The following is a 57671-nucleotide window of genomic DNA, read 5'->3' on the forward strand; positions in this document are numbered from 1 at the left end:
GCGCCCGCGTCGGCGGCGGTTCGCCGCTGATCGTCAGCGCTGGCGGCTCGGTCTTCTTCGACAGAGTGGTCGCGGCACTTTCGCCGGTGGTTTTCGGCGACGGCAATGCGACGCTGCTGTTGCGCAGCGGCGCCATCTTCTTCCACGACCACGGCACCTATGACCGCTCGCTCGGGGCGCTCGATGCCCGCAAGGGTTTTGCCATTGGTGGCATCAGCGCCTCAGCGCGGCATTCGTTTCGCCCTGCTTTGCGCCTGTGGACCGAAGTGCTGTCGCGGCCGGAGCCCGGCCTCGTCATCTGCGGCATGGGCATGCGCGACGTGTCGTTCGACCAGGGCTTTCCAACGCTGCTCACCGTCTTTCGTGCCGGCAAGCCGCTGCCGATGCCGGCGGCGCGCGCCGAGGTGGTCAAGCTCAACGACCAGCACGCCTTCCTGTCGATTGCACCGAGCGACGACATCGCCGTCGGCGACGTCGTCGAATTCGGCATCTCGCACCCCTGCACCTGCCTCGATCGCTACCGCGTGATCTTCGGCGTCGATGCCACCGGCCGCGTCCGCCACGCTTTCCCCACCTGGTTCGGCTGACCAGATCTCCAAAAAGAGAACCTCGAAAGGATCCGATATGATCAAGTATTTTCAGTCCGGCTCGCGCATGTCGCAGGCGGTCGTCTATGGCGGCCTCGTCCACATCGCCGGCCAGGTGGCCAATGACCGCAAGGCCGGCATCGAGAGCCAGACCAGCGACGTGCTGGCCAAGGTCGAGGCGCTGCTGGTCGAGGCCGGCAGCAGCAAGTCGAAGCTGGTCGCTGTCAACATCTTCCTGCCGCAGATCGGCGATTTCGAGGCCATGAACAGCATCTACGATGCCTGGGTCGATCCTGCCCGCCTGCCGGCGCGTGCCTGCGTCGAGGCGCGTCTGGCCGATCCCGACCTGCGCATCGAAATCACCGCGGTCGCGGCGGTCTGACCATGCACACCGGCCTCGCCCACACGCTCGACTTCGACCGCGACGGCAAGACGCTTAGCCATCTCAGTATCCCGTTCTCGATCGACCGCTCGCCCTACTTTCAGGTCAAGGTGCCGATCTGCCTAATCGGCAATGGCGATGGCCCGTCGCTGTTTCTAATGGCCGGCAATCACGGCGACGAATATGAGGGCGAGCTGTCTCTGGCCAGACTGGTGCGCCGGCTCGATCCGAAGCGGATCAAGGGCCGCATCACCATCATGCCGATGGCCAACGCACCGGCCGTGATGGCCGCCAAACGCTGTTCGCCGCTTGACGGCGGCAACCTCAACCGCGCCTTTCCCGGCGACCCCTCGGGCACGCCGACAAGCCGTCTGGCCAATTTCCTCGAGAAGGAGCTGTTCCCTCGCCACGACGTCATCTTCGACATCCATTCCGGCGGCACGTCGATGGAGCATCTGCCGACCGCACTGGTCGAACGCAATTCCGATCCCGAGCGCCATCGGCGCGGCGTCGAGCTGATGCGCACGCTCGGCATGCCCTACGGCTTCATAGCCGACAACGGCCAGGCCTCGCCAACCTCGATGGGCGCGGCGCGGCGCGCCGGCGCCATCGGCGTCAGCGGCGAGTTCGGCGGTGGCGGCACCGCAACGGTCGATTCGATGGCGATCACCGCCCGCGCCCTCGACAGTCTGATGGTGGCACTGGGTGTGGTCGACGCACCGGTTCTTGGCGCAGGCGAAAAGCCTGCGGCGCCGACGCGGCTGTTGTCGCTGTCCCGGCACAGCCAGGGCCTCTACGCCACCCGCCGCGGCTGGTTCGAGCCCGCCGTCAGGCTGGGTGACAGCGTGAGCGCAGGACAATTGGCCGGCTGGTATCACGATCTCGAACAGCTCGATGTTGCCGAGCAAGCCCTGCATTTCGCCGAAGGCGGCATCGTACTGTCACGCCGGCTGCACACGATGTGCGCGGCCGGAGACTGCCTGATGCAGGTCGCCGAGCCCGTCGCGGGCTGAAGTCATACCAGGATCAAGACTGAGGATATTCGATGCAGCAACTGTCCATGTGGACCTACCCCTGGGATGTCAGGGATCTCGGCCTGGAGACGGTCGAACGTGATCTCGTCGAGCGCGCCGGGCTCAACATGATCAGCCTGGCGACGTCCTATCATGCCGGGCGCTTCCTGCAGCCGCGCAGCCCGCGCCGCAAGGCCTATTTCCCAGAGGACGGCACCATCTATTTCAAGCCGACCGCGGCGCGCTGGGGGAGCCTCGCCATCCAGCCCAAGGTGGCGGACGTAATCACCGAGGGCGGCGACGTGCTTGGCAACCTTATCCGCCGGCGAGACGCCGGCGGGCTCGGCGTTTCGTGCTGGACAGTCTGCCTGCACAACACCCGCCTCGGCGTGCTGCATCCGCAGGCCGTCACCCACAACGCCTTCGGCGATGCCAACTACTACAATCTCTGCCCGTCGCATCCCGATGCCCGCGCCTATGTCCGCGCGCTGGTCGCCGATATCTCGCATAGTTACAGGCCGGATAGGATCGAACTTGAAAGCCCGTCCTTCATGGGCTTCGCCCACGAGTATCATCACGAGAAGGATGGTGTCGGGCTGACGCCGGAAGACGATTTTCTTTTGTCGCTATGCTTCTGTCCGTCCTGCGTCGCCCGCGCGGCAAAAGCCGGCGTCGATGGCGGGGCGGCGCGCAAGCTCACCAAACAATGGATCGTCGAGACCTGCGAGCGTGCGGTGCCGCAACGACGCTTCCCCGATTTTCCCGCCAGCGGCCTCGACGTCTTTGCGCCGTGGCCGGAGCTCCACGCCTATCTGCTCTGGCGGTTCGAGCCGGTGACCAGCCTGGTCGCCGAATTGCGCGAGGTGGCGGATCCCACGACGCGTGTCGTCATCATCGACCTGAAAGACGGCTGGCTCGGCGGCTGCGATCTCGAAGCGCTCGGCAAGGTCTGCGACGGGGCGATCCTGTGCGCATATGACATGCAGGCCGGCGATGTCGCCAGCCTGATGGCCGCCGGCCGTGCAGCACTCGGCGCGGAAAAATTCCTCGGCACCGGCTACCGGCTCTTCTATCCGGAAATGGTCGGCTCCGAAGGGCTCGCCGCCAAGGTCAAGCCGGCGCTGGCGCCTGGTGTCGACGGCATCAATTTCTACAATTATGGCCTTGTCCCGGCGGCGCGGCTCGATTGGGTGGGTGCCGCGCTTTCTGCCTGAGCAGAAGGCGCGGAACGTCAGTCGTGTTTGGCGAGGAAGCGACCGACGGCGGCGAGGCAGTCGTCCTTTTCCTCGACATGCGGCATGTGGCTGGAATTCGGGAAGACCATGCCTTCGACGTCGGGAATGCGATCGAGAAACGGCTGCACGCAGGCCTCGGTCGCTTCGTCGTAAAATCCACGGAAGGCCAGCGTCGGCGCCTCGATCAATTGCAGGCGCTCGACGATGGTCCAGTTGCGCATGGTGCCGATGACGTGGAATTCGTTGGGTCCGTTCATGGTGTGATAGACCGTCGGATCCGCCTCGATCGCCGCAAATGTCCTGACGACTTCGGGTGGATTGGGAACGACGCGACAGACATGGCGGTCGTAGAAGGCCTTGGTTGCCGCGAGGTAATCCGGATGACCAGTGGTTTCATCTGCCTCGTGCCGGTCGAGCGCGGCCTGCACATCCGCCGGCAATTCGGCGCGCAGCTGCAACGCGCCTTCGATCCAGAGCGGCATGGAGGCCAGCGAATTGGCCAGGATCAACGCCTTCAACCCGTCGGGCCGCCGCACCGCGTGCTCGGCGGCCAGCATGCCGCCCCAGGATTGGCCGAGCAAGGCGTAGCGGCCGGTAATGCCGAGATGGGCGAGCAGTGCGTCGAGTTCACCGAGGAAAAACTCGACGGTCCAGAAGTCACCGCCCTTGTCGGGCAGATGGGTCGATTTGCCGTTGCCGATCTGGTCGTAATGGATGACGGCCCGTCCGGGTCCGGCGAGCTCCTTGAAGGAATCGACATAGTCGTGGGTGCAGCCTGGGCCGCCATGGGCGACGACCAGCGGCAACCTGTCCGAGGCGAGATTCCCGGTCACCCGGTACCAGGTGCGGTAGCCCTTGTAGTCGCTGAATCCTTCGGTGGTCGTAGCTGCCGTCATTGTCCGAACTCCGCATCATGGCGCGGCAGGAACCAAATGACGGAGCCTCCCAAGCCTTGTTTTGCGGCAGACGGTACTCAGTGACCCCGCGCAATTACAGCTAGCACTATTTATAGGTTTGCCCGGTGGCGATCAGTGGCCTTCGCCTCAGTGCTCGGGTTCGAGCAGCCGGTAGTGGGCGGCCAGCGCGATGGCGTGGAAGCGGTTTTTGGCGCCAAGTTTGCGCGTCGCCGCATTGAGGTGCAGCGTTGCGGTCGGCACCGTGCGGCCGATCTCGCGCGCCACCTGCTTTGCCGTCAGTCCGGCCGCGGCGAGGCGCAGGCACTGACGCTCGCGCGCCGTCAAATGGACATACTGGCAGGTGCGGGTGCCCTCGTCGAAACCGGCATAGACGGAATCGTGCAGGAGATGACCGAGATCGCCGATTTCGGCGATGAAGTGTCTGGCCTCGGCCTCGAACCCGGCCTCGGGATCGGCACGGATGGCAGTGAAGGTGGCGAGATCGCCGCCGGCAAGACGAATGGGCACGGTAATGCCGCAGGTCATCCTGGTGTCGAGCAGATAGCTGACCACCGGCGCGTGCCTCGACTGCAACACGCGCTGCATGACGCTGCTCTGGACACCTCTATGCGACCACAGGAATGGCCTCGACACGGCGAGCGCGGCTTCCTGCACCGGGTCAAGCTGATAATACCCCCCCTTGCACCAGAGATCCTGCATGTCGCGCGGCACGTTGCGCAGCGCCATCAGCGAGGGCGTGATCAAATCGCCCTTATGGCTGACAGGCACCGGCGTATAGTCGTAGATGAACGAGGTGAAGCCGATGGACTCCAGCACACCGGTCGCCGCCGCCATGGCTGCGTCGACGCTCATCCCTGTCCGGAACAGGCTCTCTAAATCCCCTGAAAAAACCTGCATCCGGCGAACTTACCAACTGGCCATTGCTTGTCAAATAGCCATGCTGGGTGATTGCCCAACAAATAGGCGTGAATGGCGTCTGCGACCCTATCTATCTTAATAGCTATCCTGTCCGGCTCGGCGGGCCGTAGTCTTCTGCGATTGGGCTAATAGACGGACGCCGTCCGCCAACCCAAAGCCATTTCGTATCCGCCGCGCCGTGGTCGATCGACTACAGTCGGCGTGGCAAAGTCGACACGCTTTCCATGAGGGAACACCAATGCGACCGCACAAGGCACTTGCAGCGTTGATACCAGGCCTGGCCCTGCTCGGCATGACGATCCTGTCGCCGGCGAGCAGCGCCATCGCTGCGGAGGGCAAGCCCGGCGGCACGCTGCGCCTGCTGGCCAATGCCGCGGCCGGCACCGCCGATCCGCATATCAACTACACGCTGCAATATTTCCAGCTCAACTACGTCCTCTACGATGGCCTGGTGACCTACAAGAAGGTCGGTGACAAGACCGGCTTCGAAGTCGTCGCGGACTTGGCTGAAAGCCTGCCGAAGGTTGAAAACGGCGGCAAGACCTATGTCTTCAAGCTGCGCAAGGGTATCAAGTTCGCCGACGGCTCGGATCTCACCAGCAAGGATGTGGTCGCGTCGTTCCAGCGCATCTTCAAGATCAGCGGGCCGACGACCGGCACGCTCTACAACGGCATCGTCGGTGCCGATGCGTGTCTGAAGACACCCGCAACCTGCACCCTTGACGGCGGCCTTTCGGTTGACGACGCGGCCGGCACGATCACCTTCAACCTCACCCAGCCGGATGCCGAATTCCTGCAGAAGATCGCCATTCCGCACGCCTCAATCCTGCCGGCCAGCGCGCCGCTCAAGGATGCCGGCACCGACCCGATCCCGGGCACCGGCCCTTATATGATCGCCAGCTATGATCCCAACAAGCTGATGAAGATCGTGCGCAACCCGCACTTCAAGGAATGGAGCAAGGAGGCGCAGCCGGCCGGCTATCCAGACGAGATCGACTATGAATTCGGCCTCACCGACGAAGCCGCGGTGACGGCGGTCGAGAACGGCCAGGCCGACTGGATGTTCGACCCGCCGCCGGCCGATCGTCTGGCCGAACTCGGCACCAAATACGCCAAGCAGGTCTCGGTGCATCCGCTGACCGCGATGTGGTATGCGCCGATGAACAACAATCTGGCGCCGTTCAACGACATCCGCGTCCGCCAGGCGGTAAACTTCGCCATCGACCGCGCCGCCATCGTCAAGCTGTTTGGCGGCAGCAACCTGGCGCAGCCGGCCTGCCAGATCCTGCCGCCGGACTTCCCGTCCTACTCGCCCTATTGCCCGTTCAGCGCCAACCCCGGCGAAAAGTGGTCGGCGCCGGACATGGCGAAGGCCAAGCAGCTGGTCGCTGAATCGGGAACCGCCGGCCAGGAGGTGACGATCATCACCGAGGACACCACCGTCTCCAAGGCGATCGGCGTCTATCTGCAGGACGTGCTCAACCAGCTCGGCTACAAGACCTCGGTCAAGCCGATCTCGCAGAACATCCAGTTCACCTACATCCAGAACACCAACAACAAGGTGCAGATTTCGATCTCGCAATGGTTCCAGGATTACCCGGCGCCATCCGATTTCCTCGACGTGCTGTTCAGCTGCGCCTCGTTCACGCCGGGCTCGGATGCGTCGGTCAACATTTCGGGCTTCTGCGACAAGGCGATCGACGCATCGATGGCCGAGGCTGAGACGGCGACCATCGCCGACCCGGCCAAGGGCGCCGCACTGTGGACCGCCATCGACAAGGCGGTGACCGACAAGGCGCCGGTCGCCGTGCTGTTCACGCCCAAGCGCGTCGATGTCATTTCGTCCCGGGTGAAGAACTTCACCTTCAGTCCGCAATTCTACTGGATCGTCAGCCAGTCCTGGGTGGAGTGATCTCCGAGATGCAATGCGACGGAGCGCCATCGGCGCTCCGTCGCATTTCCTTTTGCGCCGGTTCGGCGCATCTTTCCGGTCGAGATTTTTCTTAGGCAATCCTGTCCATGGTCAATGTCATAGCGGACCAGCCCGCCATTCCGGTCCGCTGCGCCCCGCAGGGCCCATGGCGCACGGCCTGGCGCAAGCTGAAAGGCGATCGTTCGGCGACAGCCGCCTTCGCCGTTCTCGTCGTCATCGTCATCGCCGCGCTGGCAGCGCCGCTTTATGCGCAATACGTCTCCCACACCGATCCGTTCGTCACCAATCTCAACGGCGAGATCGTCATCGATGGTGTGAGCCAGCCGGTGCTGCAGCCTTCCACCGAAGGCCTCGGCCTTGGCATGACGCCGATGGGCCCGACCTGGCGCATCGGCCCGTATCTGCTCGGTGCCGACAACCAGGGCCGTGATGTCGCGGCGCGGCTGCTTTACGGCGGACGGGATTCGCTGCTGATCTCGGGCGCCGCAGCTGTGCTGTGTCTCGTCCTGGCGACATTTCTCGGCGTCGTTTCCGGCTTCTTCGGCGGCCTTGTCGACATCGGCCTGTCGCGTATTCTCGACGTGCTGTGGGCCTTCCCGATCTTCCTGCTGGCGATTTCGCTGTCGATCGTGCTGATCGCGCAGAGCATCTGGATCGGCCCGTTCGAAATCCGCTCGGGCAGCCTGTGGCTGCCGGTGTTCATCATCGGCATCGTCTATGTGCCCTATGTGGCGCGGCCGATCCGCGGCCATGTGCTGACCTTGATGCATGCCGAATTCGTCACCGCGGCGATCGGGCTTGGCGCCTCGCCGGGGCGCATCCTGTTGCGCGACATCATGCCCAATGTGGTGACGCGCATCATCGTCTTCGTACCGCTGATCCTGGCGCTCAACATGATGACCGAATCCTCGCTGTCGTTCCTGTCGATCGGCGTGCAGCCGCCGGATGCCAGCTGGGGCACGATCATCCAGGATGGCCAGGGCCTGCTCTATTCCAGGCCGATCGTGGCGCTGGCGCCAGGGCTCGCCATCGTCATCACCGTGCTGGCCCTCAACATTCTGGGCGACGGGGTTCGCGACGCGCTCGATCCCAAATCCTCGCCGAGGGGCGTCTGATGCTCGCGGCGCTCAGCTTCCGGCTCGGCCAGATGGTGCTGGTCATGTTCGGCATCAGCATTGTCGCCTTCCTGATCTTCTTTGCCACGCCAGGTGCCGATCCCTCGGCGCGCATTGCCGGCCGCAATGCCTCCCAGGAAACCCTGATCCAGGTCCGCCACGATTTCGGTCTCGACCGGCCGTTGCCGGTGCAATACGGGCTGATGATGAACCGGCTTTTCATCAGCCGCGATCTCACCTCCTTCGTCAATCGCGGCCAGCAGGTGGTCCCCACGGTGATCAGCGCCATTCCCGTCACGCTGTCGCTGGTCGGCGGTGCGGCAGTGCTGTGGGTGCTTGGCGGATTGATCGTCGGCGTGATCGCCGGCGCGACGCGCGGCACCTTCATAGATCGGGCGCTGATGATCCTGAGCCTGGTCGGTGTTTCCATTCCGGTATTCTGGCTGGGTGAGGTCGCCAATCTGCTGACCCAGAGCCGCTGGCATGACACATGGGCCTTCTCCTGGGTTCCGCCGCTCGGCTACATCCCGCTGACCGAGGACCCCTGGGGCTGGTTCAAGGCGCTGGTCATTCCGTGGTTCACGCTGGCGACCCTCTATGTCGGCCTTTACGGCCGGGTGCTGCGGGCAAGCCTGATCGAGATGATGCAGGAGGATTTCATCCGCACCGCCCGCGCCAAGGGCATCGGCGAGCGGCGCGTGCTGCTGCATCATGGCCTCCGCACTTCGCTGGTGGCCTTCGTCACCATGTTCGGCCTCGATTTCGGTGCGCTGGTCGGTGGCGGCGCGCTGCTGACCGAAGTTGTCTTCGGACTGCAGGGCGTCGGCAAACTGACCTATGAGGCGCTGCAGACCCTCGATTTGCCGATGATCCTGGCCACGGTGATCTACGCCGCCTTCTTCGTCGTCATGGCAAACTTCGTCGTCGACATCGTCTTCGTCTTCATCGATCCGAGGGCGCGCGATGCCCGCTGATGCTCCTCTTCTTGTCGTCGAGAACCTCACGGTTTCCTTCCGCAGCGACGAGGGTCTTGTACGCGCGGTGGGCGGCGTCTCGTTCACTGTCGAGCAGCGTGAGATCGTCGGCGTCGTCGGCGAATCCGGCTCCGGCAAAAGCCAGACACTGCTCGCCATCATGGGGCTGATCGATAGCCCCAAGGCGATCGTCTCCGGCTCCATCCGCTTCATGGGACAGGAACTGGTCGGGCTCAACCGGCGCGCGCTCGACGCCATTCGCGGCCGCCAGATCGCCATGATCTTCCAGGACCCGATGTCGGCGCTCACCCCGGTGCATACGATCGGCAACCAGATTGGTGAGCAGGTGCGCGCACATGAAAAAGTGTCGGCGCGAGCGGCGCGGGCGAGGGCGGTGCAATTGCTCGACGCCGTCGGCATAGCCAATCCGGATCGCGTCGTCGACGGCTATCCGCACCAGCTTTCCGGAGGGATGCGCCAGCGTGCGGTGATCGCCATGGCGCTGTCGTGCAATCCCGCGCTGCTCGTCGCCGACGAACCGACCACGGCGCTCGACGTGACCGTTCAGGCACAGATCCTCGAACTGATCGGACGGCTGCGCGACGAGTTCGGCTCGGCGGTGATCCTGGTCACGCACGATCTTGGCGTCGTTGCCGAAGTCGCCGACCGGGTGCTGGTCATGTATGGCGGCCGCTTCGTCGAAGAGGGTGGCAAGAACAGCGTCTTCCGCACGCCGCTGCATCCCTACACATGGGGGCTGTTCGGCTCGATCCCACCGATGGACGGCGCGCGCCCGGCCCGGCTCGCGGCCATTCCGGGCGTTCCGCCGTCGCTCGCCAATCTGCCGCAAGGCTGCGCCTTCGAACCGCGCTGCGGCTTTCGCCACGATGCCTGCCTGGTCCAGCCGCCGCCGATGAGCGGCGCCAGTCATCGTGCCGCTTGCGTCTTGCCGGAAGCGCAGCGCAAAAAATTCAACATCCGCAAGGTTGCGGGCCTGGAGACGCAACCATGAATGCCGTGCCGCGCCCGCTGCTTCGCGCCGGCGACCTGTCGAAGCACTATCATGTCGGCCGCTCGATTTTCCCGGCGCAACGCCGGACGGTGCAGGCGGTCGATCAGATTTCACTCGATATCTGGCCAGGCGAAACGCTTGGCATTGTCGGCGAGTCCGGTTGCGGCAAGTCCACCCTTGGCCGCTGCCTGGTGCGCCTGACCGACATTACCTCGGGCTCGCTGGAATTCGAGGGCCGCGATATTTCCGAGGCGTCGCAGCGGCAGCTGCGGCCGCTGCGGCGGCAGATGCAGATGGTCTTTCAGGATCCCAGCGCCTCGCTCAACCCGCGCCGGCGGGTCGGCGATCTCCTGGCCGATCCGTTCCGCATCCATGAGCGCCTCTCGGCATCGGAAATGGCGGACCGCGTCGCCGAGCTGCTGCGCCGGGTCGATCTGTCGCCCGAGCACGCGTCGCGCTATCCGCACGAATTTTCGGGTGGCCAGCGGCAGCGTATCGGCATTGCCCGCGCGCTGGCGCTCAGGCCACGGCTGATCGTGGCCGACGAGCCGGTCTCGGCGCTCGACGTGTCGATCCAGGCGCAGATCGTCAACCTGCTCGCCGATCTGCGCGAGGAGTTCAACCTGACCTATGTGTTCATCGCCCACGATCTCTCTGTCGTGCGGCAGATCTCGACGCGTGTGGCGGTCATGTATCTGGGATCGATCGTCGAGAGCGGGCCGACCGATCTGGTCTTCGCGGCGCCCGCCCATCACTACACCGCTGCCCTGCGTTCCGCGGTGCCGATCCCGAGCGTCGATCGGGCGCGAGGCGGGCGTATCGTGCTGAAAGGCGATCTGCCGAGCCCGATGAACCCACCATCCGGCTGCCGCTTCCACACCCGTTGCCCGGCCGCGACTTCGGTCTGCCGCAGCGAGCGTCCGCTGCTGCGCAGCATCGGCGACGGGCGACTGGTTGCCTGTCATCACCCGCTGAACGGGTAGGGTGTGGACGAACGCCTGCCCGAACCATCGCTGTCTGGAAAGGGGAGACAAATCAGTTTGGCTTCCCTATCTATGTCGCGGCGCAGCTGGGAGAAGACCTTGCGAAAAATCGGTATCGGCATCATCGGCTGCGGCAACATTTCGGACGCCTATCTGAAGGCATCGCCAAAATTTGCCGTGCTGGACGTCGTCGGCGTCGCCGACATCAACCCGGCGGCTGCCGAAACCAAGGCGCAGGCCTACGGCCTGGCGGCGATGACCGTCGAGGCGCTGCTTGCCGATCCGCGCGTCGAGATCGTGCTCAATTTGACGACACCGCAGCATCACGTACCGGTTGGCCTGCAGGCCGTGGCGCAAGGCAAGCATGTCTATTCGGAAAAGCCGCTGGCAACGACGCTCGCTGACGCGGAGCGGCTGGTCGCGGCCGCGCGCGAAAAGGGCGTGCGCGTCGGCTGTGCCCCCGATACTTTTCTTGGCGGCTCGCACCAGACGGCACGCCGGCTTGTCGACGAAGGGGTCATTGGCACCATCGTCGCCGGCTCGGCCTTCATGCAGGTGCCCGGCCACGAGCTCTGGCATCCGAACCCGGATTTCTACTACCAGCCCGGCGGCGGGCCGATGCTCGACATGGGTCCCTATTACCTGACCTGCCTGGTCAATCTTCTCGGGCCGGTGAAATCGGTGACCGGGCAGGCGAAATCATCCTACGCCACCCGCACCATCGGCTCCGGTCCGCGCGCAGGCCAGACCATCGATGTCGAGGTGCCGACCCACATTTCCGGCCTGCTGGCGTTCGAGAATGGTGCTGCGGTTTCGATCACCACCAGCTTCGACGTCTGGAAGCACGAGCACAATCATATCGAGCTCTACGGCACGTCGGGCTCGATGATCGTCTCCGATCCGAACCAGTTCCAGGGCGACATCAGGACCAGCCTGCGCAAGGGCGACTGGACGCTGGCCGATCAGATCCATGCCTATGGCGACGGCAACTACCGCATCCTCGGCCTTGCCGACATGGCGCAGGCGATCGTGTCCGGCCGGGAACACCGCGCCAGTCTCGAGCTTTCCCTGCATGTCCTGGAGATCATGGAACAGATCATCCGTTCGGCAGAGATCGGGCAGCGTATCGACCTGAAGCATGGCTGCGCGAGGCCGGCGCCGATGCGCGCCGACCTGCCTTTCGGAATTCTGGAATAGGAACGACATCATGGCCAAGACAGCACTGATTTTCTGGGGCGGCTGGGAAGGCCACACCCCGGCCCGCAGCGCCGGCATCGTCAAGGACATCCTGACCGGGCATGGCTTCGATGTACGGATCGAGCAGGGCACCTCGGCACTCGCCGATCCGCAGCTCTCGCAACTCGATCTCATCGTCCCGGTGATCACCATGACGACGATCGAGAAGCCGGAGCTGGAAGGCCTCACCAGCGCGGTCAGGGGCGGAACCGGCCTTGCCGGTTTTCACGGCTCGATGTGCGACAGCTTTCGCAACGAGACGGAATACCAGTTCATGACCGGCGGCCAGTGGGTCGCCCATCCCGGCAACATCATCGACTATCACGTCGACATCGCCAGGCCCAACGATCCGATCGTGCAGGGCATCGGCAATTTCGCCTACCGCTCGGAGCAATATTACATGCATGTCGACCCGACCAACGAGGTGCTGGCGACGACGACCTTTACCGGCGAGCACCTCGACTTCATCGATGGCGTCGTCATGCCCGTCGTCTGGAAGCGGCGCTACGGCAAGGGCCGCGTTTTCTACAGTGCGCTCGGTCACACGGCCGATGAGTTCGACGTGCCTCAGATGCGCACGATCTTCGAGCGCGGCGCGCTTTGGGCCAGCCGGATTGCTGTTTGAATGAAGGATTTCTCCGTGCGATGGCTTGAAATCGCCAGGGAGCAAAGCGCGTCATGATCGTCGACACCCATCTGCACCTGATCGACCTCTCGGCGCTGCGCTATCCCTGGCTCGCCGGCGTGCCAGCGCTCAACCGCGACCACTCCTACGACGAATATGCGATCCAGGCCCGCCGTGCCGGCATCGAGGCTGCCTTGCACATGGAGGTCGATGTCGATCCGGCCGACATCCAGGCTGAAACCAGCCATGTGAAGGCACAGTCACATCAGAAGGGCAGTTTGCTGCGCGGCGCCATTGCCTCGTGCCGACCGGAGGAGCCCGGCTTTGCCGCCTATCTCGAGCGCCAGCGAACCGATTCCTTCGTCAAGGGGTTCCGCCGGGTGCTCCACGTCATGCCGGACGCGCTTTCGCAAGCCGCGCTGTTTCGTGAAAACATCAAGCGGCTTGCCGGCACCGGCCTGACCTTCGACCTCGTCGTTCTGCCGCATCAGATCTCGATCGCAATCGCGCTCGTGGATCTCGCGCCGGATGTGCAGTTCGTGCTCGACCATTGCGGCGTGCCCGACATCAAGGGCGCCAGCGAACATCCTTGGCGCGAGCATATGGCGGAGATTGCGCGGCGCCCCAATGTCATAGGCAAGATTTCCGGTGTGGTTGCCTATGCGGATGGCGGCTCATGGACCGCCGAGACACTGCGTCCCTATGTCGAACACACCATCGGCTGTTTCGGCTGGGACCGTGTCGTCTGGGGCAGCGACTGGCCGGTCTGCACGCTTGGCGGCGGCCTTGCGACCTGGGTGGCGGCGACACATGCGCTGCTTGGCGGAACCAGCGCCGACGAACGGACAAAGCTGCTCTCCGGCAATGCCAAGCGGATGTGGGGATTGTAGGCAGACCGAACCACGGCTCCCATGCCGGCTGGCACGTACCCGATCACAGTGCCGAGGCCGATCACAGCGTGTTGATTACTCTTCACGCCACCAGACCGACGAACGCGTCGGCCACGGGGCACTGGCGCTACTCGTAAAGCAAAACCGAATGTTCTATGCTCGCCAAGGGACACTGCGTTCGACCGCCGTGACCGGAACTGAGGTCTGTTGTCCTAAGGCGGGGGCGTCCATGTTCGAGGTCGTCGGATTTTTTCGGCAGCAAGGGTCGATTTTGAAGGGCCGGCGCATCGTCAGCGCTCTTGCTCTGGTCGCCGCTGTGTTCGGGCTGTTGCTGCTCGCACCGGAAGCGGCGAATGCGAAGCCGAACTGGACGCTTGACCCGGCAAACTCGACCCTCACCTACCAATCGGTGAAGAAGAACACCATTGTCGAGACCAACAAGATCAGGAACCTCTCCGGCACGTTGACAGCGGACGGCGCCGCCAAGGTGACCTTCGATCTCAACTCGGTCGACACCGGCATCGATCTCCGCAATGTCCGCATGCGGTTCCTGTTCTTCGAGACCTTCAAATTCCCGACAGCCGAAGTGACCGCGAAAGTCGATCCTGCCGCCTTCGCCGATCTGGCGACGAAGCGGCGGATGACGGCGCAGATTCCGTTCCGGCTCAGCCTGCATGGCGTCGACAAGGACCTTGTCGCCACTGCCGTCGTCACCATGATCACTGACTCGATGGTGTCGATCGCTTCGGACGCCCCGGTCGCGGTGCATGTCGAGGATTTTGGCCTGCTACCCAACGTCGAAAAGCTGCAGCAGGCCGCCAATGTCAGCAGCATCGTGCCGACCGCTTCGGTGTCCTTCGATTTCGTCTTCACTGCCGACGGCGCAAAACAGGCGCCGCCGCCGGCCGTCGCGGCAGCCGCGGGTGCTGCAACCGAGGTCGGACCGGTCGCTACCGACGCCGCGAAAACGACCTTCAGCGAGGACGAATGCATGAACCGGTTTGCGGTGCTTTCGCGCACCGGAGCCATATATTTCCGCCCGGCAAGCGCGCGGCTCGACGAAAAGAGCCGGCCGTTGCTGGCCGAGGTGGTCGACGTCGTCGGCAAATGCCCGAAATTGAAAGTCGAAGTGTCGGGCCATACCGATTCCGACGGCTCGCCCACGGCAAACAAAACCCTTTCGGAGCGCCGCGCCAAGGCGGTGGCCGACGCGATCATCGCAGCTGGCATTCCGTCGACCCAGATCGCGGCCACCGGCTACGGCGAGGAACGGCCGGTGGCTGCCAACGACACGCCGAAGAACAAGGCGCTGAACCGGCGCATCGAGTTTTCCGCCACGCCGCTCGTCAACTGAACAGGGATTTGTCGTAACGGTGCGTTTCAATCTGATTGCGAATTGCAGCGGCCTCCTGCGTGGCATCGGTCTGGCCGTGCTGCTGCTGGTTTGGGGTTTGAGCGCAGCCAATGCCGAACGCCGCATCGCCCTGGTGCTCGGCAATGCCCACTACCAGAACGCGCCGGCGCTTCCCAATCCGGTGAACGACGCGCAGGCGATGGCCGATCGCCTGAAGACCCTGGACTTCGAAGTCGTCTCCGGCCTCGATCTCACCAAATCGCAGACGCAGGAGAAGATCGCGCAATTTGCAAAGCAGGTGCGCGGCGCCGATATCGCGCTTTTCTTCTATGCCGGCCATGGCTTGCAGGTCGGGGGAAACAACTACCTGCTGCCTGTCGACGCAGCACTGGAGGACGAGACCTCGCTCGACTTCGAAGCCGTGCAGGTGGATTTCATCTTGCGGCAGATGTCGCGTGAATCCGGCATCCGGCTGGTGTTCCTGGATGCGTGCCGTGACAATCCTCTGGCCGACGTGCTGGCCAAGGAGACCGGCAGCGCGGCAAGCAGCGGCCTGGCCGAAATCCCGATCGAAAACGGTGGCGCCGGTACGCTCGTCGCCTTCGCCGCCAGCCCCAACCAGGTAGCCTATGACGGATCGGGCGAACATTCGCCGTTCTCGGCGGCCTTGCTGGCCCATATCGGCGACGCCAACGTCTCGATCACCGAGACGATGAACCGGGTTACATCAGAAGTGTTCAAGGCCACCGCCGGCAAACAGCGGCCATGGATCAACGTCTCGCTGACAACCGAAGTCGTCCTTCACAAGGTCGATCTCAATGCACCGCTGATCGTCGGCGATTCCGACGCCGCGGCGGCCGAGACCGGTTCGCCGGCGCGCAGCAATGGCGCCGGCGCGGCCACGCCGTCTGCCTCCGACGCCAACGCGCAGGCAGCGCTGGAACAGCTGCGCCAGGAAATCCCCAAGCTGGGCTCGGACGCACCGGTCCTTTTCGACGTTCCGGTCAACTTTGGCGACCCGGCGATCGACGGCAAGAGCATCGCCCAGCTGATCCAGGGAAAGCCGCATTTCAGTCCGGTCGAAGGCCTCGAAAAGTCCGTCTGGGACAATCAATGCAGCAACTGCCATCAATGGACCGAGGAGCGGCTGTGCGACCAGGCCAAGACCTACGTCACCAATGACGTCTCGGTGCTGCGGCTGCAGCACCCGCTGGGCACGCGCTTCAAGGTGGCGCTGGGCAGATGGGCGCAAGGTGGCTGCAAGTGATGCTAGGGCTCTGCCTATCGCAGCGCCTCGATCTCAGCCAGTTGGATACCCATCTCGACAAAGGCGGTGAGCACGGACGAACGGTCCGCGATCGCCACCCGCGCCAATCCGGTCAAGATCCCGGCATTGACGGCATGGGCGGCGGAAAGCGGCCGCGGGCTCGACCCATTTGTCCGCTCCACTCCAGAACCATTGAGATGACATTTTACCGCGAGCGCAATCCATACGGCCGGCGTCCTCTGCTGTGCCGCCGCCGCTTCGTCGACTGCCGCGAGGCGGCCTGGATTGTACGGATCGCTGACCCAGTCCTGAACAAGCGCCAACAGCGCGCGGTCCTGCTCTTCGAGCAGTTCGGTCAGGTGGCCCAGGCATTCATGGCCCCACCAGATCGCGGCCCGGTCAGGCAAAAGGTAGGCGCAGAAGGTGATCGCCTCTTCAGGTGTCCGTCCCGCCAGGAGCAGGCGGCAAAATTCGAGCGAAGGCTGGTCGGTGGGAACGGCCGTCATGTCGCGGGCGGCAGCGGCGTTCGCAGCGAAGAGATCGCGCGCGGTTTTGAACTGGAGCCCGTTGGCCATCGCTGTTATTTTTTCCTCACCGAGCACTCAAGCCTCCGGCGAGGCGCGGGTCAAGTCTCTGTCCGTTGCTCTGGGTAGCATCGGCCACTGCGGCATCCATGAGGTTGTTCACAGACAGCAGCTTTGGAATTTGGTATGGTGGAGCACCGGACCATGATCCCAAAAAGTGGAAACCGGTTTTTGGAAAAGATCATGGTCAAACAGAAAAGTTGGAGCCCCATCCCGATCCGATCGGGATGGATCCGGCTCTAACGAAACCGGATGCTCAAAGAGGAGTAACCGTTATGAAGTATGGCAGTTCAGTCTTTGCGTTGGCGGTCGTGCTCTTGTCGAGCCACGCTTCCGCCGATCCGCTTCAGAAATCAGAAGACATCGTGAAGTTTTTTGCCGGTGCGGCCGATCTCGGCAAGGCGCGTGGCATTTGCGTCGGCACCGAAGACGAGTGCAAAAGCAAGACCAAGGCAAAGGAAGGGCCGCCCGAAAAAACCAGCCTCGATATGCTGATCAATTTCGGGCTGGATTCAGCCGAGCTCGATACGACGGCGCGCGCTGAACTCGGCGAGTTCGCCAAGGCCCTGAAGGATAGCCGGCTGAGCAGCCTCGACTTCGTCGTCGAGGGCTACACCGACGCAACCGGCACGGTGCCCTACAATGAGGGCCTGTCACAACGCCGCGCGAAATCGGTGGCAGCCTTCCTGACGGCCAGCGGCGTCGAGGCCGGCCGCATCAACGCGATCGGCCTGGGCGAAAAGAATCCGCGCAGCCCCAACCCCTACGATCCGGCCAACCGCCGGGTGGAAATGCGGATAAAGACGCAATAGTGAATCTGGTCTTCGGAGAGATCGTGCCCAAACAGTGACATAGAGCCCATCTCGAGATCATCGAAATGGGGCTCTATCTCTTTGTCCAAATCGGTTCCGGATCTCGCTGGCCTCGACCTTCAGTTCGAGGCCGCCCTGGGATTTCGGCGGTCAGTTCTTGAGCACGCCGCCCACCGCCACGCCGGTGCCGAAGATCAGCGCCTTGGTCAGGAAATCGTTGTTGTTCTGCGGCGGCTCATCCTCTCGCACCACGGTCTCGCGGTTGCGCTGAACAACCAATTGTTTCTTGCGAGGCTTCTGCGCCACCGGCTTTTGTGTGCGGACCTTCTGCACCACCTGCTTTTTCGGTGCCGCCGCACGGGCCTGATCGGCAGCGTATCTGGCGCGGACCTGATCCATCATCGGATCCGTCTGGATCACCAGGAACGCCAGCTGCTCGCGCGTCAGATAGGTGGTCTGCGGCAGACCGTTCTTCTCTTGCCAGACGCCGATCGCCTGGCGGGTCTGCGGGCCGATGTTTCCGTCGATACGGCCCAGTTCGTTGCCCAAGGCTTCGATGCGCAACTGCAGATCGATGCGGCCCTGGCGATCGAGACCGATCGCAGCTTCCGTCAACTCGGTGCCGGGCGTTTGCTTCACCTCGTCCGAAACACCGACCGAAGTGCGCACGGCAGAGCCGGAACTGGCGTTCGCCTCGTCCGTATCGACTGCCGCGACCTGCCGGTTTTCGGCCTTCGGGTCCTTCAACGCATCGATGTTGAGCCGCGCCACCGTGGCGAAGCGGCCGTTCGGAAACTGGTCGAGATAGGCTTCGTAGAACGGAACGGAATTGCGCTTGGAAGCCTCGTCCCAGAGCCGCTGTTCGACTTCCCAGGACGGAGGATCATTGGTTGCCACGGGCGCAACTGTCGTCGTGGTGTCTTTCGATGCGTCGGCGACAGGCTTTTCGGCAGGCGCCGCTTCCGCGGAGGGTTTTCCAAGGAAGACCTCGCGTCCCAGCGAGGCGTTGTGCCAGGGCCGCTGCCGTCCTTGCGTGGTCTCGGTCACTTCGCCGCGCACCCGCGTCAGCGCGCTCTGGATTTCAACGCCAGGTTCGGTCAGGTGCCTGGCCAGCGCCGTGGAGTAGGGGCTGTCGACGCCGTTGCCGTCGAATGCGATGGCGCCCGGATCCGTTGCATAGGCAATCAGCAGGCCGCCGGTGCCAACCCCGTCGGATTTCGCTTCGACCGGGGCCAGGCCAGCGCCCAGCGAGCGCGACTTCGGCAGCGAGGCGGCCAGCGTCCTGGCCAGCGGATTGTCGCGGCAGGCGTCGAGGATGATGATGCCAACCGCCGGTTCAGGCGGCAACGCCGCCATGAAATCGTCGATCTGAATGGTGCGGGTCTTGAGATAGGCCGGCGATGTCAGTTCGGCGTCGACCGGGATCAGGAAATTCTTGCCGTCGACCTGCATGCCGTGGCCGGCATAAAAAATCACGGCGAGGTCGGCGTCGTAGGATTGCTCGGTAAACTGGCTGATCAGGCTGTGCATGCCAGCATTGTCCTGGTCGACACCCTCGATCACCTGGAAGCCGGCATTGCGCAGCGTCGATGCGATGAGGTGGGCATCGTTGGCGGGATTGGGCAAGGCAACGGCATGGACGTATTTGCTGTTGCCGATGACCAGGGCGACGCGCTTGGCGTCGGGCGTGGCAGCCTGGGCGCCAAGCGCGGCCATGACAAACAGGATGAATCCGCTCAGAAAGACGGCGTACGCTTTCATCGACCAGTCCTCCACCCCATCCGGGGCGCGCTATTGATGTCTGCTCATGCTAAATTTCATCAGCGACACAAGTCGCTTCTGCCAAAATGGCTCTTGGGCGTATGTGATCTCGACCACAGTTTTGGTTCACAAAGGGCTCGAAAAAAGTTTCCTATAAAATGGTCTGCCGGTGAAACGCGAGGGACCGGCTCAAAGCGTATTCTGAATCGAGCCTATGAGAGCCGTCACAGCCTGCTTGTATTTTTCGAACTCCGGCGACGTCTGGCGGATCTCCGTGGTCGTCGTCTGCGGGCTTGCATCGGTGGCCACGCGACTGACCTTTTGCCCCATTTTCCGTTCGGCCCAGTCCACGACATAGCTGGCGGTCTTGCCGGTAAGGAACGGGTTGGCCTGGATGACGGCCGAGCCGAGCACGGCGCTCAATTGCGCCGAACCAGGCGCCGCCAGCACCTGGTGGGCGCCTTCCATGCCGAGGAAATGACAGAGATAGAGCCGGCCAGCCGTGATCTGGTGGCCGCGCGCCCTGAGATAGGCCTCGCCCTCGCGCGCCAGGTTGCGCACCATCTCGCGCGAGATGGTGGCGTCGTAGCGCAGGGCCAAAAGGTCGGCGGTCGACAGCGTGCGTGCCAGTTCAGGACGGTAGGTGTTCATCATCCTGATCCAGGTTTTCGAGATGAACTGGCCGGCGCCGGTTGCCGAAGACAGCGGGTTCTTGGCGCGCGCGCTGCCGCCGCTTTCGACATGGACGATACGGTCGGTCAGCGTTTCGACGGCGACATCGTCGGTCGCGACCGCGGTCACCGTTACCGTGCCCAGCGGATCGATGGCCTGGCCGTTCTGATAGAGTTCGAAATGCAGATGCGGCCCGGTCGAAAGGCCGGTGGTGCCGATATAGCCAATGATGTCGCCGGCCTTCACCTTGGTGCCGACACCGCTCGCGATGGCGAATTTCGACATATGCGCGTAGCGCGTTTCGCGTCCGCCGGCATGCGCGATCTTCACCACATTGCCGTAGCCGCCGCCATCGCCCTGGAAAGTGATTTCGCCATCGAAGGCGGCGGCGATCGGTGTCCCCACCGGTGCTGCCCAATCGACGCCCTTGTGGATGCGAACCACACCGAGGATCGGATGCTTGCGCGGGCCGAAAGTCGAGGTCATGACGCCGTTGACCGGTGTCACCATGCCGTTGGCGACCGTCAGCGAGCGAACCTGGTCGTCGCCGCTGACGCAGGCGAACTGGCCGTCGCTTTGCTGGAAGACGAAACAGTCAAGGCTCTTTTCGCTGCCCTGAACGCCGACATACAACACCCGTCCTGATGTCTCGTCCTTGCCGCGCGGCGTCTGCGAATAAATCAGCACCAGACGCTGGTCCTCGCTGGCGAAGGCATCCAGATCCTCGCCTCTCGACAGATACATGATCGCTTCGCCGATCACGCCGGTCGGAACGTTGTTGCGCGCCGCCGTCGAGTAAATTGCATCGAGCAGGCGGTATTGCCTTTTGTGCGTGCCTTCGGCCTCGGCGCCCGAATAGTTGAACAGATCCTCACGCACCCATGGGTCGACACCGGAGACGAACGCGCCCGCGGCATTGCGCGTCAGCGTGCCGACAAAGACGTTCTTGGCGTAGATAGAAACCTGCATCAGCGACATCGTCGTCGTCTCGCGCGTCGGCCTGAAACCGCGCATGGCGACGACATAGCCCGGTTCCAGGCTGTCCCGATTGAACAGCGCCTTCAGGGCTTCGCCCGCCAGCCTGGCGTCGTCGGCGGAAAAATGCGCGTCCAGCGCGACGCTATCCAGGCTGCGGTCGTTGAGGATCTTCACGAACGTGTCTTCAGTCGCTTCGAAGCGTTGATACTCGTTGGTGACGGTTGCGACGCTGGTGTTGTTTTCAACCTGCGTCTTCTGGAATGCGGGGAGCGCAGCCTCGCCGGCATCGATTGTTTCGCCCCAGCCGGCTTCGGGGTCGTCGGTGGCCGCCTGGGGGGCGGTAGCGGCTGGCGCCTCGTCCGTGCTGGGCGAGGGCTGAAGATCGTTTTGCAGATCGCCGGATGGCGGTTCGGGTGGTTCGGGCGGTGCAGCGGCGGTCTTTCGCTGCGCCTGGAAGAAGGCGAAATCCTCCTGCGTCGATGGGATCGTGGTCATGAATTTTTCGCTGGCGCTCAGCATCACGTCGGACAGAATTTCAATCTGCGGCGAAACGCCGGCCTGATCGAGTTCGGCCGGGCGGGGGATCACTTTGCCCTTCGTCGCCGCGCCGGCCTCTGGCGCCAGCGTGATCCACATCGGGTCTCCCGCCAGGTCGATGATGGCCGGTACATAGACCGAAGCGTCGGCCGGCACATCGTCCGATCCTTCGACCGCATGCAGCTCCTCGTCCTCATCGCCGAACGACCAATAGTCGGCGGTGTAGTAGAAACCGGCGGCAATCGAACACAGCACGATCACGCCAATGCCGACGGCCAGCCCGAGCCAAAGCCTGCGCCGGCGAAGGGCGGCACGCGCCTGCCTTTTTTGCTTGAAGCTGGTGTCGATGCTGTGCGTCACGGACTGCTTCCAGTCAGGAAGAAGGTCCACCGCGCCTGGTCGAGCGTATCGACTTCGACAAATCGCGCGGCGATATGGCCACGCTGCCAGCACTCTTCGATGCCGCGGATCGAGAAGCGCCGCCGCTCGATGCACATGTCGGTCGCCCCGCTCAGGATCGCGTGACCAAAAACGTCCGTCGCATAGATGTAGATGTAGCGGTTCGTCAGTTCCTCGCGGATGACGTTGACGCATTGATTGGCGCCGATGGTCCACCAGCCGTCGGTCTGGTCGGCATTGTCGACCTTCTGGCCAACGGCGAGGTTGACGACGTCGAGCGTCTGGTTGCAGACGGTGAATTCGGCGCGGGCCTGGCCGGCCGACAGCAGCGCCAGCAATGCCGCGCCCAGAATCACGGCAAGCTTCATACGCGCCGTCAGCGCAAGCAGGGCTCGAACCGCGTCACGCTGCTTTTCGGGCGGGACTGCGGGCGGGCATGTCGAGCGCGGGCGGCGGGGTTCCATCGGCGTCCATGCTACCCGCCGAGCCGGAAATACTTGGCGGTCGCGGAGTATTCGGATCCTTTCGTTCCGATCTCCTCGAGAATTTTTGGCAGCAGCTCCCAGGCCGGCATCGGCGTCGAAAACGATGCCGCCTGAATTTCCTCCGGGCCGGTGATCACCATGATGAGCTGCGGTACGGCCTTGCCGGTGGCCTTGTCGGCGGCGCCGAGACCGATCGGGATGCTGAAGGTAGCTTTGTCGGGTCCTGCGATGACACGGTCGTCGAGGTTGAATGCCATGCCCTTGTGGTCGATCAGCAGCACACTGGAAACCAGGCCGCCATGCGTCACCAGCGTGCCGCTGATCGGCGAGCCGTTCGGCACCGACGTCTGATCGAGCACAAGCTGCGGCTTGTCGGCCGCACCGGCGCCCAGGAAACGCAGGAAGTTGGTGACTTCGCACTGGCTTGGCTCGATGAGCCGGACACTGACGTCGGGCTCGACATGGAACCTTGCCTGGAAGTCGCCCAGCATTTGCTGGAAAGGCGGGACTGTCGTGCCGATGCCTTCGATCGCCACGGCCGTTTCGGTGGCTGACGTGACCGTCGCATAAAAGCAGTCGCCGCCGCTGAAGTCGCGAACCCAGGCGACCCGTTGCGCGTTGTCGTCGACGGGAGGCGCCGGCGGGGTTTCCGGCTTGGGCACATTCAAGACGACGGCCGTGCCGGCCGGTTTCTGCGCCGGCGTGTCAACCGGCTGGTTTTGTGCATTGTTTGCATTGGGCTGGCTTGGTTCGGGTACTTGCGCAGTTGGTGCTGGCGCAATCGGTTCGGGGGCGGCCGCCTGGGGCTCTGCTGGTGGGCTGGCCGGCGGCTCGGGCTCTGCGCTCTTGACGACATCTGGCTGGGCTGCTGGCGGTGCCGGGACCGGCTCGGCCGGTGGCTGCAGCTCGACAGCCTTGTCGACCGGCTGAGCGGGCTTCTGCTCAGTGCTGTTCAATGTGTCCGGCTTTGGCTGCGGAACGATCTCGGTCGGCGGCGGGGCTGCGACAGGCGGCGATGGTGCTGCGGCAGACGGCGTCGCTTTGGCCTGGGGTTCTGGTGCCGCCGGGGTAGTCTCTGCTTGCGGCTGCGTCGGTGGCTTGGCCGCCGGCGGTTCCGGGACATTCGCCTGCTCATCCACGGCGGCCGGCTTTTTTGACAGGTCGGGTTGCAGCGGCGGTGTCTTGGCGGGAGTGTTGATGGACGAGCCGCCCCCGAAATCCACGAAACCGGACGCATAGAGACCCACGCCGACGGCAACGACAATTGCTGCCAGCGCCGCAATCGTCAGCTTCCCCGTCGTTGCAGGCTTCTTTGCCGGGATCGCCCGAGCTGGGGCAATCGGCGGCGCCTTCGGCTGCGACAGATGTGCCGGGCGAATGTGCGGAACGAAACGCGGCTCGTCGCCTTCAGGAATTGCGGCCCTCGACAACGGAACGGCGGCAGGCGGCGGCGTGGTCGATGGGGTGATGGAAACCGGGCGCCCGGTCTGTATTCCGCCTGTTCGCTCCTCAAGTGCTCTCACGGCGGTCGTGCGGTCGGTTTCCACCGACGTGTTGCCGCGTGTCATTGCCGCAATGTCGGCCATGCTTGCCGGTCGGTCCTGCGGCGCCGATTGCAGCATCGCTTCGATGATCGGCCGAAAATCAGCATCAATATCGGACAGGTCCGGCACGGTTCGCCGCTTTTCGACGATCTCGAACTGGGACCCGGCCATGTCGATCGGCTTGCCCCGCAGCGCGGCGGCCAGCACCAGCCCCAGGCTGTAGATATCGGACTGTTCGCCGACATCGCCGCCATAGAGCCCAAGCTGCTCCGGCGAGACGTAGTTGTATTTTCCAGCGAATTTTCCGCCGATCAGCGTCTCGCCGCCGATGGTCGCCGAACGCGCGATGCCGAAATCGATGATCTTGGCGCGGTCTACCCGGCCGCCTGGCAGGATGATGTTGTCCGGCGACAGGTCGCGATGGATCGCTCCCGCCTCATGCACGGCGCTCAGGCCGGAAGCGAGCCGGTGGCACAATTTGCGGACGTCTTCCGTCGCCATCGCGCCGCGACGCATGACATCGTAAAGGGACTCGCCGTCGACGAATTCCATCGCCAGATAGGGCCGTCCGATCCCGGTATCGATGGTGAAGACGTGATAGCGCACGACCGCGTCGTGCGACAAATGGTTGAGGATCGACGCTTCCTTGCGAAACAGGGATAGGATCGTCTGGTCGCGGGCGAATTCCGGCAGCACGATCTTGATCGCAACGTGATCGCCGGTCTGGATGTTGTGGCCGCGATAGACTTCGCCCATCCCGCCCGAAGCGATGCGTTCGTCGAGTTCGTAGATGCCGCTGAGCTGGGTGCCGACGGTCGTGTCTGCCATATTGGGCAATAGCCGCGTCTTATCGTCGGCACTCATTGGCTGCGCCTCCCGCCCTGGACAGGTCCGAACCATTCCCTCTGTCTCTGATCTTGACCAGCACGATGGTGACGTTGTCGGTCCCGCCGCGCTCGAGGACCATTGCCAAAAGGCTTTCGCATGCCGCCTGCGGCGCTGCCGCGACCACCGCTGCCGCGATCTCGGCATCGTTGACATGGGCGGTCAGGCCGTCGGTAGCCAGGACAAAAACGTCTCCCGCCAGAGTCTCTCCTTGCTGGAAGTCGATGGCGATTTCGTCGCTGACGCCGATCGCCCGCGTGATGACGTTGCGTCGCGGCCAGTTCTCAGCCTCGGCCGCGCTGATCATGCCGCTGTCGAGAAGCTCCTGAACCTCGGTGTGGTCCCGCGAAATCTGCGAGATCTCGCGATTGCGGATCAGATAGACGCGGCTGTCGCCCGACCACAGGCAGGCAAACCTGCCGTCCATGGCCAGCAAAGCGGCGACGGTGGAGCCTATGGTCACGCCGCGCGATCGGGCAATCTGGCGGATCTCGTCATGAGCCCGGCTAAGCCGATCTTCAAAGCGCGCCCGAAGGTCCGGTGCCGAACTGGCGATGCCGATCGTTGCCAGATGCTCGACGATGCTTGCCGAAGCCACTTCTCCAGCCTCATGGCCGCCCATGCCGTCGGCCACGACCCAGAGACCGATTTGCGGCTCGACCAGATAACTGTCTTCATTGTGGTGACGCACGCAGCCCTTGTGGCTCACGCCGTAGCTTTCAAAGGCGGCATCGTTCACTTGCCTGTCAGCGCTTTCCAAGCGCTCCTCCGCAACGCGTTGTTGGGCGCGCATGGGCAGTCTGCCACACGCTCACCCATTAGAATATCGAAATCTAAGCCGGCAGCAGTGCCAGGCGGGATGCCGCTGCGAGAAGTCGATCGGCCTGTTTTCCATGCGATCTCCACTAGAAAGCCTTCGGACAGCTGAAACCGGACAGTGCGGGCAGCATAAGGGGATTGCTGCCTGCCCCCGTCTGGATCGTGTAAGCCACATCGCGTCCGCCAATGACGAAACGGGCTTCGAGACTGTCGCCATTGGCCGTGTTCGATCCCTTGTCCAGCAGCCGTTTCAACGCCCAGGGCCCGTCGAATTTGAGTGCCGACTCGCGGCCGGGAAGTTCCGGCGTGAGACTCAGGCTGGCAGATCCGGAAATGCCCGGCCAGGTCACCAGGCCCGGCGTGTTGCCGGCCTGGGTGGCCTGCAGGATCTGACCATCGATATTGAGCTGCGCGGTGTCGGCGTCGCCATGCAACGACAGCGGCGTGAAGGTGAAGTTGACCGATGGAACCGGGCCGCCCAGCGGAAAGAAAGCGCTGCGAATCTGCGCCGCGAGCTGGAAGTCCTTCAGCGTCGATTTCGCCAGGTTGCGGCCGAACTTCGTATCCTGTTTCCACTCCCAATCCTGAGCGCTCATGTCGACCAGGGAGGCGAGATTCTGGGCGAAAAATCTGTCCAGCACGCCACCCGGAGCGAACAGTCTGGCGAAATCCGCCATCGGCACGTCATCGGTGGCGGCCGGGGCGAACGGAAAGCGGCCGCCGATAGCCTCCTCGCACGGGCGGGCGACCGCTTCGTCGAGCATTTCATTGAGATGCGCGACCGAGGTTTCGGCAGCGGTGCCCTCAAAATCGTCCGCCGCGGCGCTGACCATTCGAGCAAGCGCCTTCGGTAGGCGCGACGCGTTGGCGCGAAGGGTCGATATCTGCAGCTGCAGATTGGCGTTGACCTGGTCCGTCTGGGCCGGAACATCGGCTGCCAGTCGTACGCTTTGATAGATTTCGCGGAAATTCTGGGTCAGGGCGTCGATCGGGCGTTGGCCGGGAGCACTGGCGACCAGGGCCTGGAACGACCGGAACTGCGCTTCGATGTTCGCCCCTGGATCCTGGCCCGGTGCGTTGACGAATGCCGCGCCGGCGCGCGCCTGTGACTTGCGCGCCGCCAGCTCGATGCCGATGCGGGCGAGGCCCTTGGCGCGCTCCGCGGTCTCCTTTGCGCCGCTCTCGGTGCTGCCGGGGTCGCGCTCGCGTGTCAAAGCCGTTTCGCGGGCAATCGCCTCGAACAGCTGCATGATCGGCGAGGTTGGCGACCCGGCTGCGGACAGCGCGAGATATTGCGGCTTGTCGGCCACCATCGCCTTGAACTTCAATCTGTCGAGAACCTCGTTCCACTGCGAAGCAAAACCCTTGCCGTAGCGATCGAGCAGCTCGGGGCCGAGTTTGAGCAATTCCTGGTCGAAGCCGCCTTGCTCGCCACCGCTGCCGACCACCCATTGGTCGTCGACAAGCGCCTGCGCAATCCTGGCGAGCTGGGCGAGGTAGAAATCGAAGCCGGCATAGGTGTAGAGCCCGGGGACACGAAGGCTCGACAGATCATTGCCATCGTTGCGCTCGAACAGCAGCGACGCTTCCGGGCCGGCGCGCTGGGACACCGAAAAATCGTCCAGCGCCGCAGCATAGGTCGCCGACTGGATGAGCGCGGTTGCGCGATCGGCAAGCGTCATGCGTCCGAGCGAGCGCTGGGCGGATTCGACGAGCGAGCGGTTCAGTTCGAACAGTGGATCATAGGCGTCGTCAAGGACAAGCATGGCGCGCAGATGCTTCTCCAATTGCACGCGCCCATCGCGGTTGCTCGCTCCCGGGTATCGGTTCTGCTCCCAGTCCCGCTTCAACCAGGTGACGACCAGTTCGTCGTCCACTTTCGGCGCCTTGCCGCCAAGCATGAGGTAGATTTTCAATGGCTCGTAGAGTGCCATCGGATCAGCCATCTTGGCGTCGATCGTTCGTTCGAGCTGAAACAGCAGGCGGGAGCGGAACATGCGCTCCAGGGCCTGCCGGTAGGCCGTTTCCGACGCCGAAAGCAGTCTTTCGCGCTGGCTGAGACCGAGCGTCGCCTTGGCCGGCGTTGGCTGTTCCCTGCTTTCGTAGCCGGCCGGCAAGCTGCGCAGCGCATCCAGCGCGCCGATCACGGTTTCGAGGTCCGCATCGGACACGGTCGTGCTTTTGAGCAGCGGAGCGGCGGTGTCGCGGTATTGGCTGACGGCCTGGTTGGTGGCGGCGATCAGCGATCGGTTGGTGGCGAAGCTCAGGCCCAGCGCGCCAAGTCCGGCAGCCGCGACTGCTGCGATAACAGCCATGCCGCCAAAACGGGCGATCGCGGCCCGCCTGTCGGCCGCCCTGTCATAGGAGACCCATCCCGACTCGGCGAAAATGACGCGGCTCAGCAAATCATGCAGAAAGAAGCTCTTGCCGGTGCCGGAAAGATGCGGCTGGGCGCTGCTGCCGAAACTGCGGCCGATGCTGCCCAGCAGCTGGTCGATCGGTGTGCCCTCCTGGGTGCCGGACGAAAAATACAGGCCGCGCGGCGTGGCATTCAGCTGTTTGCGGGTCGGCTCGAAGACGCTGTTGAGGAAATGGATGACGCGGCCCTTGAGCGCGCCGAGCTGGGCCGCAAAGCCGAAGATGGCAAGGCGCGCGATCGGGTCGGGCTCTTCTTGCAGGCGGTCGGTCATGCCCTCGGTCAGGCGCTTTACCAGCGCGTCGAATTCTACCGGGGCCTCGCCGATCATGTTCAGGCCGCGATCGGCGGTCTGGAATGTCGCGCCCCACACCTTCCGTCGGCGCGCGTCATCGAAACCGCCGAAAGTCTCCATGAAGCCGGAGACCAAATCGGCCTTCGTGAACAGCACATAGACGGGAAACTGGATCTTCAGGACCTCGTGGATTTCATGCAGACGGCTGCGGATTTCGATGACATGGGCATCAGGCGCCCGATCGTCGGGGGCCATCAGGTCGGCGAGGCTGATGGCCAGGATGACGCCGTTGATCGGCTGCCTGGCCCGATGCTTCTTGAGCAGCGCCAGAAATGCCAGCCAGCTCTTCTTGTCGGTCTGCGCATTGGAATCCTGCGTCGTATAGCGCCCGGCCGTGTCGATCAGCACGGCTTCGTCGGTGAACCACCAGTCGCAATTGCGCGTGCCGCCGACGCCCGCCACCGGCTGCGCCTGGCCCGATCCGGCGAGGGGAAACTTCAGCCCGGAATTGACCAGCGCCGTGGTTTTGCCGGCGCCCGGCGGGCCGATGATGATGTACCAGGGAATGTCGTAGAGAAAGTTGCGCTTGCCGCTCGACCGCTTGAGCGTCGCGACGGCTTCGCTCATGCCAGCCTCGAGCACCTTTGCGTCGCTGCCGTCGTCGCTGGCGCTGGCTATGGCAGCCTCCAGCGCTTTCTGCGCCTTGCGCCTTTGCCAGAAGCGGAGCCCGTACCAGACCACCACGGATACGACGACGACGCCGATGATCGTCGCGCGCAGCCAGACCGGCTCCAGTGGTCGCGAGCCGGCGAAGCGGATCAACGGCCCCGCGTACCAGACTGCGGCGGCAAAGCCGGCCAGCGCAAGCGTGCTGAAGATCCGCAAAAGCCAGATCATGGGCGCTTCCAGCCGATCCCGGTCACAGCGTTTCCTCCCGCGGGATCATCACATCGACACGGCGGTTCTTGGTCCGCCCCTCCGGGGTTGCGTTGTCGGCAATCGGTTCGTCCTCGCCCTTGCCGTCCACGCTTGTTCGCGATGGATCGCTGAAATGCGGTGCCATCATCTTTTCGACCGACTTGGCGCGGGCGACGGAAAGGTCGAAATTCGATTTGAACTCGCTCGACTTGCGCGGTTTGACATTGTCCGTGTGGCCAATGATCTTGATCGGTCCCCGCTCGGTATCGAGAGCCGCCGCGATGCGCGCCGCAACCGGTTCGAACTCGGGCTTGACGTCGGCTTTTCCGGACTGGAACAGCAGGACATTGCTGATTTCCACGACGATGAAATCGCCCTTGGTGCCGACACTGACGCCGCCGGTCTCGATCTCCTTGGCCAGCGCGGCGCGGATGCGATCGACCTGGGCAATCGTCGGTGCAGCGACGACCTTTACCTCCTCGGTGAGCGGGACGAAGCTGGCGCGTTCGATGGTGATCGGTGTCGCCGGATTGAGCGCCAGCAATTCGCCGGCAAGCGCATCGCCTTCGTTGGTGATGAAAACCCGCAGTGCGAAAAACGCCGCCGTCAAAACGGCCGTCGTCGCGGCCGCGATCGCCCAGAGCGGCACCCGCCTCGAGGCTTGCGCTGCTGTCATCGACAGGCCTTGCCAATGCGGCGAGATCTCGTCGTCACCGCCCGTCCTGAAATAGGCGAGTGTCTCGTGGACGTCGCGACGGACGCGTTCGAGACCGCCGTCTTCGCGCGCCGAGCCGCGATACTGGCCTTCGAACCCCAGCGACAGGCAGACATGCATCAGTTCGATCAGGTCGCAGTGGGTCTCTGGCGCAGCTAGCACCGTGTTCAGCGCCTGGAAAAAACCCGCGCCGGTCGGTTTGAGCTGAAAGAATTGCGACAGCATGCCGTGCTGCGCCCAAAAGTCGTGGTTGGAACCGGGCAGGTTTGCGATGATGTCGTCAGCGGTCTCGCAAAGCACAAACTTCGCGATGCGCGCATCCTCTTCGGAGGTATCGGATTTCGCGATCTTGCTGTCGAATTCCTCGATCAGTTCGGCAGCGCGATCCGCCAGCGGCTCGGCCTGTCTCTCGACAGCGACCAATCGGAGATGACCCAGCAGCATCAGCAGCGGCGCAGCGGCAACAATGATCGGGTTTGCAGCGCCATAGTCGACGCCGTCGCCGGCAGTGAGGAGGGCACCCTGAGGGGCGTTTCGTACCGTCTCGGCGGCACTTTGAGGTGGCTGTCCAGCGGGACCGGGAGAGCCGGCCGGCATGGCGGCGTCTTCCACAAACGGCACGCCTTGATAGATCACCGTTCCGGTTGCCCCGTCCGGTGGTGCTTGTTGGCCGGCAGTGGGATCGAAAACAGTTGAATCCCGGGTCTTTGCCGAGGCCAGTATCGTGCTGTCGGGCGTCGGCCTGTCGCGGGCGAGGGTCGTTTTTTGCTTGCGGCCGGGATTGGCGCGAATGATGGTTTTGCCCGCCGGGCCGAAAGGATCGTCCTTTGAGCTCATCGTCGAGCTTCCGTCGACGCGCACGCGCAGAAACGCTGACTACAAAACGCTGTCTCGCCGTACCAAGACATTTGCCGCAGACCCCCAGGTCAATCAACCGTACCCGCTTGGCGAACTGTCGTATGTGATCGTAATCTCAGAAGTTGCCGATTGAAACCGGATGCGTGTGGCGAGGAAATTTTTCTGCGCCGGCTGACAAAGCAGCGTCGGTTGCGCGCCCGAAGAACGCCTCGCGCTGCAGCCGTATCCGGCCCGCGCCCTCAAACCGACCTTAGCTCTTCCCGGTCTGTTTCTGTTTGGCGGCCTTGGCATAGGCCTCGCTGAAATAGGCCAGGAATATGTCCAGCATGCCGTTTTCGTGGGCTTCCTCCTTTGCCCGCCATGTCGCGACAAAGGCATCCCAGGCGCGCGGCTTTTTCGAGGCAAAGGACGACGGCGGAAGCTTTTTGGCAATCGCTTCGGGCGATAGGTCGTCGAGCAGCCGCGACAGCGCCGCTTGCATGGCGGCGAAGGTGGCGAATTCATGGGTCTTGAGGTCGTGGAAGGCGTCCTCGATGCTGTGCCTGGCATCGAGATAGCCGGCCCTGCGGCGTGCGAACATGATGTCGAGGATTTCGTCCGTCCCCGGGACAAACTTCAACGGATTGTTGTCGGCGGCATTGATCATCGTTCGGTCGCTGCTTTTGACCAGGACTTTTGCCGCGGCTCGTGCCTTCAGCAGCAAAACCAGCTCGTCGACGACGATACGCAGGATCGAGCCGATTTCGCCGGCCACTTCATGCGACGGGCGATGCAGCAGCACTTCCGCCGGAATGCCGGCCCCAATGGCGATCCTGCGCAGGATTTCGTCCGCTTCGACAGCTTGGCCGGCGGCCGGCAGGGAAGGCGTGACCCGCGATGGCGGCGGCATGGCGCGCTCCGGAGCTTGTCCGACCCCGGTGTGCCGCTGCGTCGAGCCGTGGCCGGTTCCAGGATTGCCCACGTCGAACGCCGCATTCTCGGCATCGATCGACACCGAAACGATGTAGCGGCCGATCCGCAGCCGATCGCCTTGAACGAGCCGGTGCGGGCCGGCGAGGCGCTGGTTCGATCCATTGACGAAGGTGCCATTGCGCGACACGTCGTGCAGCCAGAATGCGTTGCCTTCGTAGCGAACTTCGCAATGCCGGCCGGAGATGAACTTGTCCGGGTCGGGCAGGCTCCAGTCGCAATTCTCGCGCCCGATCTCGAAGCTGCGATCACGCGATCTGTAGCCGAGCGGCAGGCCGGCGGGCAGGACATCGACATTGTTGATCTGCAGACTGATGAACATCCGGAATCGCCTGGCAATCGCTGATCGGTACTGCGCCATTCTAGCAGCTTGCGCGCGCAGGGGGACAGCCGCCTTTCAAACCGATCAAAGGGTTCCGTCACCGCGCGTCCGCTTTGGCCGCAAGGAGAACATGTGGTAGGCTCAACATCGCGGATGCGAAAAGTTCCTGACCGTGATGCCGTTAACACAACAGGAGCTTCAAATCCGCCACACTAGCGGCCGCGTCCAGGAGGGGCACGACCCATGCCGAGTGAACAACGCGCCGCGGTTGTGCAGACACCGGTTGGCGCCGAGCTGTTGACCTTCACCAATCTCATCGGTCGCGATGAGATCAGCCGCTGCTTTGCCTACACGGTGGGATTTGTCAGCACCAGCTCGGACATCGATCCGCTGAAGATGCTGGGCGGCGCGGTTTCGATCGAAGGTGAATCCGATCCGAAACGCTGGTTCAGCGGCCTCATCTCGGATTTTCGCCTTACCCGCATCGAGGATCGCCTGGCCCATTACGAGGCGGTCGTCCGGCCGTGGCTTTGGTTCCTCGGCAACACCACCGATTGCCGCATTTTTCAGGACAAGAGCGTCGTCGAGATCGTCGAGGCAATCTTCTCCAAATACAGCGTCGCCAAGTTCGAAAAGCGGCTGCAGGGGTCGTATCCCTCCCGCGAATATTGCGTGCAGTATGACGAGACCGACCTCGATTTCGTGCAGCGGCTGCTCGAGCACGAGGGTATCCTGTATTTCTTCGAGCACGGCGACGGCGAGCACACGCTGGTCCTGGCCGATGCGATGAGCAAGCTGAAGCCGGCGCCGGGCTATGAAAAAGTGCCCTATCACTTCGAAGGGCAGGGCTCGCGCCGCGATGTCGAATACATCACCGAATGGATTCCGGGCAGCTCGGTGCGGCCGGGTGCCTATGTCCACACCGACTATGATTTCAAGAAGCCGGCCGCCGACCTGATGGCCAAATCCTCCCAGGCGTTCAGCCACAAGCTGGCCGCCGGTGAAAACTACCGCCAGCCCGGCGCCCATCTGGAGGTCGGCCGCGGCGACACTTTGGCGGGCATCCGGCGCGAGGAACTTCAGGCGGTGCACAAGCGCATCGCCGCCGTTGGAACCGTGCGCGGCCTGTTCTCCGGCTGCACCTTCAAACTCGAAGGCTTTCCGCGCGACGACCAGAACCAGGAATATTTGGTGGTCAGCGCCGAATACAGGCTGTTCGACCCGGGATATCGGGCCGGCGTCGACACCGATGGCGAGAATTTCAAGGTGATCCTCGGCGTGGCGCCTACCGCTCTGCCCTATCGTCCGCCACGCATCACGCCGCGCCCGATCATGCGCGGGCCGCAGACGGCGACCGTGGTCGGCCCTTCCGGCGAAGAAATATTCACCGACAAATATGCAAGGGTGAAGGTGCAGTTCCATTGGGACCGGCTGGGCAAGAAGGACCAGAACAGCTCCTGCTTCGTGCGCGTTTCGCAGACCTGGGCCGGCAGCGGCTGGGGCTTCATCCAGATCCCGCGCATCGGACAGGAAGTGATCGTCGACTTCATCGAAGGCGACCCGGACCTGCCGATCATCACCGGCAGGGTCTACAACGCCTCGCAGATGCCGCCCTACGGCTTGCCGGGCAGCGCCACGCAATCCGGCTGGAAGTCGGATTCCTCCAAAGGCGGTGGCGGCTACAACGAGCTGATGTTCGAGGACAAGGCCGGCTCCGAACTGGTCAATTTCCAGGCACAGAAGGACCACAACCTTCTGATCAAGCACGACCGCACCAAGCTGGTGCAGCACGACCAGTCGGACCGCATCGACCACGACGCCAAGCACTCCGTCGGCCACAACCTCGACGAGGACGTCGGCAACAACAAGACGGTCAAGGTCGGCGTCGACCAGACCACCAACATCGGCAACAACGACACCGAGACGGTGGGCGTGAACCGCTCACTGACGGTGGGGTCCAACGAGACGATCAAAATCGGTTCGAACTCCACCGAGACGATCGGCATCGCGCATACCCAGACGGTGGGCGCGGTGCAAACGATCAGCGTGGGCGCTGCGCGGGTCGACTCGGTGGGCGCGGCGGAAACCCGCTCTGTCGGCGCGGTGCAGACTAATACCATCGGTGCCTCGCGCTCGGTGACGGTGGGTGCCGGTCAAAGTCACAGCATCGGCGCAAAGGACAGCTGGCAGATCGCTTCCGACCAGAGCGTGCAGATCGGCGGCGGCCAGACGTTCAAGATTGCTAAGGATCAAGGGACCGATATCGGGGCTGGGCGCTCTGCCAAGATTGCCAAGGATGACGCGACAGAAATAGGTGGTGCGCGTTCGGTCAAGGTTGCCAAGAGTAGCCTCTTGGAAATCGGCGAGGACGGGGCGATCAAGGTCAGCAAGGATTTGATCATCGAAGCTGGTGATTCCATCATTATCAAGACCGGGTCGGCCGCGATCGCTATGAAGAAGGATGGCACAATCACGATTGAAGGAAAGAACATCACCATCAAAGGTTCCGGCAAGATCAACGTCAAGGCGTCTAGTGACATCACTATGAAAGGCTCCAAGATCAATGAGAACTGAGGTGGGCAATGTCTGAGGTGCTGGGCCGTATCAACGGCGTCGTGATCGGGCTGTTTCTGGGCTTTGGCGAGGATGCACCGCTTGTAGTGTTTCCGGGCAATCCTCAGGAAGTTGCGTTGTCGGCGCGCAGCCTGACCGAACTGTCGTCAGATATGATCGGTTCGGAGGTGGCGCTGCTGTTCGAAAATGGCGACCCGCTCAAGCCGCTGATCGTCGGACGCATTGTCGATTCGGCGAAGAAACAAACCGACAATCACGTGGTGCGCGATGGCGAGACGATAAAAATCAGCGCCAGCGAACGGTTGGAACTCAGATGCGGAAAGTCGGTCATCATCATGGAAAAGGACGGCCACCTGACAATTCGGGGGACGCATCTGGTCAGCCACGCCAGCACCGCCAACCGCATCCGGGGCGGGTCGGTGAATCTGAACTGATGGCGAAACCACCGGTTCTCGAAAATATCGTGCGCCAGCACGCGGAGATGGCCGCCTTTCTATGGACTGTCTACGACCGGCACCTGCTCAATCCCGATGAAAACCCGGACATGGATGCCGAGCGCCTCATTCGTCTGATTGAACGTTTGGAGGCGCATCTCGACGGGCTGCACGTCGCAGGCGACGTGGGCAAGAGAATCGCGGAGGAGCGCTACCGTGAGTTTCCTGAAGCGGGAGAGCTGTTTGTGGTCAGGATGCTAACAGCCTCTAAAGCCATCAAAATCTCAGACCTGGATATTGCAAAGGTTAGATCTTACATCCGATCAGTTATAGGAATAGACAATACTACTTGAATTCCGTACCAAGCCATTGATTTCCGTCAAATCGGCAGATTTGGTTGAACCCTGTGGATACAAGGTAATCATTGTTCGAATACAGGTAGTAGCTATACACGTTTTCCTTGAAGCCAACGACGTTTTCTCCATCTATAACATCCAATCCCAGATGTCCCGCACCGACGAACATCCGTCCTTTGTATTCCGCTATTGCTCGATAGTTGCGGTCGTCGGGCGGCGAGAAAACCCGCAATTCTGCGCCTTCGAACCGGGCGCATAGACCGTTTGATCCAACCATCCAGACCCGATCGGCAGCTTGAGCGATTATCCGAAATATGTCTGCGCCTGTTGACAGCTCAATTCTGTTCCATTGACCGGAGCTGAGTTGGTAAAGGCCGCCGCCATCGCCGCACGCGAACACGCTGCCATCCGGCGCCTCCGAAACGAGATACACGTGCGCCCCACCCGGAATAGGGTATTCCGACAGGGTCGTGCCGTCGAAATGCGCGACGTAGCCACGTAGCCCGACTATCCAAACACCGCGTGCGGACGCGCATAGTTTTGTAATATCCGCATCCACATTGAGCACAATTTCCGGGCTTCCATGAGGGCCATATCGGAGAGTTTTTCCAGTATTCGCCGCATATATATGTTTGTCATCTGTTTGCAGCATGGAATATATCCAGCCACGAAATTCGAACACCAATTCTGGCCCACCTTGCGTAAAATCATCGCAGGTTTTTATCTCGCTAAGATGTATGTCTCTGTCCTCATTGGATTGTATGACCAAGCATGAAAGCCCGGTAGAATTGTAAGTGAAAGCTTCCGCGACCTCTATCGAAAATCCAGAACTCGTAATATATTTCTCTTTGGCCATTGTGAAATTCTCCGTTACATCGCAGTTACCGGTGACGTCGTTGTCGGGGCCGGATAGTCGCCTTCACCTGGCACTCGAAGCTTGGTTTTCTTTATTTCTTCCTTGGTTTTCTTGGGATCTGAGCATCTTTCGAGATTGTCGTAAATTACAGCCTCTAGGCACTCCATTATTTCGTCTTGTTTCTTTTTTGGCTTGGTATTCTTAATCTGATTATGGTTCTCGCGTACTGATTTGAGTTCCGCATCGATAGCTTCTTTTGCCGTGGGCTGCCGGTAGCTGCCGGTAGGTTTGCCCTTGGAGTCCTTGATTGCGAGAGTTTCTTTGAAGGCTTCCTGGTCTCTCGTTTTCTTGCCGTGCTCGGTCGAGTTGTCCGAGCTGGGACCGTCCATGCAGAGGCAGGGCGCTGTGCTGGCGCTATAGCCGCTGCTGCCGTTGAAACCGGGAATACTTTGCGCCCTGGAGCCCCTCGTATTCTGCATCAGGGCATTGCCGAGCATGTGCTCGGATTCTTTACCGGTTTTAGAGTGATCGCAGGCTTTCTTCTTGTCGGAATGTTTGTGGAGATTGAGATCGGCCAGCACCGATTCACAATCTATGCCCGGAACGTTCAGTTCCGCCAGATGCGGCCACGGGGGCGCGTTGCCAACCGGCGACGCGTGATTGTTCGTGGCAAGGTCCGTCATCCGAATAACTGGTTCGCCGTCAAATTTCACGTCATTGGACCAGGAATTGAAATACTCCTTGCCCGTGTTCTTCGATGTTACGACGCCTTTCTTCGCTGCGGCCCCGGCTTCGGTGCCGCTGGTCTTCGACAAGTATGATTTGTTTTTGATATTTACGGTCTTTCCGCCGATCTTTACTGTACCGGTACCCTTGTCGGTATCGCCCGCCATACCGAAACTGGGATAGGGTACCGGCACGCCGGGAGGCGTGGCCGGGTTCTCGGGAGGTGTGAAGCAGACATCCGGGAAATCGGCGATCGTCTTTGCATCTACCGCTTTACCCGATATCTCCAGTCCGTTGGCAAAGACGTTGGACATTTATGCGGCCCTCGCGAGAAGAATCGCAGCGCCGCATGCGCCTGCGTCGTTAGACGCCTCAATCAGCACCGGGTTGCCAGCGGCATAGCCCTTGCGAGCTGCTTCAAAAGCCATTCCGAGCATGAGCGGAACGACGGCGGCACCGATATTGCCGAGCGACTCCGCCGGGGACCAGAGGTCCTGAAATTCGTGGCGTCCACGCAAAAGGCGCAAGCTCGCCAAGGCATTCTGCTTGAACCAATATTGTTCGCCGACAAGGTCAGCGATACGATAACCAAGGAGCCTCATCTCAATGCCTGCTTCATCGAGCGCGGCGCGATAAGCCTCGGTCATACCGTCGCCTCGCAGCGCCCGGTCGTCCGGGTTGTAGATCTCAGCTGGTTCCCTTGCGAGGCCGATGCCGGATACTCTGAGGCCGCCCGTCTTTGGCTTCGTGCACACGACAGCGGCCGCAGCCTCACCCGGCATAAAACCATTCGGATTGTCGGCCGTCAGCAAGCGTTCCCGATCCAGATAGTGCGCAATCGCCTCGGATGTCAGGTAACTGTCTACGCCGGCAACGACGACCGAGGATGCCTGGCCCGAGCTGAGCAACTTTCTGGCATGGTCGAGCGCCACATGGCCGGCGGGGCGACCATGCGCGATAATCCGGGAGCTGTCATGCGGCTCGATCTGGACGATCTCGACAATTTTCCGAAGCAAGGCGGATCCGTCGCCATACGGTCGCCCTGTGCGATCGTCTTCAGCGAGGCAAAGAAGCACCGGCATCCGAGGGCTCTGTTGAGGCGCTGAGTTGATTGCCTCGCTGATTGCGCCAGCCGCCATGTGAGCCAACCGCTTGGTACCGATCCAGTTTCGGGGAAGGGGAACTGGCGCTCCAATTAGGGCGGCTGCCTTCGCGCCGGTAAATTGCGTTTCCTGAAACCCATCCAGCCTTGCTCGCATTGCAGCGCAACTTGACGGTGCGTCGAGGCCGACTGCCGTCACCATTCCAATCGAGACGATGTCCAGGCCGGCGCTCATGCAGCATCGTCCTCCTTAAAGCGAAGTGGAACGTTGAAGCGGCGGATGTAACGTTTGCCCTTCGCTCGGGCGAGCAACATGGCTTTTGTCGGTGCGCCGACCCAGCATTCAGAAAAATCCAGTATGGTTCGGCGAATGCGTTGCGACACTCTCCAGACCAGCGAGAAGCGGCGGTTTTCCGGGTCGAACGAAATGGTGTCGGGCAGGATATCGCCCTCGAACGCTTTCTCCCGCCCTCTGAACAGCGTCATCGGCAGCGTCGTCGGGGGCAGGCGAAAACCTACGCGTCCCTCTGGCGTCAGATTGACCAATTGCACCTCTTCGCCGCTGCGGGGCATGTCGATCTGCTGGTCGGGCGGCGCCATCTGGAAATAGCGCTCATCGAAATCCTGCGGCAGGAAAGGAAAGACATTGTCGATCCAGTTCTGGTCGTAGGTGCCGCCAAATTCGATGCGTCCAGGCCAACCGCGGCCCATCGGCCCAAAACTCATCGGCTTGTAGTCGCCGAAGGGTGAGCGAATTTCCTCGCCGACCGCTTGGGTGTTGGGCAACCGCAGGCCGGGGATGAGGCGCTGGTTCTTTGTGCGCGACCAACCGGTTCCGACCGGGTTGTATTTGTAGCTGGCGGGGAGCTTGTCCTCCGGGTCCAGTCTGTCGACGCCACCCCAGGCGACGTCATAGGAAATGGGCAGTTTCAGGAAGGGCTGCGGCGACGTGGCGGTAAAGAGCGGGCCGATGGCGCGCCATTCCCTGTGGCCCACGACCTCGAACAGTTTCGACCAGTTGCCAACCTTGATGCCGACCGGCACACGCTCCGCCGGGCGCCCGCCGGGCGCATAGGCACAGCCGTTGGCGATGACGTCGCAGCGCGGTTTGCGGAAGGCAAAATCGGTTTCCCACAATGTGGCGGAATAGCCGGGTTCACCGGTCTGTGTGTCGGCCATCACCAGCGGTACCTGCTCCGCTGATTTCTGCACCGGTCCGCCAGGCGTCGTGGGAAAGTCGAACGTGCCCTTGACCACCACGACGATCCATTCATGGCCGGCCTTGTCCATGCCCATGGTGAATTCGTGCGGATAGCCCATCTGGTTCCAGATTTGCATCAGTTGGTCTCCCAACTGGCGGCAAGCATTTGCTCCAGCGTCGCTTGCGGCGACTGCGGATCGATGTCGAAAATGTCGGAATACGCGGTCCACATCACCATGCCGCTGATGAGTTCTTCGCCCGGCTCGACCGGCGGCACCGGCAGTCCGGCAAGTGCTGCGTCGAGTTCGTCGGGCGTCAGCTCGCCATGCTGGGCGGCGACAGCTGCTGCTTCGATGCTGGCAAACCACGCTTCGGCATAAGCCAGCTCGACGGGAGCTTCGGGAAGCGGCGCAACGACGCTCAAGGGGAATTTTCTGCCAACCTTGTCGGCGCTCTGCAAAATGATACCCACCGATGCGCCGAAGGAATCCGGGCCAGCCAGAAAGCGCAGCGCGGTGTCGAGGGGCCAGGATTCCTGGCCAAACAGCGGCACGAGATGCTGCGCCAGCCAGCGATCCCAGTTGCGGACAAACTCGCCCGGCAACCGCCGGGAGACGAAATCGCCGGTGGCGGGCATTTTGCCGTAAAAGCCAGGCAGGATCATATCTGCGGCGGACATGAGAATTTCTTGAACATCTGGAGGTTGTAGGGATTTTCGACGCTGGCGGCCTTCAGCTCGAAGTCGGCGTAGAGGCCCTTCGTCCCCAGGCGCAGGCTGTAGACGTCGGACAGCGAGGTTCCGGTGAACCGGCCGCCCTTCAGCATCCTCAACCAGGCCCAGCTGCCGGTCTCGTTGAGCATGATTTCGGGTGAGCCGTCGATCGGCTGGAAGGCGAGCGAGATGACACCGGTGCCGTCCTTGCCGGGCCAGGTCATCGGCTGCGGCCGCGTCGCGTTGTTGAAGTAGACGAGGTTCTGGCCATCCATGTTGAGCGTCACCCGGGTGACGTTGGGCGACAGGTCCTTCGGCTCCAGCGTGAAGCTCATCACCGGGCCCTGGCCGCCGGGAAAGAGATCGTCGCGGATCCGCCTGGCCTGCTCGAAGGCGGCGAGCGCGGACGGGTCCAGACCGAAATCGGCGCGCCATTTCCATGGCTGCGCCGAGGTGTCGACATAGCCGATCAGATGGTCGTTGATGAAGGCATCGATCAGCCCGGCCGGTCCGAACAGGCGGGCGAAATCCTTGACATTCACATCGACCGCGCTGTCGGGGCTGAACGGATAGCGGTCGTTGAGCGCGGCCTGGCAGAACGGCAGAATGTCGGCGCGCCAGATGGCGTTGAGCTCCGATGCCACCGCCTTCTGCGTCAGGCCGCTGGTGTCGCCGGCGATGCCGCCCAGCCAGTCGTCGATCGGATCGGGCAGTATCTGCGCCTGCCGGGCGACGGCTCCCGTCAGTTCGGCCAGCCCACCCTGTTTCTTGATGGCGTCCTGAGGATCCGGATTGGCGGTGACCGTCTGCAATACGTTGGACAATGCCGTCAGCGCCACCACCGCGGCGTCAAGCGCCGGCGGCTGGCCGTCGACCTCGGCGATAGCGCCCTTGAGCGGTTTGAAATGCTCGGCCACCAGCGTGCCGGTCAGGTCCACTTCACTGGCCGATCCCGTGCGCGGCAGCAGTTTTGCCCCGACCTTGACGATCTTGCCCAGCTTGCCCAGCTTGCCGAGCAGCTTCGAGCCGCCTTTCGCGGCCGCCTTGTCGTCTCCAGCGGGCGCTTCGTCCGAGCGGGTGAGTTCCGTCTCCTGGACAACTGCCGTCACCAGCCGCTTCAATGCGGAATCGGCGCTGGAAAGGTCCTTCAGATTCTCGCTGGCAACGTTGAGATCGGTCAGCGGCGCCAGCCTCATATCGCGCAGGAAACTGTCCCATTGCGCGATGTAGTCGTCGTAATAGAGCTTCAGGATATCTTCCGACAGCGCCGACACCGAGGTCTCGGAATTTTCCGAACAGCCGCCGGCAAAGACCGCGCGGTCCAGCGCCGCCTGGGCGGCGACATCCTCGACCCGGTCAAGGATGGCGTCGTGGAAACCGGCATAGGTGAACGCACCTGATATGCCGACGCGCAGCGTCTTGTCGGAGCGCCGGGCAAACACCTTGGCGCCGTTGGGGCCGGCGAAGTTCGCGGGGATCCACTCCTTCAGTTCGGCGACTTCCGGGTCCGCCAGCAATTGCTTGTAGGCGCGCGCCGGCAGCGAAACCGTGCAAACCGTTTTCAACGCTTCGGCAACCAGCGCCTGGTCGGGCTTGGTGTAGCTGTCATCGACCGCCATGCGGCGGATCGCGGCAAGCTGGTGCTCTTCCGCGTCAGCGGTCGGAAACGGTGCTGCCGGCGCGAACTCGGGCAGGTCGTTCACCCACCAATTCTCAACGAAATCGGGGTCCATCTGCGACAGGCCGGTCATCATGCGATAGGTCTTCAGGGCGCCCAGCATGAAATCCGGATCGCGAATCTGCCGCCACATGGTCGCTTCGAGCAAAGCCACCATGCGCGGCTCGAGCACGTTGCGCAGCGCGTGGTCGTAAGTGTCGGTCTGCGCCCGCGCCAGTTCGGCCGATGCCGAGGGGCCAAACAGATCCTGCGCATTGTCGGGCGGCGCCGTCCTGGCATTGGCGACCTCGGCCAGCGCATTGAGCGCGCCGTCGATAGCCGGCTGCTCCACCGAGGCCGGGCTTGCCGCTGCCGCGGTCAGCGGCGCCTGCAGCGCCACGAACTGGCTTGCCTGGGCGGTGATTGCGTTGCGATTGTCATAGTAGGACCAGGTGAACACGCCGCTGGCCAGCAGGGCAGCGGCGGCACATGCAGCCGCCGCACCGCGCCAGATCCAGGCGCGGCGGCGCTGCGCCAGCGGGTCGAACGTGCCAAGTCCGGCCTCCTTGAAAATCACCTCGGTCAAAAGGTTCTTCAGGAAGAAGCTGCGCTTTTCGAAACGCGGCGTCGGCATCGAGCGCCGCGCCGGCAGGCCGAAGGAGGAGGCTAGTGCGGCGGTCAGCCGGTCGATCGGCGCCCCTTCCTGCGTCGCCGACGTCAGATAGAGTCCACGCAGCCAGGCGGCCTCCTCGTAGCGGCTCTCGCCGAACATCGCTTCGACCAGCACCTGGATCGGTTCGGACAGGCTTTGCAGCTGCGCTGGAAAGCGGAAGATCTCGGCGCGCTCGGCGAGCTTGTCTTCGTCTTCCAGACGCGGCACCAGCCGCTTTTCGAGCTCCCTCGACAGCGTCGAGATTTCGCCCGCGATCGTCTTGGCGTCGACGCGCGCGTCGAGCGGGAAGGTCGTTCCCCAGACCTGCTCGCGCGCCGCCGTCGACAGGCCGCCGAAGAAGGCCTCGAAGCCCTTGATGAGATCGGCCTTGGTCAGCATCAGATAGACCGGCAGGCGGATTTCCAGCCGCTCCTCGAGTTCGGCCAGCCGCCGGCGGATCTTGCGGCCATGCGCCTTGACGGCTTCGTCGCCCTCGGAAAGCGCATCGATCCCAAGCGCGACGATGACGCCGTTCAGCGCGCGGCGGCCGCGATGCTTCTTCAACAGGTCGAGGAAGCCCAACCATTCGGCGGCATCGACGTCCGGCTGGCTCTCCTGCTGGACATAGCGGCCGGCAGTGTCGATCATCACCGCGTTTTCGGAGAAGAACCAGTCGCAGTTGCGCGTGCCGCCGATCCCTTGCAGATCATCCGTCAGGTCGATCGGAAAGTTGAGCCCGGACTGCCGCAATGCTGTCGTCTTGCCGGTGGCCGGCGGGCCGACGATCACATACCACGGCATTTCGCGCAGGAACTTGCGGCCGCCAAGCTTGCGGCGCTTCAGCTCGACCATCACGTCCTGGAATTTGGCACCGACAGCGGCGACGCTCTCTTCGCCGGGGCTCAGCCGTTTTTCCTCCACCGGGGCGGAAATTTCGGCGACGAACATGCGGTTGGCGCGGATCGCGCGGCGTTGCGCGACGATCAGCCAGATCAGCCAGAAGATCACCAGCAGCGCAATGATGACGATGCGCACCGTCTCCGACGCCATCGGCACGTAGTCGCCGACCCTGACGATCGGGCCGAACACCCAGATGATCAGCGACAGCAGCGCGAGACCAATCAGCGTCCACAGGAAGCGAGATGTCAGGACTGCCCAGAGGAAGCGCAGGATGAACATGTCACAGCCTCTTCTCGACCAGCACTTCGAGGCGGCGGTTCAAGGCCCGGCCCTCGCGCGTGCTGTCGTCGGCTACCGGATCGGTGGCAGCCCTGCCTTCGGACTGGACGCGATCCTGCGGCACGCCATTCTGGATCAGCATGTCGGCGATCGCGGCAGCGCGGGCTTCCGACAGCCGCTGATTGGTGGACAGGGGATTGGTCTTTTGCAGGGGGATGCCGTCGGTATGACCAACCACGGTGATCTTGCCGATCAGCTCCTGGTTCTCGAGGATCACCTTGGCGATCGAAGCGATCAGCGGTTCGAACCCTTCGGTCAGTTGCGCGCGCGACGACTGGAACAGTTCGGGGTTGGAGGCCTGAATGAACAATTTGGCCAAAGAGACGCTCTCGGTGCCTTTGAGCGCCGACCTGAGATCGGCGGGTGCCGCCGCCTGGAATTCCGGCAGCAGCGCAAAATCCACGGTTTGCAGCGGCGGCGGCTCGACCTTGGGCGAGGCGCGGGTGACTTCGCTGCGATTGGGCGGCGGCAGCGCGCGCACCAGCGCCGAAAGCTCCACCGCCTGGCTGCTCAGGCCCATCGACAGCCCGACATGAACCGCCGTGGCGATCACTGCCGCCGCCGCCGCCATCACCCAGATCGGTACGATGAAGCGCTGCGGCTCGTCGGACGCGATGACGCCTTTCCAGTTCGGCGACAGCGGCGCTCCTTCCGCGTCGGTGTCGCGCAGGAAACGTGCGGCGGCCACGCGAACGGCATTGAGCGAGCGGTCGCCGGATCGGCCAGGCACGCGATACTTGCCGCGAAAGCCGAGCGCCATGCAGTGGTACTGCAATTCCAGCATGTCGCGATCCCGGTTGGGATGGCGCTCCAGTTCTTCGAGACGGGCGAAGAACTGCGCGCCGGCATCGACGTCGCCGCGCAGCATGACCACCAGCGGCTGGCGTGGCCATGCGCTGGCGCCGCCCCACGGCGTGTTCAGCGCCAGGTCATCAAGAAGTGCTGCCACCAGCCAGGCTGCCTGATCGGCCCGTTCAAGCGAAGAGCCGGCCGTCATGGTTGCGTCGCGGCAGCGCACGAGCTCCTCGAGCAGTCTTGTCCGCAGCGCTTCCGGATTCTCCGGCGGCAGCGCGTTTTCCAGTTCGGGCGCAAATTCCAGCAAAGGCGAGAATGCATTGACGAGCACGTTTGGGTGGGCGCGCGCCCGTTTTGGCGCAGCGCCGGACGGCAGCAGCGGCATCGAAGCGCGTGGCGTCGGCGTTCCGCCAAGGCGTATGCGCGTACGCTCGCGATCCTCGGACAGTCCGAAAGGATCGTCGCGGCTCATCATCTCACCTGTTGACCGAGTAGCAATCGACCTGCGGTTCGCTCGGCAGAACGCCCGAAACGCCGATCACAAAGCCGGGCGCTTCGAGAAGCGAGGCCCAGTGCTCGCTTTTCTGGTCGAGTTCAAGACAGAGCCGGTCGCCATCATAGGGAATTTCACGTGGTTGCGAATGCAGGGGCTTCAGCGGGATGCCCGGCAGCCGAGACTTCCACAGCCCCTCGAATTCGCTGGCCGAGCCGACGGTCGCCTGGTTGACGAATATCTTGCGCAGCGCATCCTCCGACAGCTCGGATCCGATCCGCACCACGATCCGGCTCGCCACCAGAAGCTTGGGGTTGTCGATGCGGATTTTCCAGACATTGGTGGCATGGCGCATGACCGGCAGGGCGCGCGACTTGGGCTCGATGTAGCGCAGGCTGAGGATGAGCGAGCGCAGCGCGTCGGCCAGGGCCGAATAGGCAGGTCCCGGCGCCATGTGGTCGTAAACAGGCAATTCGCCCAGGCGCCGCGCGCTCGAGCCATAGGTCGCCATCGAACCGGCGAGACCGGCAAGTTCCATGTAGACCTCGGACGGATGGTAGACGTCCTGCGCCAGCATATGCGCCAGTCGCGGCCGCGCGGCGTTGACCAGATTGAGGATCAAGAGGTCCTCGACGCTGCGCCCGGGGCCGCCCAGCACCATCTTGCCATGCGCCTCGGCGATCTGATCGAGGCCGGTAACCACCTCCTGAAGCAGCCGGCTGTACCAGGAGGCCGCGCCGATGACCAAGGTCGGCGGCAGGAACGTGTCATCCAGCGCCACTCCGCCGTCGGCGCGAACGCCCTTGATCTCGGCGACGGGCAGCGCCGTGTAGCCGCCAACCGTTTTGCCCGGCGCCAGCAGCACGGCTTGCGGCCGCGCGATCTCGATTTCCTCGGGATCGGAGCCGCCATGCACGGCGTCGCGCACCGCGACGATCCGCCCGCGATAGCGAGCGCCGGATGGCTCGGCGTGCGCTGGGTCGAAGCCGACGCCTTCGGGCGGCTCGAGCGGCAGGGCGATCAGCACCGGTCCCTCGCCCATGTCGGGTGTGATCGCCAGCGGCCGCGGCGCGTCCATCGTGTCGGGGATCGCGAACGGCGTTCCGTCGGGAAAGATGCCGCGCGCCGTCAGCACGGAGATCTGGCCGGCGTCGAGCAAGGCCGGGTCGAGCGTCAGCGTTCGAAAGCCGAACGTATGCAGCTGCCCGGCCTGCAACGCGCCGCGCACCGTCGCTTCGAAAAAGCGATCCTGTTGCTGGAAATGCTGGGTCCGCAGGAACAGGCCCTCGGACCACAGCACCCTGTTTGCGTCACTCATGCCGCCACTCTTTGCATCGTATCCCTGCCTTTGGCCGCGCTAGGCGGAAATGCCGCCACTGCCCAGCGTCACATTGACGGTGAATTTCGATCCCGCCGAAACCGATTTGGTCGTGCGCCAGTTGCGTCCGCCGGGTTCGCGGATCAGCGCAACGAAGCCAAGCGCCGTCGCGTCCGGTTCAACCGTGATCGTCTTCGACGCGCTCTTGCCAGGCCCGACGGCGATCTGGTCGGAACCGATGAGATCGCCGGCAAGTGCCGAGCCGGCGTCGCCTTGCAGGGCGAAGTAGTCGGCCGAATTGAACTTGCCGGTGCTGCGCAGCCGCATGACCAGCACCGTCACCGGCCTGTCGCCGCCGCCCGGTCCGGGGTTCATGCCGGCCCCGCCGGTCACGTTGACCGTGATCACCGACGGTTTCGGCGGCCCGCTCTGGCAGGCTGTCAGCAATCCGGTTGCCCCCAGGGCGACGATGAACTCGCGTCTGTCGATCATGTCTCACTCCTCCTCATATGCATCACGAAAATCAGTGCCGATTTCGCCCAGGAAGCGCGTCTCCGCGCTCTGGGCGATTTCGCGGTGGCGTTTTTGATAGAGTTCCCACAGCTTGGCGCCGCGCCCGCCGGTCAGCAGCGTGCCGATCGCCGAGCTCGATTTCAGCTCCTCTTCGATCGCCGCCGGGTCAAAGCGGTCGATCATCCGTCGCAGCGCCCCCTGCACACCGCGCCAGGCGCGAACATGATGCTGCGCGAGATCGCGCACGGCGTCCGCGATCGCCGCTTCGGCGCCGAGAAATCCGGGGCTGCGATCCGCCAGGATGGTCACCAGGGCGTCGTCGACCGAGGGCAGGAATTTGAGCGGATTGACTTCGGAAGCACCGACCACGGTTTGCGCGACGCGGGCGTTTCCCTTCTCTTCGGCGCGCTTGCGCAGAAGCTGCATCAGGCCTTCCATCATCATGCGATATTCGCGGCCGAACTTCTCCATCTCGGCCACCGCATCGCGGCCGGGAAAGTCGGCTTCGTCGATGCCCATGCCGCGCAGGAATGCCGCGCGCAGTGCCGCATCGGACTGCCCAACGGGCGGTTGCGCCACACCGGGTCTGGCAGCGGCGCGTTGCGGTGGCAAGGGAGACGGCTCGACCTTGCGGCCAGGCAAATCCCAGGGCGCGGGAGAGGGCGCTCCGGCGGCGATTTCGCTCGCCCCGGCCGAGTCGGTGCCATTGATGGGGGCGGTAATCCCGGCAGGGCCGAAGCCAAAGCCGTCATCGAATGCCGGCCGGTTGTCGGGGGCAGCTTTGGCCACCTCCTTCAGCGCTGGAGTGGCGGAATCGAGGCCGAAGGGATCGTCGAATAGCGGCCTGCCACGCCCGCCATCGGCGAAGCCTGCATCGGCGGCCGGCGTCGCCACCGGGTCGAGGCTGAAGGGATCGTCAAAAGCCGGCGAACTGCGTTCGTCCGAACGCGCGCGTTCGAACGCGCCGGGGGCTGGCTGCTCGAACGGGTTGGGCAGGTCGGCGGGGCGCGGTCGCCCGGGTTCCTGCTCGGTGGTGGCCGAAAAGAAATCGTCGCGGCCGATGCTGACCGATACCCGCGAGGCCGGTGGCTGCATGTCCGTCGTCGATGGCCTGGAAGCCACCGGTTGGACCGCTGCTGCTTGCAGATCGACCCACACGACATAGTCGCCCAGTCTCAGCCGCATGCCGTTCTGCAAGCGCGCCGAATTTCCTGGCCCCAGCGGGCTGTCGGAATCGTTTATGAACAGCCCACTGCTCGAAGTGTCGGTGACGAAATAGCCACCCTGCTTGGCCGTGATCTTGCAGTGGGCGCGGGAAACGAACATGTCGGGATCGTTGATCTGCCAGTCCGCGTCGGAGCTGCGGCCGATCACCAACTCGCCTTCGTCCAGCCGAGCCTCTCGCGTCACTTGCGCGCGCGGTCCTTGCTCGAGCGTCAGTAGCAAGCTCATGCCGCCACTCCCGCCGTTTCCGGCCGCCACCCGACTATGGTGCGCAGCCGCATATCGTCAGCATCTCCCCTTTCAGCGGGGCGCGCAAGCCAGGCAGTCCTGGCGAGCTGTACCGTGCCGATCCTGGCCGGCGGCACGGCCTCGCCGGCGAGCACGATCCTGAGGTCGACGTCGAGCGTTTCGCCGACCAGATCGCGCACCGCCTGCTTCAGCAGTTTCAGGCGCTCACCACCCGGCAGGAAGGCCTTGTAGTCCTTGTATCCAAGCGGGCCGATACGAAGTTCGATGCGGCTTTGCCGGCTGAAGCTGCGCGGGCCGATCGTCGCGCTGCGGCCAAGCGAGGCGTAGGCGCCGGCGAGACGGGTCTGCAGCGCCGCGGGTATGGTCATCCATGCTGCGACGAATTCCTTGAGCACGACCTTCACCTTGAAGGCCTCGGCCAGGAACAGGGTCAGCCGTTCGGGGCCGTCGACCTGGGCAGCCAGCGACGCGGCCTGGCGAAGCTTGACCGCATCAAGCTCGGCATCCTGGGTGCCGGGAAGTCCGATGCCGGCCATGGACTGCAGCATGGAGCGGACACGGCCGCCAACGGCGCGTTCGACTTGGACCGCCGGATGGGCATCCGCCCAGGCGCGGTAGAACAGGGCGATCATCCGGTGTTGCAGGATGTTGACGAAGTCGACGAATGTCGTGTCGCTCGTCTGCAACGCGTCGGCGCCGCCATACCAGCGCTGCGACAGGCGATCGAGCACCCAGCGCGTCAGATGCAGCGGCATCGGGCCTTCGGGGCCGAGCAGGCCAAGGTTTGCAACCGTGACCCGGGCCGGCGCCTTGTCCGTCGGTTCAAGGAATTCGACCACGTCCTGGACCGAGAAGGCGAGGCGCACATGCTGGCCGAGCCGTGCCGGCTCGCGGTCCGGCCGGCCGGAATGGCCGAACAGGCCGCCCCGTCGTTCGAGCCGTCGCAGCAGTTCGAAAAAGTCGAACGCTGCGGACAGCGCTTCGGCTTGTTGTGGATCGGGCAGCGCTAGATCAGGTAGCGATTGCCGGGCGTCATCGGCCATGGCACATCCTCCTGTCTCTGGAGCAACCGCGTGCGGGTCCGCACGAACCCGTTTATTCCGGCATGCCGGGCAAACAGCCGCGCCAGCAAGGCGGAAAGCAGCAACGTGCTTTGCCCGGCCAGCACCGACTGGTCGACATGCAGCGTCACTTCGGTGCCGCGTCCGAAGCACATCGGTCCCTCGATCGCCAGCCTTTCGACCACCGCGCGTGAGTCGATGCGCACGATCGAGCGCACATTGCGGGTGAGGCCGGGATCGCCGCGATCGGCATAGAGATCGAGGAGCGCATGCAGGGGATCGACGCCGCGACCCTCCTTGGCGAGGCTGAGGAAGTTGAGCGCCAGCTGCGACACCAGCCGCCAGGCCAGATCGTCGGCGCGCGATTCGCCCTCGGCGCTCGCCGGCAGCGCTGCCGGTATGGCGGGCTGCGGCGGACGCAAAGCGCCGAGCAGCCTGATCGACTCCACTGGATCGCCGGCCTCCAGCGTCAAGGTCGGCGTGTCGTCGAGGATCGGCAGGTCGCGATTGGTGCACAGTGCCACGATGTCGACGCGTTTGAGCGGCCGGCTTGCCGTACTTCCGACCGGACGTGACACGGCAAGGAAAACATCGTCGCCGGTGTATGAGGTGCGGGTCACGCCCTGGCGCCGTTCATCCTCGGTTGCGCGGCGCGGACGCCGTTCCGTCGAATACACCCAGCCGCTGCCGCGGTTTTGCCCAAGGCTGAAGAGTTCCGGTATCTCGGCGTCGGGACCCTCGGTGTCGGCGTCCTCGACCCGGATGACCCGATAGATTTCGAAGTCCCGCGCCCGCGTGCGGTCGGCATGCAGCACCTGCCGCGTCTTGCGCGCATCAAGCTCGATGACATTGCACTCGCGCTCGAACAGATTGATGATCGGCGTCGCGAAAAGTTCGAAATCCTGAGGCGTCAGGTCGGAAAGTTCCGGCACCGCGCGCCGGAACACAAAGACGATTTCGAGGCCGGCCTGGCATTTGCGCACGACGGGCTGCAGCCCGGAAACGCGCGCATAGTGGAAGCGCTCGGGCATCATGAAATATTCGCGCAACAGCCGGTAGCCTTCGAATGTCGGGCGTGTGCGCGGCATCATCGCCTCGGCATCGCTGATGCCGACCATTTCTGGCGCCGGCAAAGGCGACAATGGATTGGACTTGCCTTCCGCCCGTGCGCCAAGCGCCGAGCAGGCACCGAAAATCGCGTCGAACAAAAGCGGCGCTTTGGTGCGATTGGCGAAATACAAATCGAGCCGGTCGAGCGCCAGTTCGTCGAGCTTGCCTTTTCCGGTCCGGGCCAGCGTGATGCGCAGCGCCGCTTCGCCGCCCTGCTTTCCGATCGCGCCTATTCCGGCGGCGGCGAGCGCGCTGCGATCCTGGAAATAGCTCACCGAGGTGACCGCTATCGGCCACAGTGTCACCTCCTGCGCGGTGGTGAATGTACAGCGTGTCGACAGGCCGGCTTGCAGGCTCGAAACCAGCCGCGTGTCCCGATTGACGACATGGCCGGCAAGCATCGTCTGCACCTGCTGGCCGGGCTTCAGCACCGCCATCGCGGTCGCCGGCGCCGGCGTGACCAGGTCGGGATAAAGCACATCGAGAATGCTGCGAGAAAACCTCGAGCGCTCGGCATCGACCTTCAGCCGCGTGCGCGCGGCAAGGAAGGCGACGCCGTCAAGCAGCCGCTCGACATAGGGATCCGGACACGGCACCGTATCGAGCGACAGATTGCGCGCCACTGCCGGATGCATGTCGGCGAACTCTGCCGCAAGCCCGCGAATGTGGGTCAGTTCTTCCTCGTAATATTCTACGAAGACCCGATCCATCTCAGGCTTCCCTGAACTCGGTTCGCGCCATGCCGTTGTCGAGATTGATCATGGTACGCAGGCGCATGCGTTCCGGTGTCGGCGTCATGATCAGCACGGCGTCGATCTCGATCTTGAGGCCCAATTTGTCGCCAAGGTTCACCGTGACCTTGGTCTCGCTCTCCTTGAGACGCGGCTCGAACGTGGCAAGCACGGCACGGATCTCGCGCGCCAGCGTGTCGCGATCGAAGTCGCGCGACGAACGGCCCGAGAAGGACGGCACGCCGTAATTGATCACGCTGCGCCGTACCTCCGGAAAATCGGCGAGCGATGGCGGGTTGTCCCCGATCTGCTCGCTTTCAAGGTCGGAAAACAGCGGCATGGCTTCGAAGCGCTCGGTGTTGAACAGCGCCTCGATATCGCGCCGCACCGCTTCGCGAAGCACGCTGGCCGAAACCACGATGCCGCGGCTTTCGAGCTCGCCGCGATGCCGGTTCTGAAACACCAGCCGATGCACCCGTCGCTTCTGATCGGGGCTCAGCGCGGCGTCGGCGTCGATCAGCCGCGAACCGTTCGCCAAAAGCTCTTCCAGACGCTCCTCGCCAATTTCCTCCTGCAGGGCCCGCTTGAGCCCGTCTATCTCCGAACTCAGGCCGGGCAGGTCGTTGACGAGGCGATCCCAAAGGGAAGGCTGGACCGCCTCGCTCTTGGCCCGTGAACTGCCGCCGGCCTGGGGTCTTTCCGTGCCGGGACGGTTTGACCGCGTCTCACTTGCCGACATAGACATCCATTTCGGCTTCGTCATTGTCGTCATAGACGAACTTGATCTTCTTGTAGGCGAAGGAGACCTCCTCCTGGATCAGGTCGGCTTCATCATCGGCCTGCGACATGTCGTATTCCATGATCGAAGCATCAGTCAGGGTAACAACCAGATAGTCCTTGCTCTCGCCGTCGATGGTCCGTCGGGCGGAGAACTTGACCTCATCCAGCGCCTTGTTTTCGAACAGGGCCTTCGCGAGATAGGGCGAAGATTTGTCATAGTGCTTGGTGAATTTGATCATGCCCATCGACACGCGGCCGCGGCGCGAGAGCGAATTCGGATCATAGGGAGCCACCATCTTGTAGTCGACGCCATGGATCTCGATCTCGTCGTCGTGGCCGTCTCGGGTGCTGGGCCCTTTGATGTCCGGAACTTTCAAAAAACCATCGATCTTCATTGTAGGCATTTTCTTTCTCCACCGCTTTCAAAACGAAAAAGTGTTGGTTGCTGCAATCAAGTCTTCACAGACGGCAGTTCCGACACCAGCCGGAGGGACGCGTTAATGCCTTCCAGCTGGTAGTGCGGGCGCAGATAGAAGCGGGCGTTGTAGTAGCCCGGCCGGCCCTCCACGCTGTCGACCTGCACCTCGGCGGCGGCAAGCGGACGCTTGGCGCGCGCCTTGTCGTCGGCGAAGGCCGGGTTGGCCAGCACGTACCGGTTGATCCATTCGGTCAACCAGATCTGCATATCGGAGCGTTCCTTGAACGAGCCGATCTTGTCGCGCGCAATGGCCTTGAGGTAGTGCGCGAAACGGGAAACCGGGAACAGATACGGCAGGTTGGCGGAGAGCCGTTCGTTGGACTGGGCGTCGGGATCGACCAGGCGACCGGCGCGGGTCTCGTCGTCCTGCAGCGAGTGGGCGCCGATGAAGGCGGCCAGATCGGTGTTCTTGCGGTGCAGGATCGGCATCAGGCCAAGCTTGGCCAGTTCTGCCTCGCGCCGGTCATCGATGGCGACCTCCGTCGGGCATTTCATCGCGATCGAGCCGTCGTCCGTCGGGAAAGCGTGCACCGGCAGGTTGAGCACGGTGCCGCCGTTCTCGACGCCTCGGATCTGCGTGCCCCAGCCGAACAGCTTGTGGCTGCGGTTGATGTTGACGCCCATCGGGAAGGCGGCGTTCATCCAGACATATTTGTTGTGGTCGCCCTGCACCTCCTCCTCGAAGGAGAAGCCCTTCACCGGAACGGTCTCGGACCCATAGGGCAGCCGTGCCAGAACGCGCGGCATGGTCAAGCCGATATAGCGGGCGTCCTCGCTCTCGCGCAGCGACTGCCACGAGGCGTAGGCCGGATTGTTCACGATCATCTGCAGGTCCTGCGGGTTCGGCAGTTCCTGCCAACTGTCCATGCGGAACAGCCGCGGCGAAGCGGCGGCGATGAACGGCGTGTGCGCCGAGGCGCAGACGCCGGAGATGTTGCGCAGCAGGCCGACGTCGCGCGGATGGTTCGAAAATTCGTACGCGCCCACGATACAGCCGATCGGCTCGCCGCCGAGCATCGAATACTCGTCCGTGTAGACTTTCTTGAAGATCGGGCTCTGGTCCCACATCTGGCCTTCATAGTCTTCAAGCGTGTCGGCCAGTTGTTCCTTGGAGATGTTCATCACCCGGATCTTGAGGTGCTTCGCATCCGTCTCGGTGTTGTTGATGAGATACCAAAGGCCGCGCCATGTGCCTTCCATCTCCCGCACTTCGGGGGCGTGCAGGATCTCGTTGACCTGCGTCGTCAGCATCTTGTCGATGCCGGCTATCAGCGACTTGATCGACTTGATCGAGTTGGACGAAATGGTCGTCGTCTCGGAGCGCGACTGCGCCGCCAGTGCAAGATTGCGCACCAATTGCTGCAGCTTCTCGCTGTCGTCCTTCTTGACCTTGAAGTCCTTCTCCAGCAGTTGGCTGAATTCTCCCAGGTCGACGGCCTCGGCCTCGGCGACGGCTGCTGCGGTCTTTTGCTGTTCGGCCATGATCTATTCCTCGCCCTTGTCGTCGTCGGACATCGCCTGGCTGGCGATCTGTGCCAGCAGCGGCTGGTTGTTCAGCAACTGGGCGATGCGCTTTTCGGCATCGACGCGGCCGTCCATGAAGCCGAGCAGTTCCTCGAGCTGGCGCCGCATCTTGAGGATCTCGGCCAGTTGCGGAACCTGTTCGGCGATCTTGTCGGGGGCGAAATCGCCCATCTTGGTGAAGGTCAGGTCGAGCGCCAGCTCCTCGTCACGCTCCTGGCCCTCGGCCTGCGGCAGCGTGTTCTTCACCCGCGCCTTGACCCTGGGCCCGAGCGCCTCCATGAACTTGGGGAAGCGGTTGGCGTCCGTCTCGACGAAGGAGCGGTCCAGAAGCGTCTTCGACGCTTCCCTGGTTTGCGATGCGCCCGACAGGTCGGCCATCACGCCCATGACGAACGGCAGTTCGATCGTCGTCGGACTGCCGTAGGTTTCCACATCGTAGGCGATCTGCACGCGCGGGGCGCGATTTCGCTCGATGACCTTTGCTTTGCTTTCGGCTGGCATGTGTTGCTACCTTTCATCCTTCTGGGCGGTCTTCTTGGCGTCGGGAACGCCGGCCAGCAGCCGGAATTCCTTCAGCCCCGACGGGGCGAGATCTTCCATCAGTTCAACGAAATCCATGTGCACCATCCGGCGCACCCGGCGGGCGAGATGCGGGATCGGGCTCGACGGCTCGGTGCGGTCGTAGAAGGCCACGACAAGGTCGAGGCACTTCACCACGTCATCGCGTGAGGAAATCCTGTCGGGGAGCCCCGCACTCGGTTCCGCGTAGCTTGCCATTGTCTCGGCTCCATGACCGTTTCGGACCGGCGGTCCCGGATCCGCCGGGGCGGGCGCTGGACTGGCTGCGCCATTCGTTACTGTCTCCGCTGCCGAATACCGTTCGAGGGTCGTCAGCAAACGCTGCAGAAGCCGCTTTAATTCCGGAACGGTGCTACCGCTGCCATCCACGCGACCATTAAGCGCTGTGTCGACCGCATCGAGCGCCGCGATCGCGGCCTGGCCGTCGGCAATCAGCGACGTCATTTCGGCGTTGGCCTGATCCGCCTGCGCCGCGCAACCGCTGCGCACCCGGTTCAACAGCTGCCCGTGAGCGGCGACCAGCGCTGCCTTTTCGGCATTGTTCAATCCCGACGCCGCTTCCTGCAGCATGACGCGGTCGTCGAGCGCGCCTTGTTCCAGGTCGCGTCCAGTGATCGGTCCGATGGTGCGCGGCGAAAAGAATGTCATTTGCCGCAGGTCTGCCAGCAACCCCTGGCTGTTCTGCAGATCGAGCAGCGCGTTGATGCGGCGCAAGGCTGCATCGCGTGGCGTAGCGCTGGGCCGCAGCGCCGGGTGCATGGTTTCCCAATGCGCGTCGAAGGTCTTCGCAATAAGGGTCAGGCCCTGGACAAGTCCGGCGAGCCCTTGCTCATTGGCCAGTGCACGGGTGACGATGACAAGCAGGCGCAGGTCGCGGCCATGCGAACGCAACTCCTCCGCCTTGCCAAGCACAGCCTGCCAGTCGACAGGAACCGTCGATTGCGCGGCGGGCTTGTTGCGGCCGTCATGGACGACCTTGATCTGCGGCTCGGTCAGGCGCTCCAGCTCATGAAAGGCCGGATCGTTGCGCAAGTCCGCCCCTGACGGGTTTTCACCGTCGAGCGGATTAAGCCAGAGTGCGAGATCAATCACACTTTACCCCCAGCGACCGGCCCTGAAACCGTATGTGACCCAACGTTATCACACCGTTGCACTTTACCACAATTCAGCGACTGCCCAAAACATTAACGGAAGCTGACGCGACCGTATCTTGAGTGCCAAAACCCGTGGCCTGATTGCCGAACCCTGTATGTGAAATGCCTCGCATAGAGGCGAGCAATTCCGTGGTTGTTTGCAGTCAGGGGTGCGGGACTTTCCACAAACGGAAGAAACCGGCTGAATCACGCGCTTTGTCAAGTGACCGCTTATGTGGCAGGTTATCGGCAGGCAGATTGCAGGAGCACGTTCGATGGAACAGCGCCGGTCATCGCAGAGCTTCAAGCGCAAGGAACTGGTCGGCAAGCTCAATCCCGTCTGTGTGCGCGCCTTCAAGGCCGCGGCGGATGCCGCCAAATTGCGCGGCAATCCTTACGTCGAACTCGTCCACTTCATCGAACAGCTGGTGCTCTCGGATCGCTCGGATGTGCAGATGATGCTCGCCGATGCCGGAATGGATGCCAGCCGGCTCACCGCCGACATGACCCGCGCCGTCGACAAGCTGCCCTACGGTGCCACCTCGATCGAGGAATTCTCCGACCATATCTTCCATGCCATCCAGGAAGCCTGGAACCTGGCGACGCTGGAATTTGGCGTCGAGGAAGTCCGCAGCGCCCACATTCTGCTTGCCTGCCTGAAGACGCCGGTTCTGGAAGGCCTGGTGTCGAAGATCAGCGGCGAGTTCGACAAGATCGATGCCGATGCTGTCATCGCGCGGTTCGCGGAGGTGGTGGAAGGCTCGCTGGAAGGGGGCGCCTCTACCAGTGCGGTTCCCGCCGCTGAAGCGCCGCGGCGTGCTCCTGGCGGGGATTCGGCATTGGCGAAATATGCCACCGACCTGACCCAGCGCGCCCGCGACGGCAAGATCGATCCGGTCGTCGGCCGCGATCCGGAGATACGGCAGATCATCGATATCCTGATGCGGCGTCGGCAGAACAACCCGATCCTGACCGGCGAGGCCGGCGTGGGCAAGACCGCGGTGGTCGAGGGCTTTGCCTTGCGCATCGCCCAGGGCGATGTGCCGCCGACGCTGCAAGGCATCAGCGTGCGCATGCTCGATGTCGGCCTGATGCAGGCGGGCGCCAGCGTCAAGGGCGAGTTCGAAAAGCGGCTGAAGGCGGTCATCGATGAGGTTCAATCCTCCGAAACGCCGGTCATCCTGTTCATCGACGAAGCCCACACCTTGATTGGTGCTGGGGGCGCTGCCGGAACCGGCGATGCGGCCAATCTTCTGAAACCGGCACTGGCGCGCGGCGAACTGCGCACCATCGCGGCAACGACCTGGGCTGAATACAAGCAGTATATCGAGAAGGATCCGGCTCTCACCCGCCGTTTCCAGGTGGTCAAGATCGACGAGCCGTCGGAAGCGGTGGCCGTTCTCATGCTGCGCGGCGTCGCCGGCGTGCTGGAGCAGCACCACAAGGTGCAGATACTGGATGAGGCGATCGAAGCGGCGGTCGGCCTGTCGCATCGCTACATCCCGGCACGGCAATTGCCGGACAAGGCGGTGAGCCTTCTCGACACCGCTTGCGCCCGGGTCGCGATATCGCAGCATGCCACGCCGGCCGAGGTCGAGGATATCCTGCGCCGCCGCCAAGCGCTGGAAGTCGAACAGGGCATCATCGGCCGGGAGGCGGCGATCGGCATCGAGGTGACCGATCGGCAGACACGGGTCGAGACCGGGCTTGCTGAAACCGAGCTCACGCTGGCCGCCGCGCAGGAGCGCTGGGACCGGGAAAAGG

At 63.2% G+C, this 57671-nt stretch carries 47 protein-coding genes (2 of these 47 cut by a window edge); 19 read left to right on the forward strand and 28 right to left on the reverse strand.

The genetic code is table 11. From position 1 onward, the window contains the following. The 4 genes in view from AC1D0N_RS09555 to AC1D0N_RS09570 are tightly spaced (at most 37 nt apart) and all read left to right on the forward strand, a layout consistent with a single transcriptional unit that may run on beyond the window. Positions 1 to 587 carry the 3' portion of an alanine racemase gene (locus AC1D0N_RS09555; protein WP_477243212.1) on the forward strand. The gene continues 736 nt to the left of window position 1, outside the view, so 587 of the gene's 1323 nt are visible here — the last part of the coding sequence; the start codon falls outside the window, past its left edge; it ends in the stop codon at positions 585 to 587. 37 nt (positions 588 to 624) lie between these two features. Then, the gene (locus AC1D0N_RS09560; RefSeq protein ID WP_027026214.1) at positions 625 to 969 is read left to right on the forward strand and encodes a RidA family protein; all 345 of its coding nucleotides are present in this window, start codon (positions 625 to 627) and stop codon (positions 967 to 969) included. Positions 970 to 971: 2 nt separating this feature from the next. Continuing rightward, positions 972 to 1982 carry a succinylglutamate desuccinylase/aspartoacylase family protein gene (locus AC1D0N_RS09565; RefSeq protein ID WP_477243213.1) on the forward strand — a complete coding sequence of 337 codons (1011 nt, stop codon included), beginning with the start codon at positions 972 to 974 and terminating at the stop codon, positions 1980 to 1982. Between the two features lie 32 nt (positions 1983 to 2014). Further along, positions 2015 to 3196: a hypothetical protein gene (locus AC1D0N_RS09570; protein WP_477243214.1), complete on the forward strand. Its 1182-nt coding sequence runs from the start codon at positions 2015 to 2017 to the stop codon at positions 3194 to 3196. Positions 3197 to 3213: 17 nt separating this feature from the next. Here AC1D0N_RS09570 and AC1D0N_RS09575 read toward each other — a convergent pair whose 3' ends face one another. Beyond that, positions 3214 to 4113 (reverse strand): proline iminopeptidase-family hydrolase, encoded by a 900-nt coding sequence (locus tag AC1D0N_RS09575; protein ID WP_477243215.1) that lies wholly within the window; start codon positions 4111 to 4113, stop codon positions 3214 to 3216. A 147-nt stretch (positions 4114 to 4260) separates the two neighbouring features. After that, a complete protein-coding gene (locus tag AC1D0N_RS09580) occupies positions 4261 to 4986 on the reverse strand; it encodes a LuxR family transcriptional regulator (protein ID WP_477243216.1) in 726 nt (241 codons plus the stop codon). A gap of 304 nt (positions 4987 to 5290) precedes the next feature. Between AC1D0N_RS09580 and AC1D0N_RS09585 the strand changes: the two genes are divergently transcribed. From AC1D0N_RS09585 to AC1D0N_RS09630, 10 genes are all read left to right on the forward strand, one after another. Beyond that, positions 5291 to 6964 carry an ABC transporter substrate-binding protein gene (locus AC1D0N_RS09585; RefSeq protein ID WP_477243217.1) on the forward strand — a complete coding sequence of 558 codons (1674 nt, stop codon included), beginning with the start codon at positions 5291 to 5293 and terminating at the stop codon, positions 6962 to 6964. Between the two features lie 107 nt (positions 6965 to 7071). Next, positions 7072 to 8100 carry an ABC transporter permease gene (locus AC1D0N_RS09590; protein ID WP_477243218.1) on the forward strand — a complete coding sequence of 343 codons (1029 nt, stop codon included), beginning with the start codon at positions 7072 to 7074 and terminating at the stop codon, positions 8098 to 8100. Continuing rightward, complete coding sequence (locus AC1D0N_RS09595) at positions 8100 to 9074, forward strand: ABC transporter permease (protein WP_477243219.1); 975 nt, start codon at positions 8100 to 8102, stop codon at positions 9072 to 9074. The genes AC1D0N_RS09590 and AC1D0N_RS09595 overlap by 1 nt, the downstream gene beginning before the upstream one ends. Further along, positions 9064 to 10086 (forward strand): ABC transporter ATP-binding protein, encoded by a 1023-nt coding sequence (locus tag AC1D0N_RS09600; protein WP_477243220.1) that lies wholly within the window; start codon positions 9064 to 9066, stop codon positions 10084 to 10086. The genes AC1D0N_RS09595 and AC1D0N_RS09600 overlap by 11 nt, the downstream gene beginning before the upstream one ends. Beyond that, positions 10083 to 11069 (forward strand): ABC transporter ATP-binding protein, encoded by a 987-nt coding sequence (locus tag AC1D0N_RS09605; RefSeq protein WP_477243221.1) that lies wholly within the window; start codon positions 10083 to 10085, stop codon positions 11067 to 11069. The genes AC1D0N_RS09600 and AC1D0N_RS09605 overlap by 4 nt, the downstream gene beginning before the upstream one ends. Before the next feature lie 99 nt (positions 11070 to 11168). Beyond that, positions 11169 to 12266 (forward strand): Gfo/Idh/MocA family protein, encoded by a 1098-nt coding sequence (locus AC1D0N_RS09610; RefSeq protein ID WP_477243222.1) that lies wholly within the window; start codon positions 11169 to 11171, stop codon positions 12264 to 12266. Between the two features lie 10 nt (positions 12267 to 12276). Further along, positions 12277 to 12930: a ThuA domain-containing protein gene (locus AC1D0N_RS09615; RefSeq protein ID WP_477243223.1), complete on the forward strand. Its 654-nt coding sequence runs from the start codon at positions 12277 to 12279 to the stop codon at positions 12928 to 12930. 53 nt (positions 12931 to 12983) lie between these two features. Beyond that, positions 12984 to 13820: an amidohydrolase family protein gene (locus AC1D0N_RS09620; RefSeq protein ID WP_477243224.1), complete on the forward strand. Its 837-nt coding sequence runs from the start codon at positions 12984 to 12986 to the stop codon at positions 13818 to 13820. A gap of 229 nt (positions 13821 to 14049) precedes the next feature. Next, the gene (locus AC1D0N_RS09625; RefSeq protein ID WP_477243225.1) at positions 14050 to 15174 is read left to right on the forward strand and encodes an OmpA family protein; all 1125 of its coding nucleotides are present in this window, start codon (positions 14050 to 14052) and stop codon (positions 15172 to 15174) included. A gap of 19 nt (positions 15175 to 15193) precedes the next feature. Continuing rightward, on the forward strand, positions 15194 to 16441 hold the full coding sequence (locus tag AC1D0N_RS09630) for a caspase family protein (RefSeq protein WP_477243226.1): 1248 nt from the start codon (positions 15194 to 15196) through the stop codon (positions 16439 to 16441). A gap of 14 nt (positions 16442 to 16455) precedes the next feature. Here the strand turns inward: AC1D0N_RS09630 and AC1D0N_RS09635 are convergent, their stop codons facing one another. Continuing rightward, a complete protein-coding gene (locus AC1D0N_RS09635) occupies positions 16456 to 17016 on the reverse strand; it encodes a DUF6931 family protein (protein ID WP_477243227.1) in 561 nt (186 codons plus the stop codon). A 284-nt stretch (positions 17017 to 17300) separates the two neighbouring features. Here AC1D0N_RS09635 and AC1D0N_RS09640 point away from each other — a divergent pair, with 284 nt between their 5' ends. Continuing rightward, positions 17301 to 17837: an OmpA family protein gene (locus tag AC1D0N_RS09640; RefSeq protein WP_477243998.1), complete on the forward strand. Its 537-nt coding sequence runs from the start codon at positions 17301 to 17303 to the stop codon at positions 17835 to 17837. A 150-nt stretch (positions 17838 to 17987) separates the two neighbouring features. Here the strand turns inward: AC1D0N_RS09640 and AC1D0N_RS09645 are convergent, their stop codons facing one another. From AC1D0N_RS09645 to tagH (AC1D0N_RS09680), 8 genes are all read right to left on the reverse strand, one after another. Then, positions 17988 to 19598 (reverse strand): caspase family protein, encoded by a 1611-nt coding sequence (locus AC1D0N_RS09645; protein ID WP_477243228.1) that lies wholly within the window; start codon positions 19596 to 19598, stop codon positions 17988 to 17990. Between the two features lie 189 nt (positions 19599 to 19787). Further along, positions 19788 to 22145: a M23 family metallopeptidase gene (locus AC1D0N_RS09650; RefSeq protein ID WP_477243229.1), complete on the reverse strand. Its 2358-nt coding sequence runs from the start codon at positions 22143 to 22145 to the stop codon at positions 19788 to 19790. Beyond that, positions 22142 to 22552: a DUF1036 domain-containing protein gene (locus tag AC1D0N_RS09655; RefSeq protein ID WP_477244000.1), complete on the reverse strand. Its 411-nt coding sequence runs from the start codon at positions 22550 to 22552 to the stop codon at positions 22142 to 22144. The genes AC1D0N_RS09650 and AC1D0N_RS09655 overlap by 4 nt, the downstream gene beginning before the upstream one ends. Before the next feature lie 107 nt (positions 22553 to 22659). Beyond that, complete coding sequence (locus AC1D0N_RS09660) at positions 22660 to 25077, reverse strand: serine/threonine-protein kinase (RefSeq protein WP_477243230.1); 2418 nt, start codon at positions 25075 to 25077, stop codon at positions 22660 to 22662. Next, the gene (locus AC1D0N_RS09665; RefSeq protein ID WP_477243231.1) at positions 25061 to 25858 is read right to left on the reverse strand and encodes a PP2C family protein-serine/threonine phosphatase; all 798 of its coding nucleotides are present in this window, start codon (positions 25856 to 25858) and stop codon (positions 25061 to 25063) included. The genes AC1D0N_RS09660 and AC1D0N_RS09665 overlap by 17 nt, the downstream gene beginning before the upstream one ends. Before the next feature lie 145 nt (positions 25859 to 26003). Further along, positions 26004 to 29525: a type VI secretion system membrane subunit TssM gene (gene tssM / locus AC1D0N_RS09670; RefSeq protein WP_477243232.1), complete on the reverse strand. Its 3522-nt coding sequence runs from the start codon at positions 29523 to 29525 to the stop codon at positions 26004 to 26006. Positions 29526 to 29547: 22 nt separating this feature from the next. Continuing rightward, positions 29548 to 31098 (reverse strand): type VI secretion system protein TssL, long form, encoded by a 1551-nt coding sequence (gene tssL / locus AC1D0N_RS09675; RefSeq protein WP_477243233.1) that lies wholly within the window; start codon positions 31096 to 31098, stop codon positions 29548 to 29550. 271 nt (positions 31099 to 31369) lie between these two features. Then, a complete protein-coding gene (gene tagH / locus AC1D0N_RS09680; protein WP_477243234.1) occupies positions 31370 to 32410 on the reverse strand; it encodes a type VI secretion system-associated FHA domain protein TagH in 1041 nt (346 codons plus the stop codon). A 243-nt stretch (positions 32411 to 32653) separates the two neighbouring features. On the opposite strand from tagH (AC1D0N_RS09680), the gene AC1D0N_RS09685 reads away from it, so the two are divergent. The 3 genes from AC1D0N_RS09685 to AC1D0N_RS09695 are packed head-to-tail and all read left to right on the forward strand — an operon-like array spanning position 32654 to position 35771. Then, entirely contained in the window at positions 32654 to 34984 is a 2331-nt protein-coding gene (locus AC1D0N_RS09685; RefSeq protein WP_477243235.1) for a type VI secretion system Vgr family protein, read from the forward strand. 8 nt (positions 34985 to 34992) lie between these two features. Next, positions 34993 to 35418, forward strand: coding sequence for a DUF6484 domain-containing protein (locus AC1D0N_RS09690; protein WP_477243236.1), 426 nt, complete (start codon positions 34993 to 34995; stop codon positions 35416 to 35418). Further along, positions 35418 to 35771 carry a hypothetical protein gene (locus AC1D0N_RS09695; protein WP_477243237.1) on the forward strand — a complete coding sequence of 118 codons (354 nt, stop codon included), beginning with the start codon at positions 35418 to 35420 and terminating at the stop codon, positions 35769 to 35771. The genes AC1D0N_RS09690 and AC1D0N_RS09695 overlap by 1 nt, the downstream gene beginning before the upstream one ends. Here the strand turns inward: AC1D0N_RS09695 and AC1D0N_RS09700 are convergent. From AC1D0N_RS09700 to tssA, 17 genes are read right to left on the reverse strand one after another with little or no spacing between them, the layout of a single operon-like run. Further along, positions 35764 to 36630 (reverse strand): hypothetical protein, encoded by an 867-nt coding sequence (locus tag AC1D0N_RS09700; RefSeq protein ID WP_477243238.1) that lies wholly within the window; start codon positions 36628 to 36630, stop codon positions 35764 to 35766. The two genes, AC1D0N_RS09695 and AC1D0N_RS09700, sit on opposite strands and share 8 nt — an antisense overlap. Before the next feature lie 14 nt (positions 36631 to 36644). Continuing rightward, entirely contained in the window at positions 36645 to 37670 is a 1026-nt protein-coding gene (locus tag AC1D0N_RS09705) for a DUF4150 domain-containing protein (protein WP_477243239.1), read from the reverse strand. Then, on the reverse strand, positions 37671 to 38693 hold the full coding sequence (locus tag AC1D0N_RS09710; RefSeq protein WP_477243240.1) for a beta-ketoacyl synthase N-terminal-like domain-containing protein: 1023 nt from the start codon (positions 38691 to 38693) through the stop codon (positions 37671 to 37673). Beyond that, positions 38690 to 39796 (reverse strand): DUF2169 family type VI secretion system accessory protein, encoded by a 1107-nt coding sequence (locus AC1D0N_RS09715; RefSeq protein WP_477243241.1) that lies wholly within the window; start codon positions 39794 to 39796, stop codon positions 38690 to 38692. The genes AC1D0N_RS09710 and AC1D0N_RS09715 overlap by 4 nt, the downstream gene beginning before the upstream one ends. Next, positions 39796 to 40338, reverse strand: coding sequence for a type VI secretion system-associated protein TagF (gene tagF / locus AC1D0N_RS09720; protein WP_477243242.1), 543 nt, complete (start codon positions 40336 to 40338; stop codon positions 39796 to 39798). Before tagF ends, AC1D0N_RS09715 begins: the two co-directional genes overlap by 1 nt. Then, positions 40320 to 43859, reverse strand: a complete 3540-nt coding sequence (gene tssM, locus AC1D0N_RS09725) for a type VI secretion system membrane subunit TssM (RefSeq protein ID WP_477243243.1) — start codon at positions 43857 to 43859, stop codon at positions 40320 to 40322. The genes tagF and tssM (AC1D0N_RS09725) overlap by 19 nt, the downstream gene beginning before the upstream one ends. A 1-nt stretch (position 43860) precedes the next feature. Next, complete coding sequence (icmH, locus tag AC1D0N_RS09730) at positions 43861 to 45186, reverse strand: type IVB secretion system protein IcmH/DotU (protein ID WP_477243244.1); 1326 nt, start codon at positions 45184 to 45186, stop codon at positions 43861 to 43863. 4 nt (positions 45187 to 45190) lie between these two features. Further along, positions 45191 to 46525, reverse strand: a complete 1335-nt coding sequence (gene tssK, locus AC1D0N_RS09735) for a type VI secretion system baseplate subunit TssK (protein WP_477243245.1) — start codon at positions 46523 to 46525, stop codon at positions 45191 to 45193. A gap of 39 nt (positions 46526 to 46564) precedes the next feature. Beyond that, positions 46565 to 47017 (reverse strand): type VI secretion system lipoprotein TssJ, encoded by a 453-nt coding sequence (gene tssJ, locus AC1D0N_RS09740; protein WP_477243246.1) that lies wholly within the window; start codon positions 47015 to 47017, stop codon positions 46565 to 46567. Between the two features lie 3 nt (positions 47018 to 47020). After that, the gene (gene tagH, locus AC1D0N_RS09745) at positions 47021 to 48490 is read right to left on the reverse strand and encodes a type VI secretion system-associated FHA domain protein TagH (protein WP_477243247.1); all 1470 of its coding nucleotides are present in this window, start codon (positions 48488 to 48490) and stop codon (positions 47021 to 47023) included. Beyond that, on the reverse strand, positions 48487 to 49554 hold the full coding sequence (gene tssG / locus AC1D0N_RS09750; protein ID WP_477243248.1) for a type VI secretion system baseplate subunit TssG: 1068 nt from the start codon (positions 49552 to 49554) through the stop codon (positions 48487 to 48489). Before tssG ends, tagH (AC1D0N_RS09745) begins: the two co-directional genes overlap by 4 nt. Then, the gene (gene tssF, locus AC1D0N_RS09755; protein ID WP_477243249.1) at positions 49518 to 51392 is read right to left on the reverse strand and encodes a type VI secretion system baseplate subunit TssF; all 1875 of its coding nucleotides are present in this window, start codon (positions 51390 to 51392) and stop codon (positions 49518 to 49520) included. The genes tssG and tssF overlap by 37 nt, the downstream gene beginning before the upstream one ends. A gap of 1 nt (position 51393) precedes the next feature. Continuing rightward, a complete protein-coding gene (tssE, locus tag AC1D0N_RS09760; protein ID WP_477243250.1) occupies positions 51394 to 52152 on the reverse strand; it encodes a type VI secretion system baseplate subunit TssE in 759 nt (252 codons plus the stop codon). Further along, complete coding sequence (locus tag AC1D0N_RS09765) at positions 52139 to 52588, reverse strand: Hcp family type VI secretion system effector (RefSeq protein ID WP_192256823.1); 450 nt, start codon at positions 52586 to 52588, stop codon at positions 52139 to 52141. Before AC1D0N_RS09765 ends, tssE begins: the two co-directional genes overlap by 14 nt. A 56-nt stretch (positions 52589 to 52644) precedes the next feature. Then, positions 52645 to 54153, reverse strand: a complete 1509-nt coding sequence (gene tssC, locus AC1D0N_RS09770) for a type VI secretion system contractile sheath large subunit (protein ID WP_477243251.1) — start codon at positions 54151 to 54153, stop codon at positions 52645 to 52647. Between the two features lie 3 nt (positions 54154 to 54156). Next, positions 54157 to 54696: a type VI secretion system contractile sheath small subunit gene (gene tssB, locus AC1D0N_RS09775; protein ID WP_477243252.1), complete on the reverse strand. Its 540-nt coding sequence runs from the start codon at positions 54694 to 54696 to the stop codon at positions 54157 to 54159. Positions 54697 to 54702: 6 nt separating this feature from the next. Then, positions 54703 to 55866 carry a type VI secretion system protein TssA gene (gene tssA / locus AC1D0N_RS09780; protein ID WP_477243253.1) on the reverse strand — a complete coding sequence of 388 codons (1164 nt, stop codon included), beginning with the start codon at positions 55864 to 55866 and terminating at the stop codon, positions 54703 to 54705. A gap of 316 nt (positions 55867 to 56182) precedes the next feature. Between tssA and tssH the strand changes: the two genes are divergently transcribed. Beyond that, positions 56183 to 57671: the 5' portion of a type VI secretion system ATPase TssH gene (gene tssH / locus AC1D0N_RS09785; RefSeq protein WP_477243254.1), read on the forward strand. The gene runs 1316 nt beyond the window's last position; 1489 of the gene's 2805 nt are visible here — the first part of the coding sequence; its start codon is at positions 56183 to 56185; its stop codon lies off the right edge, out of view.

The sequence above is a fragment of the Mesorhizobium sp. P2_E10 genome (assembly GCF_056404235.1).

Excerpts from the sequence above, each read along its gene's own strand:
- AC1D0N_RS09600 (WP_477243220.1), top strand. The coding sequence starts at position 9,064 with ATGCCCGCTGATGCTCCTCTTCTTGTCGTCGAGAACCTCACGGTTTCC.
- AC1D0N_RS09765 (WP_192256823.1), bottom strand. The coding sequence starts at position 52,588 with ATGAAGATCGATGGTTTTTTGAAAGTTCCGGACATCAAAGGGCCCAGC.
- AC1D0N_RS09565 (WP_477243213.1), top strand. The coding sequence starts at position 972 with ATGCACACCGGCCTCGCCCACACGCTCGACTTCGACCGCGACGGCAAG.
- AC1D0N_RS09690 (WP_477243236.1), top strand. The coding sequence starts at position 34,993 with ATGTCTGAGGTGCTGGGCCGTATCAACGGCGTCGTGATCGGGCTGTTT.
- AC1D0N_RS09700 (WP_477243238.1), bottom strand. The coding sequence starts at position 36,630 with ATGGCCAAAGAGAAATATATTACGAGTTCTGGATTTTCGATAGAGGTC.
- tssF (WP_477243249.1), bottom strand. The coding sequence starts at position 51,392 with ATGGATCGGGTCTTCGTAGAATATTACGAGGAAGAACTGACCCACATT.
- AC1D0N_RS09595 (WP_477243219.1), top strand. The coding sequence starts at position 8,100 with ATGCTCGCGGCGCTCAGCTTCCGGCTCGGCCAGATGGTGCTGGTCATG.
- AC1D0N_RS09605 (WP_477243221.1), top strand. The coding sequence starts at position 10,083 with ATGAATGCCGTGCCGCGCCCGCTGCTTCGCGCCGGCGACCTGTCGAAG.
- tagH (WP_477243234.1), bottom strand. The coding sequence starts at position 32,410 with ATGTTCATCAGTCTGCAGATCAACAATGTCGATGTCCTGCCCGCCGGC.
- tssM (WP_477243243.1), bottom strand. The coding sequence starts at position 43,859 with ATGTTCATCCTGCGCTTCCTCTGGGCAGTCCTGACATCTCGCTTCCTG.
- AC1D0N_RS09615 (WP_477243223.1), top strand. The coding sequence starts at position 12,277 with ATGGCCAAGACAGCACTGATTTTCTGGGGCGGCTGGGAAGGCCACACC.
- tssC (WP_477243251.1), bottom strand. The coding sequence starts at position 54,153 with ATGGCCGAACAGCAAAAGACCGCAGCAGCCGTCGCCGAGGCCGAGGCC.
- icmH (WP_477243244.1), bottom strand. The coding sequence starts at position 45,186 with ATGAGCCGCGACGATCCTTTCGGACTGTCCGAGGATCGCGAGCGTACG.
- AC1D0N_RS09640 (WP_477243998.1), top strand. The coding sequence starts at position 17,301 with ATGAAGTATGGCAGTTCAGTCTTTGCGTTGGCGGTCGTGCTCTTGTCG.
- AC1D0N_RS09585 (WP_477243217.1), top strand. The coding sequence starts at position 5,291 with ATGCGACCGCACAAGGCACTTGCAGCGTTGATACCAGGCCTGGCCCTG.
- AC1D0N_RS09710 (WP_477243240.1), bottom strand. The coding sequence starts at position 38,693 with ATGAGCGCCGGCCTGGACATCGTCTCGATTGGAATGGTGACGGCAGTC.
- tagF (WP_477243242.1), bottom strand. The coding sequence starts at position 40,338 with ATGTCCGCCGCAGATATGATCCTGCCTGGCTTTTACGGCAAAATGCCC.
- tagH (WP_477243247.1), bottom strand. The coding sequence starts at position 48,490 with ATGAGCTTGCTACTGACGCTCGAGCAAGGACCGCGCGCGCAAGTGACG.
- AC1D0N_RS09655 (WP_477244000.1), bottom strand. The coding sequence starts at position 22,552 with ATGAAGCTTGCCGTGATTCTGGGCGCGGCATTGCTGGCGCTGCTGTCG.
- AC1D0N_RS09570 (WP_477243214.1), top strand. The coding sequence starts at position 2,015 with ATGCAGCAACTGTCCATGTGGACCTACCCCTGGGATGTCAGGGATCTC.
- AC1D0N_RS09625 (WP_477243225.1), top strand. The coding sequence starts at position 14,050 with ATGTTCGAGGTCGTCGGATTTTTTCGGCAGCAAGGGTCGATTTTGAAG.
- AC1D0N_RS09685 (WP_477243235.1), top strand. The coding sequence starts at position 32,654 with ATGCCGAGTGAACAACGCGCCGCGGTTGTGCAGACACCGGTTGGCGCC.
- tssM (WP_477243232.1), bottom strand. The coding sequence starts at position 29,525 with ATGATCTGGCTTTTGCGGATCTTCAGCACGCTTGCGCTGGCCGGCTTT.
- tssE (WP_477243250.1), bottom strand. The coding sequence starts at position 52,152 with ATGTCGGCAAGTGAGACGCGGTCAAACCGTCCCGGCACGGAAAGACCC.
- AC1D0N_RS09580 (WP_477243216.1), bottom strand. The coding sequence starts at position 4,986 with ATGAGCGTCGACGCAGCCATGGCGGCGGCGACCGGTGTGCTGGAGTCC.
- AC1D0N_RS09560 (WP_027026214.1), top strand. The coding sequence starts at position 625 with ATGATCAAGTATTTTCAGTCCGGCTCGCGCATGTCGCAGGCGGTCGTC.
- AC1D0N_RS09715 (WP_477243241.1), bottom strand. The coding sequence starts at position 39,796 with ATGCAAATCTGGAACCAGATGGGCTATCCGCACGAATTCACCATGGGC.
- AC1D0N_RS09660 (WP_477243230.1), bottom strand. The coding sequence starts at position 25,077 with ATGAGTGCCGACGATAAGACGCGGCTATTGCCCAATATGGCAGACACG.
- tssJ (WP_477243246.1), bottom strand. The coding sequence starts at position 47,017 with ATGATCGACAGACGCGAGTTCATCGTCGCCCTGGGGGCAACCGGATTG.
- AC1D0N_RS09590 (WP_477243218.1), top strand. The coding sequence starts at position 7,072 with ATGGTCAATGTCATAGCGGACCAGCCCGCCATTCCGGTCCGCTGCGCC.
- tssL (WP_477243233.1), bottom strand. The coding sequence starts at position 31,098 with ATGAGCTCAAAGGACGATCCTTTCGGCCCGGCGGGCAAAACCATCATT.
- AC1D0N_RS09575 (WP_477243215.1), bottom strand. The coding sequence starts at position 4,113 with ATGACGGCAGCTACGACCACCGAAGGATTCAGCGACTACAAGGGCTAC.
- tssK (WP_477243245.1), bottom strand. The coding sequence starts at position 46,525 with ATGAGTGACGCAAACAGGGTGCTGTGGTCCGAGGGCCTGTTCCTGCGG.
- AC1D0N_RS09645 (WP_477243228.1), bottom strand. The coding sequence starts at position 19,598 with ATGAAAGCGTACGCCGTCTTTCTGAGCGGATTCATCCTGTTTGTCATG.
- AC1D0N_RS09695 (WP_477243237.1), top strand. The coding sequence starts at position 35,418 with ATGGCGAAACCACCGGTTCTCGAAAATATCGTGCGCCAGCACGCGGAG.
- tssG (WP_477243248.1), bottom strand. The coding sequence starts at position 49,554 with ATGGCCGATGACGCCCGGCAATCGCTACCTGATCTAGCGCTGCCCGAT.
- AC1D0N_RS09635 (WP_477243227.1), bottom strand. The coding sequence starts at position 17,016 with ATGGCCAACGGGCTCCAGTTCAAAACCGCGCGCGATCTCTTCGCTGCG.
- AC1D0N_RS09705 (WP_477243239.1), bottom strand. The coding sequence starts at position 37,670 with ATGTCCAACGTCTTTGCCAACGGACTGGAGATATCGGGTAAAGCGGTA.
- AC1D0N_RS09620 (WP_477243224.1), top strand. The coding sequence starts at position 12,984 with ATGATCGTCGACACCCATCTGCACCTGATCGACCTCTCGGCGCTGCGC.
- tssB (WP_477243252.1), bottom strand. The coding sequence starts at position 54,696 with ATGCCAGCCGAAAGCAAAGCAAAGGTCATCGAGCGAAATCGCGCCCCG.